The organism is Candidatus Binataceae bacterium, from assembly GCA_036495685.1.
In the GTDB taxonomy this organism is placed as follows: Bacteria; Desulfobacterota; Binatia; order Binatales; family Binataceae; genus JAFAHS01.
In genome coordinates, this window is record DASXMJ010000011.1 from 1 (window position 1) to 57,671 (window position 57,671).

48 protein-coding genes (1 of these 48 running past the window's edge) are annotated in these 57,671 nt (G+C 62.2%); 24 read left to right on the forward strand and 24 right to left on the reverse strand.

Annotated elements, in window-relative coordinates:
• From VGI36_01150 to VGI36_01205, 12 genes are all read left to right on the forward strand, one after another.
• Positions 1 to 822: hypothetical protein (locus tag VGI36_01150; protein ID HEY2483720.1), on the forward strand; the 822-nt coding region annotated here is incomplete at its 5' end.
• Between the two features lie 101 nt (positions 823 to 923).
• A complete protein-coding gene (locus VGI36_01155) occupies positions 924 to 1,766 on the forward strand; it encodes a protein phosphatase 2C domain-containing protein (protein ID HEY2483721.1) in 843 nt (280 codons plus the stop codon).
• A 273-nt stretch (positions 1,767 to 2,039) separates the two neighbouring features.
• On the forward strand, positions 2,040 to 2,963 hold the full coding sequence (locus VGI36_01160) for a protein phosphatase 2C domain-containing protein (protein ID HEY2483722.1): 924 nt from the start codon (positions 2,040 to 2,042) through the stop codon (positions 2,961 to 2,963).
• Between the two features lie 117 nt (positions 2,964 to 3,080).
• On the forward strand, positions 3,081 to 4,097 hold the full coding sequence (locus VGI36_01165; GenBank protein ID HEY2483723.1) for a serine/threonine-protein kinase: 1,017 nt from the start codon (positions 3,081 to 3,083) through the stop codon (positions 4,095 to 4,097).
• On the forward strand, positions 4,094 to 5,446 hold the full coding sequence (amt, locus tag VGI36_01170; protein HEY2483724.1) for an ammonium transporter: 1,353 nt from the start codon (positions 4,094 to 4,096) through the stop codon (positions 5,444 to 5,446). The genes VGI36_01165 and amt overlap by 4 nt, the downstream gene beginning before the upstream one ends.
• Positions 5,447 to 5,498: 52 nt before the next feature.
• A complete protein-coding gene (locus VGI36_01175; protein HEY2483725.1) occupies positions 5,499 to 6,152 on the forward strand; it encodes a hypothetical protein in 654 nt (217 codons plus the stop codon).
• Positions 6,149 to 6,400: a hypothetical protein gene (locus tag VGI36_01180; protein HEY2483726.1), complete on the forward strand. Its 252-nt coding sequence runs from the start codon at positions 6,149 to 6,151 to the stop codon at positions 6,398 to 6,400. Before VGI36_01175 ends, VGI36_01180 begins: the two co-directional genes overlap by 4 nt.
• Positions 6,401 to 6,724: 324 nt before the next feature.
• Positions 6,725 to 7,291 carry an Lrp/AsnC family transcriptional regulator gene (locus VGI36_01185; GenBank protein HEY2483727.1) on the forward strand — a complete coding sequence of 189 codons (567 nt, stop codon included), beginning with the start codon at positions 6,725 to 6,727 and terminating at the stop codon, positions 7,289 to 7,291.
• A 4-nt stretch (positions 7,292 to 7,295) separates the two neighbouring features.
• A complete protein-coding gene (gltB, locus tag VGI36_01190; protein HEY2483728.1) occupies positions 7,296 to 11,852 on the forward strand; it encodes a glutamate synthase large subunit in 4,557 nt (1,518 codons plus the stop codon).
• Positions 11,853 to 11,876: 24 nt separating this feature from the next.
• The gene (locus tag VGI36_01195) at positions 11,877 to 13,322 is read left to right on the forward strand and encodes a glutamate synthase subunit beta (GenBank protein ID HEY2483729.1); all 1,446 of its coding nucleotides are present in this window, start codon (positions 11,877 to 11,879) and stop codon (positions 13,320 to 13,322) included.
• A 112-nt stretch (positions 13,323 to 13,434) separates the two neighbouring features.
• Entirely contained in the window at positions 13,435 to 14,142 is a 708-nt protein-coding gene (locus VGI36_01200) for a class I SAM-dependent methyltransferase (protein HEY2483730.1), read from the forward strand.
• 6 nt (positions 14,143 to 14,148) lie between these two features.
• Entirely contained in the window at positions 14,149 to 14,775 is a 627-nt protein-coding gene (locus VGI36_01205; protein ID HEY2483731.1) for a glutathione S-transferase family protein, read from the forward strand.
• Between the two features lie 110 nt (positions 14,776 to 14,885).
• On the opposite strand, the gene VGI36_01210 is transcribed toward VGI36_01205, so the two are convergent.
• From VGI36_01210 to VGI36_01225, 4 genes are read right to left on the reverse strand one after another with little or no spacing between them, the layout of a single operon-like run.
• Positions 14,886 to 15,494, reverse strand: coding sequence for a DsbA family protein (locus VGI36_01210; protein ID HEY2483732.1), 609 nt, complete (start codon positions 15,492 to 15,494; stop codon positions 14,886 to 14,888).
• On the reverse strand, positions 15,487 to 16,758 hold the full coding sequence (locus VGI36_01215; protein HEY2483733.1) for a heterodisulfide reductase-related iron-sulfur binding cluster: 1,272 nt from the start codon (positions 16,756 to 16,758) through the stop codon (positions 15,487 to 15,489). The genes VGI36_01210 and VGI36_01215 overlap by 8 nt, the downstream gene beginning before the upstream one ends.
• Positions 16,758 to 18,005, reverse strand: a complete 1,248-nt coding sequence (locus tag VGI36_01220; GenBank protein ID HEY2483734.1) for an FAD-binding oxidoreductase — start codon at positions 18,003 to 18,005, stop codon at positions 16,758 to 16,760. The genes VGI36_01215 and VGI36_01220 overlap by 1 nt, the downstream gene beginning before the upstream one ends.
• Before the next feature lie 26 nt (positions 18,006 to 18,031).
• Positions 18,032 to 19,483: an FAD-linked oxidase C-terminal domain-containing protein gene (locus VGI36_01225; GenBank protein HEY2483735.1), complete on the reverse strand. Its 1,452-nt coding sequence runs from the start codon at positions 19,481 to 19,483 to the stop codon at positions 18,032 to 18,034.
• Positions 19,484 to 19,611: 128 nt separating this feature from the next.
• On the opposite strand from VGI36_01225, the gene VGI36_01230 reads away from it, so the two are divergent.
• Positions 19,612 to 20,796, forward strand: coding sequence for an alanine--glyoxylate aminotransferase family protein (locus tag VGI36_01230; protein HEY2483736.1), 1,185 nt, complete (start codon positions 19,612 to 19,614; stop codon positions 20,794 to 20,796).
• A 9-nt stretch (positions 20,797 to 20,805) separates the two neighbouring features.
• Here the strand turns inward: VGI36_01230 and gyrA are convergent, their stop codons facing one another.
• The 7 genes from gyrA to ribB all read right to left on the reverse strand — a co-directional run bounded on the left by gyrA (position 20,806) and on the right by ribB (position 31,305).
• Complete coding sequence (gene gyrA / locus VGI36_01235) at positions 20,806 to 23,331, reverse strand: DNA gyrase subunit A (protein ID HEY2483737.1); 2,526 nt, start codon at positions 23,329 to 23,331, stop codon at positions 20,806 to 20,808.
• 42 nt (positions 23,332 to 23,373) lie between these two features.
• Positions 23,374 to 23,616 (reverse strand): hypothetical protein, encoded by a 243-nt coding sequence (locus tag VGI36_01240; protein HEY2483738.1) that lies wholly within the window; start codon positions 23,614 to 23,616, stop codon positions 23,374 to 23,376.
• Between the two features lie 70 nt (positions 23,617 to 23,686).
• Positions 23,687 to 26,101 carry a DNA topoisomerase (ATP-hydrolyzing) subunit B gene (gene gyrB / locus VGI36_01245; protein HEY2483739.1) on the reverse strand — a complete coding sequence of 805 codons (2,415 nt, stop codon included), beginning with the start codon at positions 26,099 to 26,101 and terminating at the stop codon, positions 23,687 to 23,689.
• Positions 26,102 to 26,418: 317 nt separating this feature from the next.
• Positions 26,419 to 27,111: an iron-containing redox enzyme family protein gene (locus tag VGI36_01250; protein ID HEY2483740.1), complete on the reverse strand. Its 693-nt coding sequence runs from the start codon at positions 27,109 to 27,111 to the stop codon at positions 26,419 to 26,421.
• Positions 27,112 to 27,226: 115 nt separating this feature from the next.
• Positions 27,227 to 28,114 (reverse strand): phosphodiesterase, encoded by an 888-nt coding sequence (locus tag VGI36_01255; GenBank protein ID HEY2483741.1) that lies wholly within the window; start codon positions 28,112 to 28,114, stop codon positions 27,227 to 27,229.
• A gap of 62 nt (positions 28,115 to 28,176) precedes the next feature.
• A complete protein-coding gene (locus VGI36_01260) occupies positions 28,177 to 30,105 on the reverse strand; it encodes a cytochrome c biogenesis protein CcdA (protein HEY2483742.1) in 1,929 nt (642 codons plus the stop codon).
• 18 nt (positions 30,106 to 30,123) lie between these two features.
• Complete coding sequence (gene ribB, locus VGI36_01265; protein HEY2483743.1) at positions 30,124 to 31,305, reverse strand: 3,4-dihydroxy-2-butanone-4-phosphate synthase; 1,182 nt, start codon at positions 31,303 to 31,305, stop codon at positions 30,124 to 30,126.
• A 91-nt stretch (positions 31,306 to 31,396) separates the two neighbouring features.
• Here ribB and VGI36_01270 point away from each other — a divergent pair, with 91 nt between their 5' ends.
• Together VGI36_01270 and galK are read left to right on the forward strand one after the other, a co-directional pair.
• Complete coding sequence (locus VGI36_01270) at positions 31,397 to 32,146, forward strand: nucleotidyltransferase family protein (GenBank protein HEY2483744.1); 750 nt, start codon at positions 31,397 to 31,399, stop codon at positions 32,144 to 32,146.
• Positions 32,143 to 33,531, forward strand: a complete 1,389-nt coding sequence (gene galK, locus VGI36_01275; protein ID HEY2483745.1) for a galactokinase — start codon at positions 32,143 to 32,145, stop codon at positions 33,529 to 33,531. Before VGI36_01270 ends, galK begins: the two co-directional genes overlap by 4 nt.
• A gap of 104 nt (positions 33,532 to 33,635) precedes the next feature.
• Here galK and VGI36_01280 read toward each other — a convergent pair whose 3' ends face one another.
• Positions 33,636 to 35,516 carry a glycoside hydrolase family 36 protein gene (locus VGI36_01280; protein ID HEY2483746.1) on the reverse strand — a complete coding sequence of 627 codons (1,881 nt, stop codon included), beginning with the start codon at positions 35,514 to 35,516 and terminating at the stop codon, positions 33,636 to 33,638.
• Positions 35,517 to 35,542: 26 nt separating this feature from the next.
• Here VGI36_01280 and VGI36_01285 point away from each other — a divergent pair, with 26 nt between their 5' ends.
• The 7 genes from VGI36_01285 (at position 35,543) to VGI36_01315 (ending at position 42,339) form a co-directional block, all read left to right on the forward strand.
• The gene (locus tag VGI36_01285; GenBank protein HEY2483747.1) at positions 35,543 to 36,943 is read left to right on the forward strand and encodes an MFS transporter; all 1,401 of its coding nucleotides are present in this window, start codon (positions 35,543 to 35,545) and stop codon (positions 36,941 to 36,943) included.
• 46 nt (positions 36,944 to 36,989) lie between these two features.
• Positions 36,990 to 38,414 carry an L-seryl-tRNA(Sec) selenium transferase gene (gene selA, locus VGI36_01290; protein ID HEY2483748.1) on the forward strand — a complete coding sequence of 475 codons (1,425 nt, stop codon included), beginning with the start codon at positions 36,990 to 36,992 and terminating at the stop codon, positions 38,412 to 38,414.
• A gap of 68 nt (positions 38,415 to 38,482) precedes the next feature.
• Positions 38,483 to 38,701 (forward strand): dodecin, encoded by a 219-nt coding sequence (locus VGI36_01295; GenBank protein HEY2483749.1) that lies wholly within the window; start codon positions 38,483 to 38,485, stop codon positions 38,699 to 38,701.
• A gap of 123 nt (positions 38,702 to 38,824) precedes the next feature.
• A complete protein-coding gene (locus VGI36_01300) occupies positions 38,825 to 39,679 on the forward strand; it encodes an LLM class F420-dependent oxidoreductase (protein HEY2483750.1) in 855 nt (284 codons plus the stop codon).
• Between the two features lie 94 nt (positions 39,680 to 39,773).
• Positions 39,774 to 41,288, forward strand: coding sequence for a BON domain-containing protein (locus tag VGI36_01305; protein HEY2483751.1), 1,515 nt, complete (start codon positions 39,774 to 39,776; stop codon positions 41,286 to 41,288).
• Between the two features lie 155 nt (positions 41,289 to 41,443).
• Complete coding sequence (locus VGI36_01310; protein ID HEY2483752.1) at positions 41,444 to 41,773, forward strand: SCP2 sterol-binding domain-containing protein; 330 nt, start codon at positions 41,444 to 41,446, stop codon at positions 41,771 to 41,773.
• Between the two features lie 302 nt (positions 41,774 to 42,075).
• The gene (locus VGI36_01315) at positions 42,076 to 42,339 is read left to right on the forward strand and encodes a hypothetical protein (GenBank protein ID HEY2483753.1); all 264 of its coding nucleotides are present in this window, start codon (positions 42,076 to 42,078) and stop codon (positions 42,337 to 42,339) included.
• Between the two features lie 59 nt (positions 42,340 to 42,398).
• On the opposite strand, the gene VGI36_01320 is transcribed toward VGI36_01315, so the two are convergent.
• The 4 genes from VGI36_01320 to VGI36_01335 form a co-directional block, all read right to left on the reverse strand.
• The gene (locus VGI36_01320; protein ID HEY2483754.1) at positions 42,399 to 43,646 is read right to left on the reverse strand and encodes an ABC transporter permease; all 1,248 of its coding nucleotides are present in this window, start codon (positions 43,644 to 43,646) and stop codon (positions 42,399 to 42,401) included.
• Between the two features lie 31 nt (positions 43,647 to 43,677).
• Positions 43,678 to 44,895, reverse strand: coding sequence for a CoA transferase (locus VGI36_01325; GenBank protein ID HEY2483755.1), 1,218 nt, complete (start codon positions 44,893 to 44,895; stop codon positions 43,678 to 43,680).
• A gap of 1 nt (position 44,896) precedes the next feature.
• Positions 44,897 to 46,156 carry a CoA transferase gene (locus VGI36_01330; GenBank protein HEY2483756.1) on the reverse strand — a complete coding sequence of 420 codons (1,260 nt, stop codon included), beginning with the start codon at positions 46,154 to 46,156 and terminating at the stop codon, positions 44,897 to 44,899.
• Between the two features lie 116 nt (positions 46,157 to 46,272).
• On the reverse strand, positions 46,273 to 47,085 hold the full coding sequence (locus VGI36_01335; GenBank protein HEY2483757.1) for a hypothetical protein: 813 nt from the start codon (positions 47,083 to 47,085) through the stop codon (positions 46,273 to 46,275).
• A 188-nt stretch (positions 47,086 to 47,273) separates the two neighbouring features.
• Here VGI36_01335 and VGI36_01340 point away from each other — a divergent pair, with 188 nt between their 5' ends.
• Positions 47,274 to 48,581, forward strand: coding sequence for a replication-associated recombination protein A (locus VGI36_01340; protein ID HEY2483758.1), 1,308 nt, complete (start codon positions 47,274 to 47,276; stop codon positions 48,579 to 48,581).
• 130 nt (positions 48,582 to 48,711) lie between these two features.
• Here VGI36_01340 and VGI36_01345 read toward each other — a convergent pair whose 3' ends face one another.
• The 5 genes from VGI36_01345 to VGI36_01365 all read right to left on the reverse strand — a co-directional run bounded on the left by VGI36_01345 (position 48,712) and on the right by VGI36_01365 (position 53,836).
• Entirely contained in the window at positions 48,712 to 48,999 is a 288-nt protein-coding gene (locus tag VGI36_01345) for an HU family DNA-binding protein (protein HEY2483759.1), read from the reverse strand.
• A 254-nt stretch (positions 49,000 to 49,253) separates the two neighbouring features.
• Entirely contained in the window at positions 49,254 to 49,985 is a 732-nt protein-coding gene (truA, locus tag VGI36_01350) for a tRNA pseudouridine(38-40) synthase TruA (GenBank protein HEY2483760.1), read from the reverse strand.
• A complete protein-coding gene (locus VGI36_01355; protein HEY2483761.1) occupies positions 49,985 to 50,959 on the reverse strand; it encodes a hypothetical protein in 975 nt (324 codons plus the stop codon). The genes truA and VGI36_01355 overlap by 1 nt, the downstream gene beginning before the upstream one ends.
• Complete coding sequence (gene leuB, locus VGI36_01360) at positions 50,959 to 52,062, reverse strand: 3-isopropylmalate dehydrogenase (GenBank protein HEY2483762.1); 1,104 nt, start codon at positions 52,060 to 52,062, stop codon at positions 50,959 to 50,961. Before leuB ends, VGI36_01355 begins: the two co-directional genes overlap by 1 nt.
• Before the next feature lie 205 nt (positions 52,063 to 52,267).
• On the reverse strand, positions 52,268 to 53,836 hold the full coding sequence (locus VGI36_01365; GenBank protein ID HEY2483763.1) for a 2-isopropylmalate synthase: 1,569 nt from the start codon (positions 53,834 to 53,836) through the stop codon (positions 52,268 to 52,270).
• 301 nt (positions 53,837 to 54,137) lie between these two features.
• Between VGI36_01365 and VGI36_01370 the strand changes: the two genes are divergently transcribed.
• Positions 54,138 to 54,737: a phosphoribosyltransferase family protein gene (locus tag VGI36_01370; GenBank protein ID HEY2483764.1), complete on the forward strand. Its 600-nt coding sequence runs from the start codon at positions 54,138 to 54,140 to the stop codon at positions 54,735 to 54,737.
• A gap of 46 nt (positions 54,738 to 54,783) precedes the next feature.
• Here VGI36_01370 and VGI36_01375 read toward each other — a convergent pair whose 3' ends face one another.
• The 3 genes from VGI36_01375 to VGI36_01385 all read right to left on the reverse strand — a co-directional run.
• Positions 54,784 to 55,167 carry a VOC family protein gene (locus VGI36_01375; protein ID HEY2483765.1) on the reverse strand — a complete coding sequence of 128 codons (384 nt, stop codon included), beginning with the start codon at positions 55,165 to 55,167 and terminating at the stop codon, positions 54,784 to 54,786.
• A 127-nt stretch (positions 55,168 to 55,294) separates the two neighbouring features.
• Positions 55,295 to 57,427, reverse strand: a complete 2,133-nt coding sequence (locus VGI36_01380; protein ID HEY2483766.1) for a prolyl oligopeptidase family serine peptidase — start codon at positions 57,425 to 57,427, stop codon at positions 55,295 to 55,297.
• Positions 57,424 to 57,671, reverse strand: partial view of a hypothetical protein gene (locus tag VGI36_01385; protein HEY2483767.1) — the 3' portion only. Its footprint extends 397 nt past the window's final position; only the last 248 of its 645 coding nucleotides appear in the window; its start codon lies beyond the right edge, outside the window; its stop codon occupies positions 57,424 to 57,426. Before VGI36_01385 ends, VGI36_01380 begins: the two co-directional genes overlap by 4 nt.

The following is a 57,671-nucleotide window of genomic DNA, read 5'->3' on the forward strand; positions in this document are numbered from 1 at the left end:
CTGCTCTCGATTACCATCCAATGCCTGTTCATGTACCTGATCGAGTACTTTGCCGCGAACTATTTCCTGAACAGCCTCTACAGTCTGGCCGATGCGAAGGGGTCGGCGGCGCCCATCGGCGACATGATGGTCATCGTCGGCAACGTGATGCTGGGCGGGCACGGTCAGGCGTTCATGCTGGTCGAAGCCCTCACCGTGTTCTTGGCGCTCATCGGTACGACTCTGAGCTGTATCAATACCGGTGCGCGCGTGACCTATGCGATGGGGCGAGATGAAGAGGTGCCGGAGCATTTTGGCTTTCTGCATGGTGAAAATCTGACGCCTCATCGAGCGATCTGGACCCTTGCCACCATCTCGGCGGTCCTCGGCGCGTTTGCCGCACTCTTTTTCTTCGCTGGCAGCGCCGCTCCGGACGACAAGACCATCGCGACTCTGCCGCACAGCATCTGGTACGCCCTCGGCATGAGCTCCAACGCATCGCTTGCCGCGCTGCCCAACGGGTTGTCGCTGGTGACGCTGATCTCGAACTTCGGCACCTTTGCGGTGTATGGGTTGACGAACGTGATTTGCATCATTGCCTTCCGCGAACATCATATGTTCCACGGGCTCAAACACGTGGTGATTCCGGTGTTCGGCGCGCTGGCCAACTTTGCCTGCATGGCCTTCTACATCATCGGCCCGATCGAAGGTCTCGGCAGTGTAAAAGAACCCCTGATCGCGGTCGCCGTCTCGGTGGTTTGGGGCATCTACGGAGCAATTTACTTCTCGCGCAATTCGAAGAAGCGCGGAAAGGATACTATCCTCGCGGCCAAGCCGGCCTAAGCAAACCTGGCCGGCGAAAATAACCCCTTGGGGGCGGGCGGCGTAGCAACACGCCGTTCGCTCCCGTCAGTTTCTGATATCCTGCCAACCCGCGACCAGCCGTGAGCGCTACCAAACCTGGCCGAAGTTCGTTCGCAACCGCCGAGCCAGCCTTCGACCTGGCGGCATTGTCTGACGTCGGTACCAAGCGCTCGCACAACGAGGATTCCTGCGGTCATCTGATCGAAAGCGCCCACAGTGCAGTGTTCGCCGTTGCCGATGGCGTAGGCGGCTACGAAGGGGGGGAAGTCGCCAGCTCGATGGCGGTGGAGATAACCCTCCGGGCCTGGCGGGACAGTCCTCCGGGATGGGGGGCGGGCAAACGTCTGTTCCGCGCCGTCCAGCAGGCAAATATAGAGATCTACAACCGCGCCCTGGCCGTTCCCGAACTCCGCGGCATGTGTACTACCCTGACCGCGGTCGCGGTGGAACGCGGAGTGGTGTCTGCCGCCCATATCGGCGATTGCCGCCTCTATCTTCTGCGCAGTGGGAAGATGGTCCAACTCACCAAGGACCACACCGTGGTGGGCGAGCGGGTGAGGTTGGGTTTGCTAAGCGAGGAGGAAGCGCGAAATCATCCCCAGCGCTCTTCCCTGCAGCGCTCGCTCGGCCGTGAGCTCATTGCCTCCATCGATCGCATTACCATGCCACTGGTTCGCGACGATCGACTGGTGCTCTGCAGCGATGGACTGCACGGCGTGCTGCGGGATCACGAAATCGCAAAGATCGTCAACGAGGACGATGCAACATCCGGCTGCCGCCAGCTCATCGAAGTAGCCAACCAACGCGAGACTCGTGACAACCTGACCGCCGCGGTCCTCAGGATGATCGCTGAATCTGGCCAGACGCTGAGCGTCAACGGCTGGCGAAATCGAATCGGGCGGCTTTTCGGACGCGGCGCCTAAACGGCCAATTCATCCTCCAACTTAAGTTGGACCTTTTGCGGGCTTTTCGAGCTGCCTCGAGGCCCGTAGTGTTGCCCTGTGTCGCGGCAGATGCTTCGCGCCTAGGCACCGTCGGCATCCGGCAGTTACGTCTAAGGTAGGATTTTCGGCGGCACCTTTCTTGCGGCTAAAGCCCGGAAACGCCGCACTGTGGAATCGCGCGGCGATGCGCGGCTCCGGAAAGTGCAGAAAGGAGACGTTTTAGTCGCCGCACCGGCGTAGCGAGGCTTGCCGGTGAAAAATACCCCCTGGGGGGTGAGCGGTTTCGACGCACCGCTCGCCCCCTGCCCGTTTTTTGCTAGGCAATCTGTGCTCGTGCTGCCCGAGAAAGAGTCTGAGACCATTTTGCCTGAGCACATCTCCGATGCGGCCTTCGACATTTTCGCTTTGTCCGACGTGGGCACCAACCGCCCCGACAACGAAGACTCGTGTGGATTTTTTATCGAAGGTCCCGACCAGCTGATCTTCGCGGTTGCCGACGGAATGGGGGGTTACGAGGGCGGCGAAGTCGCCAGCTCGATGGCAGTCGAGATCAGCTTGCGCGCCTGGCAGGAAAGCCCGCGCGAATGGGGAGCGGCGAAGCGGCTTTCCCGCGCCGTGCAGCAGGCAAATATCGAGATTCACAACCGCGCGCTCGCCGTTCCGGAATTACGCATGATGGGCACCACCCTGACCGCGGTGGTGGTCGATCACGGGTCACTAGCGGCCGCGCACGTCGGTGACTGCCGGCTATACCTGATTCGGCACCAGCGGATCACGCAGTTGAGCAAAGATCACACGGTCACCGGCGAGCGGGTAAGGATGGGCCTGCTCAGCGATGACGCGGCGCGCTTTCATCCGGAGCGCTCGATGCTCACGCGCAACGTGGGACACGAGTTGATCGCCTCGGTTGACAGAATTTCCATGCCGCTAATTCGGGGCGATCGCTTGCTGCTGTGTAGCGACGGCCTTTACAACGTGCTTCGTGACCCGGAAATCGAACTCATTGCGCGCGACCAGTGCTGCAGTGATGCCGCCAGGCTCCTTATCGACTCGGCGAATAAACGGGGAACCGCCGATAACCTCACCGTCGCGGTCTTTACCATGATCGCGGAAACCGGGCTGACACCTACGCCGACTGGGTGGCGTGAAAGGTTTCGCCGCTTCCTTGGGCGCTGAAGGATCGGAGTTGGGTTGTGAGAACCGCCGTTTCCCAATCCCCGATTGCCTCGCATCGGGGGCGGATGTTAACGTCCGCGGCCAGACCGTAGCTCCCCGAGCGCGGCCCATCCAACCATGCCCGAGGTCAGCGTCGGCGAAACCCTCGATCAGTTCAAGCTTACCGAGGTGATCGCACGCAGCGGCATGGCTTCGATCTTCAAAGCAACCGATCTGATTTCCGGACAGACGGTCGCGATCAAAATTCCCTACATGCAGTTCGAAAGCGACGTGATCTTCTATGGCCGCTTTCAGCGCGAGGAAGAGGTGCTGCGCCGGCTCGACCATCCCAACATCATCAAGGTCGTAACGCCCCGCAAGAAGAGCCGGATGTACATCGCGATGGAATTCATCGACGGAGTTTCGTTGCGCGAGATTATTCGCACCGAGCAGCCGATGAAGCCCGAGCGCGCCCTCGAACTGATGCGCCAGATCTGCGAAGCCCTGGTGTACATGCACGGTCAGGGCGTCGTGCATCGGGATCTCAAGCCGGAGAATATCCTGGTCACCGCGTCCGGCGTGGTGAAAATCATGGATTTCGGAATCGCTTTGGACGAGGAGGCGCGCCGCCTGACCTGGTCAGGCCTTTCCTCGACCATCGGAACCCCGGACTACATGGCGCCCGAGCAGGTCAGCGGCCGACGCGGCGACGCGCGCACTGATATCTATTCGATGGGCGTGATGCTCTACGAGATGCTCACCGCGAGCCTCCCCTATGCGGCCAGTAACGTTTACAACATGATGCGCGCGAAGACCCATGAGGACCCGCAACCGCTCACCAGGCACCGACCCCATCTCGATCCCAAGCTCGAGGAGATCGTCCTGCACGCGATCGAGCGGCAGGCAAAGAATCGTTACGCCAGCGCGGCACAAATGCTGGAGGACTTGCACGATCCCTCGCGCGTGACAATGACCGGGCGTGCGCGCCACCTTCATCCGCGCAGCCTGCGCGTACAGAAAATCCGGCGCGCTGTAGGGATCGCGGCGTTTTTCGTGTCGCTGATAGGGTTTTTCGTTTTTCTTATCTGGCTGGCGAACCGCTATCCGGCGTCGCCCAGCCAGCCGCATCGGTCGTATCGAGGGGAAGTAAGATGATGCCTGCCAGCCCGGTTACCTTGGACCAGTCGCTCAATCTCGCATGGGTGCTGATCGCGGGTTTCCTGGTGATGTTCATGCAGGCCGGCTTCGCAATGCTGGAAACCGGATTCACCCGCGCGAAAAACGCGACCAATACCATGGCCATGAACCTGATCATCTACCCCATCGGTGTGATCGGGTTCTGGCTGACCGGATATGCCTTCATGATGGGCGGGGTACGGAACTGGCCATCGCTGGGCGTCGCCGAGATCGGCCACTATGAATTGACTGTGACGCTAGGGGGGCATTCCTTCGGCATCATCGGGCTAAGCAAGTTTGCGCTGGCCAATGTTAGTCATGAGCCGGCGAGCCTTGCGATGTTCCTGTTCGCACTGGTGTTCATGGACACTGCGGCCACCATCCCGACCGGAGCGATGGCCGAGCGCTGGAAATTCATCGCATTCTTTATCTACGGATTTTTCATGTCGATGTTCCTCTACCCGCTGTACGGCAACTGGGTGTGGGGCGGTGGCTGGCTTTCCCAGCTCGGCGTGAATCTCGGTGTTGGACACGGGCATGTCGACTTCGCCGGATCGTCGGTGGTGCACATGACTGGCGGAGTGACCGCACTGGCGGGCGTGATCGTGCTGGGTCCGCGGATCGGCAAGTTCCGCCGTGACGGCGCGATCGGTGCACTGCCTGGCCATAACCTGCCCATGGCAGTCGTGGGAACCTTGATCCTCGCGTTCGGCTGGTTCGGGTTCAATGCCGGTTCGTCGTTGGCGGCATCGGATTCGCGCATCGGGGTGATCGCGGCCAACACCATGCTGGCCTCATCCGCCGGGGCGCTGAGCTCGCTTTTGTACCTGTGGCATCGCTTCAAGAAGCCCGATATCGCGATGGCCTGCAACGGTCTGCTCGGCGGACTGGTTGCGATCACCGCGCCGTGTGCCTTCGTCGGACCGCAGGCCGCGGTTCTGATCGGAACTATTGCAGGATTGATAGTGGTGTGGACAGTCCTGATGCTCGAGCGGCGCTTTCGAATCGACGATCCGGTCGGCGCCATTCCCGTCCACGGCGCCTGCGGTGTGTGGGGTGCACTTGCAGTGGGGATCTTCGCGGACGGCAGCTACGGCGAAGGGTGGAATGGGGTGGCGGGCCCGGTGCGCGGGATCCTCTATGGCGACGCCGGGCAATTGCTGGCCCAGCTGATCGGTGTGGTCACCAACCTGCTCGTGGTCTTCGGACTCGGCTTCCTGTTCTTCATCATCGTCGAACGCCTCATTGGCAATCGTGTGCTCGCGGAGGTCGAGTGGTCGGGCCTCGATGCGCTCGAGATGGGCAGCGACGCCTATCCTCACGTGTGATCACACTGGCGGCGGCGAATTATGGTCGGACGCCGCCGGGAGGCAAGCCGCGGTGATCCTTGCCCGCTCACGCGCCCTGGTACGCCTTCAGCTGGCAATGGGTCTGGCGTTGGCGATGTTTCCGGCCATCGCGTGGGCGCAGGTCGGTGAACGCAATTTCTATTCGGCCCTGGTCACGGAGGGTACCGATCCCTCCAACGACCTGACCTTGTCACCGGGATGGGTGACGGTCTCGGGCCGGACTCAAGCCGCGTATAGCTTTACCCTTGAGAAACAAATCACCAACAACATCAGCGTCCTTCTCGGAAACGCACTTGGCGACGCGGCGCGCCGCCGCCTGCAGGCGAGTTCTGGCGCCGACGATATGGAAATCCTGGCGAAATGGGCATTTTATCTGAACGCCGAGCACGAGTTTCGAACCGCGATCGCGCTCGATGTTTTGGGCGCCGACGGAAGATATAAGAGGCGGGCGCCGGTGGCCACTGGCGGGGTGGACCCATGGCTCTCGCCGAGAAGGGCGCTGGCGATCTACCCGACCGCGGGGTTTTTCACTACCTGCGCCCGTTCGGGGTGCAGATGGACGCGGAGTACCTGCCGCGCTGGACCGGTTCGCAACTGGACCTCGTCGCATTTGATTCCGCGCTCAGTTATCAGCTCGACTACTTGTCGGGACCGGGATCCGATTTCGGAGTCGATTGGCCGTTGAGGCCGCTGGTCTTCCTTAATGAATTCAACTACCAGCAGATGGCGTGGGGCTTCCGGGCCACCGGAACCACGCCGGCCGATTGGCGCGTAACCCCCGGTATCGCCTACGCGACTAGGGGCTATCAGCTCGCGGCCGGCACGCAACTGGGTCTGAGCAAACTCGGCAGTAGGGCGTGCCATTCGACCGGGCTTTTTCAGGTCGACATCTACTTCGACCAGATCTTTCCGCAACTTGGTTCAACGTTCTGATGGTCACAAGCTTTTCAAGCCCACCGAGACGCTCCGGGGAGCCCGGTGAGGGCTCACCTACCGTCCCTGGGAATGGACGGTATTAGCCATATTAATCGCGCCTTAAATAGTGTCAGTGCTGCAGCCAGGTCACGGGTGAGTCAGGTCTCCATGACATAGCCGCCCCAAGGAAACGACGGTGTCGCGACTCCGCAGGCTAAGAATTCGAGATTTGCGTACCCCGAACCGAATAAAATCTTGTTATGAGAACTTGAGACCTCAATAATCCTTGACTGACAAAGGCTTTCTCATTATCTTCAGCTCTCCGAAACGAGGATTAACCTTATGAAATTAGGCGGCGATTCTGCGGAACTCGACGCGATCGACCTGCAGATTTTGAGCATCCTGCAGGCCAACGGGCGAATTCCGCATACCAAGCTCGCCGAACAGGTCGGCTTGTCCGCACCGTCGGTGATCGATCGGGTCAAGAAACTCGAGGACGGTGGTCTGATCGCCGGATACTACGCCGCGCTCGATGCTCGCCGTCTCGGCAAAGATGTCACCGCGTTCATCGGCGTTTCGATCAGCCATCCCAAGACGATCGGCCTGTTCGAACAAACCGTTGATCTGCTCGAGGACGTTCTCGAATGTCACCACGTCACCGGGCAGCACACGATTCTGCTGAAGGTGAAAACCGAAAACACCACTTCGCTCGAACGGCTCATCAGCACGGTCCGTTCGATCGAGGGAGTGTCGCGGACCGAGACGATGGTGGTGCTGTCAACCCATACCGAGCGCAACACGATTGCGGTGCACGCCAACGGCGAGACGGCGATGGAACTTCCCAACGGCCACGGCCGACGCCACCGACACGCCGCGCGCGGCACGCTCATCGATTCGAGGCGAACGTAGAGCCATGCACAACCGCAGCAGTATTCCGGGCCCCGAGGGACTGTACGATCCCGCGCACGATCACGACGCCTGTGGTGTAGGTTTTGTCGCGGACGTGGCCGGCAAGCGCTCGCACGACATCGTGCTCAAGGCGTTGCAGGTCCTCGACAACCTCACCCATCGTGGCGCTTGCGGATGCGATCCGCGCACCGGCGACGGCGCGGGAATCCTGGTGCAGATTCCGCACGAATTTTTCAAACGTGAGACGCGCAAGTGTGGTTTCGAACTGCCAGAGCCGGGCGCTTACGGCCTCGGCCAGGCCTTCCTTCCGCTCGACCCCGAACGGCGCATGGCCTGCGAAGCCCGCTTTGAACAGATCGTACAGGAAGAAGGACAGCGCGTGCTCGGCTGGCGCACAGTCCCGGTGGTGGAAAGCGAATGTGGTGAGATCGCGCGGCGCGGCATCCCGACCATTCGCCAGGTCTTTGTCGCGCGCGGCGTCGGCATCAGCGACCTCGAGGCACTCGAGCGCAAGCTCTACGTCATCCGCAAACGGGCATTCAACTCGGTTGACTCGCTGGGACTCTACGCCCCCGAACTGTTCTACTTTTGCTCGCTTTCCGCGCTGACCGTGGTCTACAAGGGCCAGCTCATCTCGCATCAGATTCCCCGGTTTTTCCCGGACCTGCTTGACCCGGTGTTTGCGAGCGCGCTCGCTATGGTCCACCAGCGCTTTTCGACCAACACCTTCCCCAGCTGGGACCGCGCGCATCCGTATCGCTTCCTGTCACACAACGGTGAGATCAATACCTTGCGCGGCAACGAAAACTGGATGCACGCGCGGCAGATGATGTTCGAGTCACCGCTGTTCGGCGACGACATCAAAAAGCTGCTCCCGATCATTGAGCCGACACTGGCCGACTCGGGCAAATTCGACAACTGCCTGGAGCTGCTGGTGCGGACCGGCCGATCCCTGCCGCACGCGGTGATGATGATGATCCCGGAGGCGTGGCAGAACGATACCCACATGTCGCCCGCCAAGCGCGACTTCTACGAATTCCATTCCTGCATGATGGAGCCGTGGGACGGCCCCGCCTCGATCGCGTTCACCGACGGCATCCGCATCGGCGCGGTGCTGGATCGTAATGGTCTCCGCCCGTCGCGCTACACCGTCACCAAAGACGGCCTCGTGGTGATGGCTTCGGAGACTGGGGTTCTCGACATACCGCCCGAGCGAATTGCCTCTAAAGGACGTCTCCAGCCCGGAAAGATGTTCCTGGTGGATACCTCGCTGGGGCGAATCGTGGGAGATGAGGAAATCAAGCAAGGTTTCGCGGCCCGTCAGCCGTACCGGCAATGGATCGATCAGAACCTGGTCAAACTCGAGGCGCTCCCCGCTCCGCCGAGTGCTCCTGCGGTCGCCGGATTTGAAGGGTGGGAGTTGCTCAAGCAGCAGCAGGCATTCGGCTACACGATCGAGGACCTGAAACTGATCCTCGCGCCGATGGCGGTGAACGCGCAGGAACCGGTCGGCTCGATGGGGACCGACACCCCACTGGCGGTGCTCTCGGATCGCTCACCGCTGCTGTTCAATTACTTCAAGCAGTTGTTCGCCCAGGTCACCAACCCGCCGATCGATCCGATTCGCGAAGAGCTGGTCACTTCGGCCGAGACCACCATCGGGTCCGAGCAGAACCTGTTCGAGGAATCGCCGCTGCATTGCCGACAACTCCGCCTGCAACAGCCGCTCCTGAGCAACGAGCAGTTGGAGAAGATCAAACGGCTCTCGATACCGGGGCTGCGTGCGATTACGCTGCGGACAGTCTTCAAGGTGGCCGACGGCGAAGCCGGGTTGCGCGCCGCGCTCGACGAACTGTGTGCGGCCGCGTCGCGCGCGATCGCCGAAGGTTACACGATAATCGTGCTCTCGGATCGGGGGGTTGGCGCCGCGCAGGCGCCCATTCCAAGCCTGCTCGCGACCGGCGCGGTCCATCATCACCTGATCCGCGAGGGCACCCGCACCCGCTGCGGCCTGGTAATCGAATCGGGCGAGCCGCGCGAGGCAATGCATTTCTGCGTGCTGGCCGGTTATGGGGCGTGCGCGGTTAATCCCTATCTGGCGTTCGCGACCTTGGCCGGAATGATCGAAGATGGGCGGCTTAAGGACATCGACGAGGACACCGCCGTCCACAATTTCATCAAGGCGGTCACCAAAAGCATGATCAAGGTGGCGTCGAAGATGGGAGTCTCGACGCTCCAGAGCTATCGCGGCGCGCAAATTTTTGAAGCGATCGGGCTTAGCCAGGAGGTGGTCGACAGGTACTTCACGTGGACCGCATCGCGGGTTGGTGGAGTGGGCCTGGATGCCATCGCGCAGGAAACCGCCAGTCGCCATCGCCGCGCGTTCGCGATTATGCCCAACCTCGACGGCGAACTCGAGGTGGGCGGGCAATACCAGTGGCGGCGGCGCGGCGAGTACCACATGTACAATCCCAACACCATCGCCAAGCTGCAGCATGCGGTGCGTTCGGGCAACTACCGGCTGTTTAAGGACTACAGCAAGTTGGTCGACGAGCAGAGCCAGAATCTCTCGACGCTGCGCAGCCTGCTCAAGTTCCGTTACGAGCGCCCGCCGGTGCCTCTCGAGGAGGTCGAACCCGCTTCCGAAATTGTCAAGCGCTTCAAAACCGGGGCGATGTCATTCGGATCGATCAGCAAGGAAGCGCACGAGAACCTGGCCATCGCGATGAACCGGATCGGCGGCAAGAGCAACACCGGCGAGGGTGGTGAAGACCCGGCGCGATTCGTTCGCGATCCGAACGGCGACTGGCGCCGCAGCGCGATCAAGCAGGTCGCCTCGGCGCGCTTCGGCGTGACCAGTTACTACCTGGTCAACGCCGACGAACTCCAGATCAAGATGGCACAGGGCGCCAAGCCCGGAGAGGGTGGTCAGCTCCCCGGACACAAGGTCGATGATTTCATCGCGAAGATTCGCTACTCGACGCCCGGGGTCGGACTCATTTCGCCGCCGCCGCATCACGATATCTATTCGATCGAGGATCTTGCGCAGCTGATCCACGACCTCAAGAATTCCAACAACCGCGCACGGGTCAGCGTGAAGCTGGTAGCGGAAGTCGGGGTCGGAACCATCGCGGCCGGGGTCGCCAAGGCTAAGGCCGACGTGGTCCTTATAAGCGGCTACGACGGTGGCACCGGAGCGTCGCCGATCCAATCGATCAAGCACGCGGGAATTCCGTGGGAGCTGGGGCTCGCCGAAACCCAGCAGATCCTGGTCATGAACGGTCTGCGCGGGCGCATCCGGGTCGAAACCGACGGGCAGTTGAAAACCGGGCGCGACGTGGCCATAGCGGCTCTGCTGGGCGCCGAGGAATTCGGCTTCGCCAGTGCCGCGCTGGTCGCGTCCGGGTGCATCATGATGCGCGTGTGTCACCTCAACACCTGTCCGGTCGGAATTGCCACCCAGGATCCCGAGTTGCGCAAGAAGTTTGAGGGCAAGCCCGAACACGTAGTTAACTTCATGATGTTCATCGCGGACGAACTGCGCGAATACATGGCGGCGCTTGGCTTCCGCACGCTGGCCGAGATGGTCGGGCACGTCGAGTGCCTCGATGCCAACGAGGCGATTCAGCATTGGAAGGCGCGCAACGTCGACCTCACCCAGATTCTTCACAAACCCGCGGTCGGTCCCGACGAGCCGCTGCACTGCGTCGAAACGCAGGACCACGGACTGGAGGCGGCGCTTGACAATCAGCTCATCGAGCTGGCGAAGGAAGCGATCGCGCATCGCAAGCCGGTCGAGATCCATCTGCCGGTGCGGAACGTGAATCGGACCGTCGCCACCATGCTTTCGGCCGAAGTTTCGCGGCATCACGGGAGCGAAGGCTTGCCGCCGTATACGATCCAGGTCCATCTGACCGGCTCGGCGGGACAGAGTTTCGGGGCATGGCTGGCGCCCGGCGTCGCGCTCTATCTCGAGGGCGATGCCAACGACTACTGCGGCAAGGGACTCTCGGGCGGCTTCATGGCGGTGCGGCCGCCCCGCACCGCAACCTTCAAAGCCGAGGAGAACATCCTGATTGGCAACGTCGCGCTGTATGGCGCGACCGGCGGCGAAGCATTCTTCCGAGGGGTTGCCGGTGAACGATTTGCGGTGCGCAACAGTGGCGCGCACGCGGTAGTCGAGGGGGTCGGCGACCATGGCTGCGAGTACATGACCCGCGGCCTGGTGGTGGTGCTGGGCAAGACCGGACGGAACTTTGCGGCGGGCATGTCGGGCGGGATCGCATACGTGCTCGACGAGGACGGGTCGTTCGCGTCGCGCTGTAATCTGGGCATGGTCGAGTTGGGCGCAGTGAGCGATGCCGACGACCTCAAACAGTTGCACGCGCTCATCACGCGCCATCGGCAATACACCGGCAGCACGGTGGCGGAACGAGCCCTCCAGGACTGGGATGCATTTGCAAAGAAATTCGTCAAGGTGCTGCCGACCGAATATCGGGCAGTGCTGGAGCGCCAACATCTCGGCGCCAACAACGACATGGCTCGCCTGGCGGCAGTCTGAGCGAGGGGTGGAGAACTGAGTTAGATGGGCAAGATTACGGGCTTCATGGAGATCAAGCGCGAGACGCCCGACCGGCGTCCCGTGGCGGAGCGCCTTAAGGATTGGCGTGAATTCGATCTCAAGCTGCCCGAAGAGCGCCTCAAAGCGCAGGGCGCCCGCTGCATGGATTGCGGCATTCCCTTCTGCCACAAGGGTTGCCCGCTCGGGAACATCATCCCCGACTGGAATGACCTGATTTACCGGGGGCGCTGGCGCGATGCGATCGATCGCCTGCACTCGACCAACAACTTTCCCGAGTTCACCGGGCGGGTGTGTCCGGCACCGTGCGAGGAAGCCTGTGTTCTCAACATCAACAACGACCCCGTCACCATCAAGCTGATCGAGAAGAACATCATCGACCACGCGTGGGGCGAGGGCTGGGTCGCACCGCAGCCGCCCGCGCAGAGCACCGGGAAGCGGGTGGCGGTGGTCGGTTCGGGCCCGGCGGGCCTCGCCTGCGCGCAGCAGCTGGCGCGCGCCGGTCACGCGGTTACGCTCTACGAGCGCTCCGACCGCGTCGGCGGACTGCTGATGTACGGGATCCCCGACTTCAAGCTCGAGAAGCATTACGTCGAGCGCCGCGTCGAGCAGATGAAGGCCGAGGGCGTCCAAGTCGTGAGCAACTGCCACGTCGGGTTCGATATCCACGCCGACGAAATGCGCACGAAGTTCGACGCGATCTGCCTGACCATGGGTGCCACCAAGCCGCGCGACCTGCCCATCCCCGGACGCGAGCTCCGCGGCATCCACTACGCGATGGAATTTCTGCCCCAGCAGAACAAGCGTAACTTCGGCGACTCAATCGATCCGGCGATTGCGATCACCGCTGCGGGCAAGAAGGTCGTCATCCTCGGCGGTGGCGACACCGGCTCCGACTGCCTTGGCACCTCCAACCGCCAGGGTGCCGCGAGCGTCCATCAGTTCGAACTGCTGCCCCTTCCGCCCGAAAGCCGGACGGCGGAAATGCCGTGGCCCGACTGGCCGATGATTCTGCGCTCTTCGAGCTCACACGAGGAGGGCGTCATCCGCGACTGGAGCATCAACACCAAACGCTTCCTCGGCAACAACGGTACGGTCCAAAAGCTTCACGGCGTGCGGCTCAACTGGAAGCGTGAAGGAGCCCGCATGGTGATGGAGGAGATTGCGGGTAGCGACTTCGAGCTGGAGTGCGACCTGGTGCTGCTCGCGCTTGGATTTCTTGGGCCGGAACCGGACGGGATAATCAGTGAGCTCGGGCTCAAGCTCGATGCGCGCAGCAATATCGCGACCAACAACTACCACTCGAGCCTGCCGGGAGTGTTTGCCGCGGGCGATGCGCGGCGCGGGCAATCGCTGGTGGTATGGGCAATCTGGGAAGGGCGCGAATGTGCGCGCGCGTGCGACGCATACCTGATGGGTGAGACGTTCCTCCCCGCCAGCCCCGAGTTATAGCTGCTGTTCTTGCGCATTAAGCGCAGGAGGTGGCCGCCGCCCGTCCCCCCCGAATTCGCCGGGGAGCAGGTCGAGCAAGCGAGGCAGGAGACGGCGCCGCGCGAAGAAGCAGATGTATACCAAGTCCGCGGCATTCTACGACGCGATCTACAGTTTCAAGAACTACCCCGCCGAAGCCGCGCAGCTTCACGCCCTGATCCAGCAACACAAGCGGTCACCCGGAAATCGGTTGCTCGACGTCGCCTGCGGTACCGGCCGGCATGTGCATGCGCTCAAGGCGCACGGCTACCAGGTGGCAGGACTGGAACTGGACCAGAACCTGCTGGCGATTGCCCGCGAGCGAAACCCCGAGGCGCGGTTTCACCGCGCCGACATGGTTGATTTCGATCTCGGCGAGGCCTTCGATATCGTCACCTGCCTTTTCAGCTCGATCGGGTACGTAAAAACCACCGAACGCCTCCGCCACGCGATTGCCACCATGGCGCGCCATCTGGTGCCCGGCGGAGTCTTGGTCGTCGAGCCGTGGTTTTGGCCGGGCTTTCCGCTCGACCGGATCGGCCAGATTTCGGTCGACCTTCCGGAACTCAAGCTGGCGCGCATCGTCAACACCCAGATCGTCGGCGACACCTACGTGGCGCATTTTCACTATCTGATCGGCAAACCCGACGGAGTGGACTACCTGGTGGAGCGGCACGAGCTGGGACTGTTCTCCCACGGTGAGCATCGTACCGCGTTCCAGAGTGCGGGCCTGCAAACCATCCACGATCCCAAAGGACTAATTGGCCGCGGCCTATGGATTGGCAGCAAGCCGATCGAGTGAACAGAGATGATTCGTTTGTACGACTATCTGCCGTCCGGCAATGGCTACAAGGTTCGCCTGCTCCTGAGCCAGCTTCAGATTCCCTTTGAGCGAATCGAGCTGGATATCATCAAGGGTAACACCCGCACCCCCGGGTTTCTGCGCAAATTTCCCAACGGTCGGATTCCGGCCGTCGAATTTGACGACGGCCGCCGCCTGTTTGAGTCGAACGCCATCATCTGGCATTTCGCCGAAACCACTTCTCTCGTACCACAGAACCCATTTGAACGCGCCCGTGTTCTGCAGTGGATGTTCTTCGAGCAGTACAGCCACGAACCGTATATCGCCGTGGCGCGCTTCTTCGCCATGCATCTGGATCACCCCGACGAGCGCCGCGGCGGTTTGCCGCGAATCATCCGGGGCGGATATGACGCGCTGGGAGTGATGGAGTCGCATCTCGGTGGCAGCGGCGAAGGCGATCACCGGCGCGAGTTCTTGGTCGCGAGCCAATACACCATCGCGGACATCGCGCTGTACGCCTATACGCACGTGGCGCACGAAGGTGGCTTCGACTTGGGAAACTACCCGGCGATTCGGGAATGGCTCGCGCGCGTGAAATCTCAGCCGCGCCACATTCCAATTACCCAGGGATAGTCGCCGCCTCGGGGCGAACTCCTTGGAATGCGAGCTCGGTAGCGACAGACAAAGGTGACGCGCTGCGCGGCAGATGAGAGCTCCACTGCGGTCCGCGCCGCCAGGAGTCCTCAGCCATCCCGCCGCAGGCCCAGTGCTGCGAGTTTACGCACCACCCACTCGATGCGATCCTCGCCCCAGAAGGGCTCGCCATCGACCACGAAAGTCGGCACGCCAAAGATTTGGTCGCCGTCGGCCTCGGCGAAGCATTGGTCAAGCTCCATGCGCGCGTCGCTATCGACATATCGGGCAAAATCCGCCGGTTTGCACCCGGTTTCGGAAAGCACCGCTTCGATCGCGCCACCCTCTTCCACGTCGAGTTCATGCTTCCAGAAGCGCTCGAACACCCTCTGGGAGTACGGGTGGAAGCGCCCACATTGCGCGGCGAACAAACCGCCGTAAAAGGCGAGTCGGCAGCTAAAAATTTTCTTGGGTGGATAGATAGTCAGGCCGCGCTCCCGTGCTATGCGACGCGCGTCCAGGTACAGATAGCGTACCTTGCGGCGATCCGCGTCGGGATTGTCGAGCGGACCGTAGACTCGGCGGATATTCACCCCGTAGGGAATGAAGCGAACGCGCACCCGGTGCGACTTCTCCAGCTCACGTGCCGGGCCATAAGCCAGGTACGAGAAGGGGCTGGTATATGCGAAGTACAATTTTACTTCGAATTCGTCAGCCATTCGTCAACGCCTGCGCGATGAATTCGGAGAGGTGCACGACCTTGATTTTTGACCCGCGTCGCCGCAGTTCGGCCGCGATTTGGAATTCGCACCCCGGATTCGACAGCACCACGTAGTCGGCGCCGGTCGCCAGGATGTTGTCCGCCTTGCGACTGGCCAAGGCGCGCGCCATTTCGGGCTCGGTCAGGTTGTAACTTCCCGCAGAGCCGCAACACAGGTCCGACTCCCCCAACTCGATCAGGCTCACGCCTGGCATTGCCGCGAGCACCCGGCGCGGGCCTTCGCGCACTCCAAGACCGTGCACCAGGTGGCATGCATCGTGAAAGGTTACCGTGCACTCGATTTTACGCAGGGGCGGCAGCCCTCGTTCCAGCAACAGTGCGCTCAGGTCTCGCACCTTGGCCGCTACTTGTCGGGCCGAATCGGCCAACTCGGGATCGTCGCGCAGCAGTAAGCCGTACTCCGCTACCGCCGCCGAGCAACCGGATGCGGCCGAAAGAATCGCCTCGGCGCCGGAACGCGCCAGGGCGCGCACGTTGTGCCGCACGAAATCGAGCGCGCGGCCGCGATTGCCCGAATGAAGATCGAGTGCGCCACAGCAGCGGGTGTGGGCCAGCCGTACCACCCGATAGCCGGCTGCCGCCAACACTCGCTCCGTCGCGAGGTTCTCCGAATTGGCGAGTACCTGCGCGACGCACCCGTGATGGACGACCACGGCGGGAGCACCCGGGACGCCCGCGGGTAGCGCGCCAGCGCGCGCTTCGCTTGACTGATGCAGCGGCGGCAACAGCTCGAGCCACTCGCGCACCGCGCCTGGCAGCAACGCGCCCAGGAGCGGCCGCAATCCGATGCGTTCGGCAATCTTAAGCGGTGCGAGCAGTGCGCGGAGGCGGGCGGGGTAGGGGAAGATGGCGTTTACCAGAGTTCGGCGCGCGCGTTGGGGAAGCGACCGAGAGTAGTTGTCCTCGACGAACGCCCGCGCCCGCTCGATGAGTTGGCCATACTGGACTCCCGAGGGGCACGCCGTCTCGCACCCGCGGCATCCGAGGCACAAATCCAGGTGGCGGGCGGCATCGTCCTCGAGCGGCAGACGTCCCTCGGCCAGCGCCTTCATCAAGTAGATACGCCCGCGCGGCGAATCCATTTCTGCCCTGGTCAGCACGTAGGTCGGGCACGCTTCCAGGCACAGCCCACAGTGAACGCAGTCGAACAGCAGCTCATAGTCGACGACCGCACGGACCGAAGTCGCGGAAGGCGCGGCCATCAAATTCCTCCCACGAAGCATCCGGGGTTGAACACACCTGCAGGATCGAATGCAGCCTTGAGCCGGCGCATCAGCTTGAGCGCCCCGTCATTCGGCATGTCAAAGAACTCCACCGACCCGCGGAACGATCGGTGGGCGTGCAAGATGCGCAGATAGCCGCCCGCGCGCCGCGCCGCCTGGCGCCAACCGTCGATCGTGATGCGACCGTCAGCGGGAGGTTCGGGCAAAAACAGGGTCGCCACCCCGCATCCCATGTGAGCAAGATATTGAGCATCGGTGGCAGCGAGGATCGAGGAGAGCTGTGCCGGCGCTACGGCTATCTGGGCGGTGAGCGCCCATGCGCTCGCATCGAAGTCACGCAAGCGTGCGTACGCATGCAGAGCGTCGCCCCTTTCTACAAAAACCGCGCCCGGAGCGGCCCGCGCAGTCGCGTCGCGCAGCGAAGCAACTTCGGAGGAACTCCCCGAGATGCCCGCTACCAGCAGAAACCTGGCGGGAGAGCCACAGGCGTAAGCGGCCGCCGAACTCAGGCCCTCGAGATGAGCGAGTGGAAGTGAGTCGTGCAATTCGCGCGCCGCAGCGAAAAGCTTCTCCGCTCGATCGAAGCTCAGCCTCGTCATCGCATATTGTTCCGGAAGGGGCCGGACTTTGAAGGTTGCTTCGGTAATGATACCGAGGGTGCCGAACGACCCACCCAGCACCTTCATCAGATCGTAGCCCGCCACATTCTTTACCACCCGTCCGCCGCCGTGCACGCTGTGTCCCTGATGACCGACATAACGGATCCCGATCAGCAAATCACGCGTCGTTCCCTCCGAGAGCCGCAGCGGCCCCGCGTGGGAGGCGGCGATCAGCGCGCCCACCGTGGTCGCGTCGGGATCACACGGATCAACCGGCAGGCGTTGTCGTGCGGGCGCCAGCGCCCGGTTCAGCTCACCCACGCTCAGGCCGGCTTCCACGGTGATCGTCAAATCTTTCGGTTCGTACGCCACTACCCGCGCAAGCCTGCCCAAGGACACTCCGAGCGCCACCGGCAGCGAGCGGATCTGGGAGAGGGTTCGGGCCGCTCCCAGCGGCGCGAGCGCGATGCGATCGGTCTCGCACGCCCGCACCACCTCAGCCAGTTCTGCTGCGTCGCCGGGCTTTGACAAAATCTTCACGGCGTCGGCCGCCCGGCCCGTGGGTGCACCAACCTGCCCGGCGCCGACTATCAAGCTAACGCGCTGGACGATTTCGTCCGTCGACAAGTTGTTTACCGAAGGTGAAGACGCGGTCAAATCGGTACTTGGCGGTGCGGCGCGGCGACTTCCACGCACGAGCCCGGCCGCGGAATGACTTTGTTGGGATTGGAGCGTTCCAGCGGGTCGAAGACGTGGCGCAGCTCGCTCATCGCGATCAGGTCCTCGGGTGAAAACAGCAACGGCATCTCGCCCTGCTTTTCAACCCCGATGCCGTGCTCACCGGTCAGGCTGCCGCCCATCTCGACACAAGCGATCAGAATCTCGCGGCCCGCTGCAATCGCCTTGCGGACCTCTTCGGGTTTGCGCTCGTCGTACAGGACGATCGGGTGAATGTTGCCGTCACCGGCGTGAAAGACGTTGCCGATGGCGAGCCCGTATTTTCGACTGATCACCTGAATCGTACGCAGAATATCCGGCAGGCGCGTGCGTGGCACCACGCCATCCTGGGTGGCGTAGTTGGGCGCGAGCCTGCCCACCGCGCCAAACGCTCGCTTACGTGCTTTCCACAATCCTGCGCGTTCGGTTTCGTCGCGCGCCAGTCTCACCCCGGACGCGCCATTGTGGCACGCGATCTCGGTCACACGCGCGGCATGCTCATCGAGGCCCGCCACAAGCCCGTCGAGCTCGATGATCAGCACAGCACCCGCCTCGGCGGGCAGGCCGACGTGAAAGGCGTCCTCGACGGCGCGGATGATCAGCTGGTCCATCATCTCGATCGCGCTCGGAACAATTCCCGACGCCATGATCGCGGACACCGCATGCGTGGCCGCCTCGACGTCGGCGAAGGTTGCCAACAGGGTTCGATGCCCCTCCGGCTCGCGGATGATTTTGAGGACGGCGCGGGTGACGATTCCCGCAGTTCCTTCCGCCCCAACCACCGCCCCCAGCAGGTCGTAGCCGCAGCGTTCTTCAGCCGGTCCACCCAGTTCGACGATTTCTCCATCGGCGAGCACCAGGGTAACGCCGAGAACATGGTTGGTGGTGACCCCGTACTTGAGCGTATGTGGACCGCCGGAATTTTCCGCGATATTACCGCCGATGGTGCAGGCCTGCTGCGACGATGGATCCGGCGCGTAGAGGAAGCGGTCGCGTTTCACCGCATTGGTGACGTGCAGATTGACCACCCCGCTCTGGACTTCCACTCGCCGATTCGCCAGATCGATGCTGAGGATCCGGTTCATCTTTGAGGTACAAATCATCACCGGTGCGTTGACCGGAAGTGCTCCACCGGACAGCCCGGTGCCGGCCCCGCGCGGCACGAAGGCAACTTCGCGCCGCCACAGCGCTTTAAGAACCGCGCTTACCTGCTCGGTCGTACGCGGCATCACTAGGAGGTCGGGGCTGCACTTCTCGATCGTCCACCCGTCGCACTCGTAGACTTTCAGCTCCGCGGACCGCGAAACTATCCCGTCGCTGCCGGCGATGGCCGCCAGTTCCGCGACCAGCGTCGGGTCGAGGCCGGTGGCCTGGGCGTTGTGGCTCACGCCGTGAACAATAGCACAGCGCTTGCGCCCGCGGCATTTTCCGCCAACCCGCGACGGGCAATAATAGATGAATTCCGGCGCCTGCCGAATCGAGCGCGATTCGGGAACGCGTCATAAGGGGAAGGATATTGACGGAACAATTTGCAGAGCTCAGACCGACCGCGCGCATCCTGCTGGGCCCGGGGCCCTCGAACGTTCATCCGCGCGTGATGAAGGCGATGATGTCGCCCGTGATCGGACACCTCGATCCCGATTTCGTGAAAGTGATGGAGGACCTCAAGCGTCTGCAGCGCGTCGTTTTCCGAACCCAGAACGAAATGACGTTTCCGGCTTCAGGCACCGGCTCCTCCGGAATGGAGATGATCGCGGCCAACCTGATCGAAGATGGCGACCAGGTCATCGTCGGCGTGAACGGCGCGTTTGGTGCACGCTTCGCCGACTGCGCCGAGCGACAGGGTGCCAGGGTTCACAAGGTGGAAGCGGAATGGGGGCGAATAATCGAACCCGACGCGGTCAAGCAGGCGCTCGCGAAGGTTTCCAATCCGAAGCTTGTCGTCATGGTGCACGCGGAGACCTCGACGGGCGTTCATCAACCAATTGAAGAGATCTCCGCCCTGACGAGCACCCACGGCGCGTTGCTGGTCGTTGACGCGGTAACCTCGCTTGCGTGTGTCCCCCTGGAAATCGACAAGTGGGGAATCGATGCCTGCTTCAGTTGCACGCAGAAGGGGCTGAGCGCGCCCCCGGGCCTGGCGCCGGTAACCTTCAGCGCCCGCGCGATGGAGGTGATACGGCGGCGCAAGTCCAAGTGCCGCTCCTGGTACCTGGATGTCGCCGCGATTGGCAGCTACTGGGGCTCGGAGCGCGTGTACCATCACACCGCCCCGATCACGATGATCTACGCGCTCTACGAAGCCCTGCGGGTGGTGATGGAAGAAGGCCTGGAGCAGCGATGGCTGCGCCATCGCAGCAACGCCGCCGCGTTGCACGCCGGTCTGGGGGCGCTCGGGCTTAAGCTTGCCGCACAGGAGGGCCGCCGCCTCCCGCAGCTCACCACGGTCGCGGTGCCGGCGGGAGTGGATGAGGCAAGGGTGCGTGCGGAATTGCTGCAGCAGTTCAACATCGAGATTGCCGCGGGCCTGGGACCGCTGCGAGGCAAAGTCTGGCGGATCGGCCTCATGGGTGAGAGCTCGCGGCGCGAGAACGTGACGCTGGTACTGGGCGCGCTCGAGCAAATTCTGGCGGGAGCAGGATTCGAGCTTTCCCGGGGCAAGGCGCTGGCAGCGGCACAAGCTGCCTGGGCCAGCCTATGAGGCAGAGGATTATTCCTCTTCGCTGACCGCCCCGTTGCCGTTGGATTCGTCGTCGTCCTTCTCGGCGAGACCCGCTAGTGCACGCACGTGCTCGTTCTGATCAAGCCGCACCAGATGGACCCCTTGCGCGTTGCGCCCGGTGATCCGGACGTCTTTGACGTTGAGCCGAATCACTTTGCCGCCATCGGTTATCAGCATCACCTGTTCGTCAGTGCCGACCTGGCGTACCGCGACCACTTTGCCGGTTTTTTCCGTGACGTTCATGGTGATGACGCCCTTGCCGCCGCGATGTGTCAGCCGATACTCCTCGGCGGGCGTGCGCTTGCCGAGCCCCAGTTCCGAAACGGTAAGCAGGGTTTCGTCGTCGCGGACGGTCGACAGCGAAACCACCTCGTCCTCGACCAGGGTAACGGTCTTGCCTTCTTTGATGGTGTGGGATTCCAGCTCCATGCCGGCGACGCCGCCAGTCGCACGGCCCATCGGGCGCGCCTCCGCTTCTTTGAACCGGATCGCCTGTCCTTCGCGCGTCGAGAGCACGATTTGCTGATTGCCATCGGTGATGCGCACGTCGACCAGTGAGTCGCCATCTTCGAGATTGATCGCGATGATCCCGTTTGACCGGATGTTGGCGTACTCTTCGAGTTCGGTTTTTTTCACGCGGCCGCGCTTGGTCGCAAAGAACACGAACTTGCCCGCGACCTCGCGTGGGACCGGCATGAATGCCTGCAAGGTCTCCTCGTCGCCCAGGTTCAGAAGATTGGCGATCGAACGACCTTTCGCGGCGCGGCCGCCCTCGGGCAGTTCGTAAGCCTTCAACTGATACACCTTGCCCGCGCTGGTGAAGAACATCAGCGGGTCGTGGGTCGAGACCCGCTCGAGCCGCTCGACGAAGTCTTCCTCGCTGGTGGTCGCACCGATCTTACCGCGTCCGCCCCGCCGCTGCGTGCGGTACAGTGACAGCGGAGTGCGTTTGATGTAGCCGCCGTGGGTCACGGTCACGAGCACGTCTTCTTCGACAATCAGGTCCTCAACCGAGAACTCGCCTTCTGCCTCGATTATCTGGGTGCGGCGCGCATCGCCGAATTCCTTTTTGATCTCTGCCACATCGCCGGCGATCAATTTCATTAGCTCGCGTTCGTCGGCCAGGATCCGCTTGAGCTCCTTGATGGTCCCGCTGGTTTCCTTGTGCTCGGTTTCGATCTTTTCGCGCTCCAGCCCAGTGAGGCGGCGCAGCGTCAAGTCCAGAATCGCCTGGGCCTGGAGCTGGCTTAGGCTGAATTGCTTCATCAGGCCGGAGCGCGCCGTTTCCGCATCCTTGGAAGCGCGGATCAGTTTGATCACCGCGTCGAGGTTTTTGAGCGCGATGAGTAAACCTTCCAGGATGTGCAGCCGTGCTTCAGCCTCGCGCAGTTCGAACTGGGTGCGGCGGGTCAGAACGACCTTACGATGATCGATGAATGCGAGCAGGATGTCGCGCAGGCCCATCTCGCGCGGCCGCCCTTCATGGATGCCGAGCATGATGAGCCCGTAGCCCTGCTGCATCTGGGTGAGCTTGTACAGCTGGTTCAACACCACGCGCGGATCGGTGTCGCGCTTGAGCTCGATCACGATCCGCATACCGTCGCGATCGGATTCGTCGCGCAGATCGCTGATACCGTCGAGACGCTTCTCGTTGACCAGCTCCGCCATTCGCTCGATCAGACGCGACTTGTTCACCTGGTAGGGAATCTCGCGCACGATGATGGATGCGCGGCCCGACCGTTTGTCGGTCTCGATGGCGGCCAGCGCGCGCATCATCAGCGTGCCGCGTCCGGTCAGATATGCCTGGCGAATCGTCTGCCGGCCGAGTAGTTGGCCGCCGGTCGGGAAATCGGGGCCTGGAATGATATCCAGAATTTTCTCCAGCGGCAGGTCCGGCTTGTCGATCAGCGCAAGCAGCGCGTCGGAAACCTCGGTGAGATTGTGCGGCGGAATGTTGGTGGCCATCCCGACGGCGATCCCGTCCGACCCGTTGATGAGCAGGTTCGGAATCTGCGCGGGGAGGATTTCCGGCTCTTCCTGGGAGCCGTCAAAGTTGGGAATAAAATCGACCGTGTCCTTGTCGATGTCCGCGAGCAGCCGTTCGGCCAACCGGGTCAATTTGCATTCGGTGTAGCGATAGGCCGCCGGCGGGTCGCCATCGACCGAGCCAAAGTTGCCTTGTCCGTCGATCAGCGGGTAGCGCATGCTGAAGGGCTGCGCCATCCGCGCCAGCGCGTCGTAAACCGCCATGTCGCCGTGCGGGTGATACTTGGCCAGCACCTCGCCGACCACCCCGGCACATTTCGTATAGCGGCGGTTGGCGAGCAGACCCATCCGGAACATCGCATAGAGAATCCGGCGATGGACCGGCTTCAGGCCGTCACGTACCTCCGGCAGCGCGCGCCCGATATTCACCGACATGGCGTAGTCCAGGTAGGACTGCCGCATGTCGTCTTCAATGTTCAGCAGCGCGGGTTCGTTACGGATTGGTTCGTTGCCGTTGGTCTCAGCCATCTAACCTGGCACTCCCGCTTTTCGGGGCCGTTGTTGGTGCAATCAGCCGCCCGCCCCGTGCGTGCTTGCTATCCACTCCTCGATTCGCCCAAGCAGCTTATCGCGATGCCGTTCGCGGCGATGCCAGAGCAGGTCGGTGTCGAAAGCATCTTCGGGATGAGCGATGTCTCCGAGGTCCAAGTCGACGCCGCGCTGCTGCTGTGCGTCACGCGCATCGCGTTCGCATACCGCGCACTCGGTCACCATCGCGCGAATTTCCTGCTTGAGCCGCTCCCGGGGTTCCATTGAAGCAAGGTCGAATCACCGAACTACGCGTTCCTGGTGCGGAAGGGACGCCCACGCAGAAGGCTGCCGATCAGATATCGAGGTTGCGCACGTTGAGCGCGTTTTCCTCGATAAACTGGCGACGCGGTTCGACCTGATCGCCCATCAACTTGGTGAAAGTTTCCTCCGCCTCCTCAACCGACGAGATCTGAATCTTGAGCATCGAACGCGTCTCGGGATTCATGGTGGTGTCCCAGAGCTGCGAGGCGTTCATCTCGCCGAGGCCCTTGTAACGCGAAATGTCCACACCCCGCTTGCCCGCTTCGAGAACCGCGTCGGCGACCGCTTTGAGTGTCGGTACGGTGCTTTCGGCGTCGCCGGTTTGGATCTTGAGTGGCGAGCTGATCGCGTCGATTTCCGCCTCAAGGCGCCGGATTTCGCGCAGCTCGCCCGAATGGAACAGCACCAGATCGACCACCGTGGGTGGCTTGGAGCCATTATGGCTGTGCCCAACCACCACCGACCATCGTTCTCCGGCTTCCTGGCGAACCGTGGCGGTCAGATTGTCGTCCCTGATCGCCCTGCGCAGCGCATCGGCCATCTGCTTGGCACCCTTCTCGGATTCGAAGTTGGCATCGGTGAGGGTTTTGTCAGCGGAAAGCCTGGCCACCGCCGCCACGATGGGCCGCTCCTTGGAGCGGCGTTCGAGGGCTTCGTACATGCGGTCGTAGTAGAGCGCTTTGCGCACCAGCGTCTTCAGGGCGACTCCTTTGAACTCGCGCGCATCCTTGCCCTTGCCGGTCTCGAGTGTCACCGCCTCGGAGCCGAGATCGGTCAGGTAGTCCTCGAGCGCGTTCTCGTCCTTGAGATAGCGTTCACTCTTGCCCTTTTTCGCACGAAACAGAGGAGGCTGCGCCACGTAAAGGTACCCGTTCTCGATGATTTCGATGAACTGGCGAAAGAAGAAGGTGAGCAGCAGGGTGCGGATGTGCGACCCATCGACGTCCGCGTCGGTCATGATGACGATGCGATGGTAGCGGAGCTTGGAGAGGTCCTTGTCCTTACCGATACCCATTCCGAGCGCGGTAATCAGCACGCGCAACTCGGTCGAGGAGAGCATCTTGTCAATTCGCGCCCGCTCCACGTTCAGGATTTTGCCGCGCAGTGGCAGAATCGCCATGGTCTTGCGATCGCGGCCCTCCTTGGCGGTCCCGCCAGCGGATTGACCCTCGACCAGGAATAACTCGCTGCGCGCCGGGTCTCGTTCGGAGCAATCGGCCAGTTTGCCGGGCAGCTGGCCGGAATCGAGCGCGCCCTTGCGCCGCACCAGTTCCTTGGCTTTGCGCGCGGCTTCGCGCGCCGCGGCCGCTTCCAGGGCGCGACTGGTAATCTTCTTGGCGACCGAAGGATTTTCCTCGAGATACTCGCCCAGCTTGTCGTTGACCAGCGAGGCAACGATACCCTCAACCTCCGAATTGCCCAGCTTGGTTTTGGTCTGCCCTTCGAACTGCGGCTCGGGAATCTTGAGGCTAACTATGGCGACCAGACCTTCGCGTGTGTCGTCGCCCTCCAGCCGGGTTTCCTTGGTTTTGAACAGTCCGTTTTTCTGCGCGTAGAAATTAAGGGTGCGGGTCAATGCCGACTTGAGTCCGGACAGGTGGGTTCCGCCCTCGATGGTGTGGATGTTGTTGGCGTAGCTGAAGGTCACCTCGTGGAGCGAATCGGTCCACAAGAGCGCAACCTCGGTCTCGATCCCATCCTTGGAACCCTTGAAAAAAATCGTGTCATGCAGCGACTCGCTACCCTCGGCCAGCGACTCGACGAACTGCGCGATGCCGCCCTCGTAGTGAAATTCTTCCTCTTTGCCGGTCCGCTCGTCGCGCAGCTTAAGCTTGAGTCCGCCGTTCAAATAGGCGATTTCGCGCAGGTAACGCGCGATTAGTTCATACTTGAACTTGACTTCGTTGAAGATCTTCCCGTCGGGCGAAAACGTGGTCTTGGTACCGGTGCTCTTGGTGCTGCCGCGTTCTTCGACTTTGGATTTCGGGATTCCGCGTTCGTAGCGCTGAAAGTAAATCTTGCCATCGCGGCGGACTTCGACCTCAAAATCCTCACTCAACGCATTCACGACCGATGCGCCGACCCCGTGCAGTCCACCGGAAACCTTGTACGCGCTGTGCTCGAATTTGCCGCCCGCGTGCAGCACGGTATGCACAACCTCGAGCGCCGAGCGCTTCTCGGTCGGGTGCATATCGACCGGGATGCCGCGGCCGTTGTCATCGATAGAGATGCGGTCGTCACCGAGAATCACCGCGCTGATTTCGGTACAGAAACCAGCCAACGCCTCATCCACCGAGTTGTCGACTATTTCGTTGACCAGGTGATGCAGCCCGCGCTCGGCGGTATCCCCAATGTACATTCCGGGTCGCTTGCGAACCGCTTCAAGCCCTTCCAGAACCTTGATCGACTCGGCGCCGTAACCGTCGGAACCCTGCTTTTGTGCCATAAATCAAAGCGCGGCTGGATACCGTCCTCTCCTGCCCATCAGCCTGTCTCATGATACGCGTTCCACCCCTTGAAGGCAAGGAACTAGACAGTCAGACCAGAGCATAATCAAACATAGTTTATTTATGTGGCAAGTTTACAAAATAGTGTCCATTTCGTCGGCATTTATTGCAAACGAACAAACGGCGCAAATGAGCTTTCAGAAATGTGTGATCTTCAGCGGAAATAAAACTATATTTTGCATTTCTACCCGATGCCGGCGCGTGGCGGCTTAATGCGCCAGCAAAGCCTTGCTCGAAGCCAGTTCTCGCCCAAAAATTATCCGCACACGCGCTCGATACCGTCGAAGAACTGCCACCATAAATCGAGCGAACGATTTACTGCGTCGCGTATCTTTTCACGCTCCAAATCACCGAGCGTCAGATGGCTTAAGATATTCTCTCCTACGTCGCTGTGATCGCGATCGGCCAGTTCGTGCACGTCGAAGAACGCGACTTGATCGCGGTTGAGGCCGTAATGTTTTTCCAACGCCCGGGCAAAAGGACCGAAATTGGTAACCACCTGCCCCTCCGCGGCGACGTTGATTGCGCCGACACCCTCGGCGAAGGAGCGGTCCTTGGTCGAAAGTTCGAACCAGTCGATCAGCGAAGCAGTCGAGGGCAGCGGAGTCGCTTCGGTTAACTCCTCCCGTTTCATCCCCAGTCCGGTCCCCAAGCGGATGAACAACTCCGGATGCGGCGCGCTGCCGGAAATCTTGCCGGTCTCCTCTTCGTAAAGGCTCTCGGCGAGCTTGAGACGTTCGGCCGCGTCGTAGCAGCGCGAATGCAGCGCGCTTACCGCTCGCGGAAATTCGCGCACCTGCAGGAAGAACTGCGCTGCAAAAGTCTTCATCCCATCGCGCCCGACCTTACCTTCGCCGATCCTGCGCCACAGCGGATGCCGTCCAAACGAGCGGCGTTCCTTGACCATCGCAAACAAGTCTTTGACGAAACTCTCGCTGGCTCCTGCCATGACGACCTCGCTCAGATGAACCCTACCAAGGGTGGCGGAAAAAACGAATCCGCAGCCCGAGCCGATATGCCCGGATTGGGTTCTGCGCTATCGCCGGGAGCGATTCCTTTTCTGATCAGTTCCTGCGGTCGAATTCGCTCTTGCACAGCGCTTCGTAGTCGCGCCTACTCCGCTCGACAATTTCTTCGCGGTCGGCCGCTTTGAGACCCTCCAGCAGCGCCATCGGCTGGTAGGAATTCGGGACGTAACTCAGATGGGAAACCAGCCCATAGCCCGGGTCCCACACGTGAAGCTGTATGGCGCGCGGCTCCATGATGAACTCGAAGCCATCGCCATTCAGCTCCAGCGCCACTTGGTGGCAGGTACTCGGCGCCGTCGACGCGATCGTTCCCGCCCACGCGACGTGAATCGGCCGATGGATATGGCCACAGGCTACCCGGACGACTTGGGGATGCCGGGAGACCAACAGTTCCAGCTGGCGGCCCCCGTGCAGTCCGGACGAGTCCATCCAGCGGATGCCGGTGCGGAAGGGCGGGTGATGCATGAAAATCACGGTTGGGGCATCAGGGCGGGCCCGCAGGTTCGCCTCCAGCCAGCGCAACCGCTCCGCGCACAACTCGCCGTGATGGTGACCGGGCACGCTGGTATCGAGTCCGATGAGCCGAATTGGGTAGTTATCGATCACATAGTTTACGAACGGCGATCCGGAGGGTGGCATGTAATCCTGGTCGGCGAAAACCTGAAGCACTTCGCGGTTGTCGTGATTGCCCGGAATCACAAACACCGGAACCTTAAGTGGCGACAGAAGTTCTCTCAGGACCGAATATTCTTCTTCGCGGCCGTGATCGGTCAGGTCGCCGGATGCGATGACGGCATCCGGCCACGGGTTAAGACTGTTGACGTGAGCGACCGCCTGGCGAAGTTGATCGTTGGTTGGCACCTGGCGGTAGCACAATCGATCCCTGGCAACGACGTGGAGATCGGTAATCTGCGCGATACGCATCAACGTCCACCTCCGCGAGGATTGTCGATCCCAGTGCGAATGGGCGCAATCGGGCAATTGCTTCAGTCGATGCGGCGGAGGTCGGCCAGGAATTCATCCGACCCGATATAACCCACTTTTTGGACCTGCACCCGGCCCGAGGAATCAATCATGACGGTGGTCGGCACGCCCTGAATCTGGAACTTGCTCATCAGGTCCTGGTTGGTCTTGTCCTGATGGGTCAAATCGGCCCGCAACCTGACAAACCGCGACGCTTCTTTGACCACCGATGGGTTCAGGAACGTGGAGTGCTCCATCTCGCGGCACGGAATACACCAGTCGGCCGAGAAATCGATCAACACCGGTTTGCGGGTCTCGCCCGCCGACGCGAGCAGCGAGGAATCAAATGGCTCGAAAGTAAGAGATTTTGGCGTGGCACGCGGAATCGCGACGTAGATCAGCGCCGCCACCGCCGCGGCGCCCACCACCGAGCGAAAGACCAGGAACGGGCGCCACCCGCGCCCGGCGCGGGTACCAAAGCCCAGCCAGATTCCCGCGGCGGCCGCGTAGAAGGGCAGGATACGGGTCATGACATGCCCGGGCATGACCGGATCGAGAAAATAGATAGCAAGGCCTATCAGGATGAACCCGAACAGTTGCTCGACCCATGCGAGCCATTCACCGGAACGCGGCAGCTGCCGGATACTGCCCGCCGCCAGTGCGAGCGCGACGTACGGCAGACCCAGACCGACCGCGAGCGTAAAGAACAGGGCGAACCCGAAAAACGGATTTTCGCTTCGCTCGACCATCAGCAGCAGCCCCAACACGATGGGCCCGATGCATGGCGCCGCGACCACGCCCATGCCCAGCCCCATCAGCAGCGCGCCCGCATAACCGGGGCGCGCGACTCCCGCGCGATTCATCAACCATTGCGGCGGCTGCAGCGCAAACACGCCAAAACTTGAAAGCGCCAGCCCGACGAGCATGGCGGCAATGACCGACAGCACTACGGGATTCTGCATCGCGGCCCCGAACAACCCCCCGGAGAGTGCGACCGCAACCCCGACCGCCGAGAACATCAGTGCGATTCCCAGTACGTACACGACTGCCAGCGCGAAGACTCGTCGCGGCCCACCGCCCTGGTTGCCGAAGTACGCGATGGTGACCCCGATTAGCGGGTAGACGCACGGCGTCAGGTTTAGAGCCAGTCCTCCAACCAAAACCGCAAGAAAACCGAGCACCCAGCCATGATGGGCAAAGACGTCCTCGAGTACGCCCGTCCGCGTGCCCCCTGCAGTCATGGCCCCGATTGGCCCACCACCGGTGATCGTTCCGCCCACGGCTTCCTGCAATGAGGCGAGTGCGATAGTGGAGCTGACCGAGGTGGGCCTCAGGCATTGCAGATTGTCACACGCCTGGTAGTCGATAGTTACCGTCAAGTCACCCGCGGCGGTGAAATTCATCGCTGCAGTGAGCGGGACCGAGAGCATCAAGATGTCCGAAAAGACCGAAAGCTTGTCGCCGCCGGAGAACTCGAGTGCTACCTCCTCGGCCTTCGGGTATTGCACCGGGCCTGCGCTCACCGAAGCCGGCCCCGCGATTCGTACCACCGTCGGGATGTACTCGTCGCTGAGCGGATGATTCGAGTTGATATGCCACCCTGCCATGACGCTGGCATCGATGAGCAAGTTGCTAGTCCTGCCAGGCGCCAGTGGATGGTCCACTTTCAGCGCTGAGATCTGCACAACTTCGTTGGCCTTGGGCAGCGCAAACGCGGGTGCAGCGCTCGCAAAAACTGCCCACAGCGCGCAAATCAACCCGACCAAGCTCCTCGCCTTGTTCCCATTAAAGACCGGCGCGGGTAGCCGCGGCGGCAGCTTCAAGGTCCAGTCGGTCGCGAGCCCCGGGGCCGGGGTCGCGCCGGTTGCCGATCCCCGCTTTGGACGGACCGAGGAGGCCCTCCCACCGATCCGATTTGCGCGATACATGATCTGGTACAACGCTTCCCGCAACTTTGGGGTTCCGCGACCCTAGTTGCTGGAAGTGACGATCGGCTTGCCGTTGGGCACGGTAAGCGGCACCGAACCCACGATCTCAAGTCCATATCCGGGCAGGTTGGCAAGGCGGGGAGTAGCATCGGACATGACGATCATCTTGCGCACGCCGACGTCGCGTACGATCTGCGCGCCAATGCCGTAGTCGCGGAAGTCCGCCTCGGTGGTCCCATAGCGGGTGCTGGGCCGATGTCCGCCGCGCTCGTTCGATCCCAGCTCCGCGGCGATCGCGTTGGATTCGCGTTTCAGGTAGAGCAGCACGCCTTCGCCTTTTTCCGCGATGCGTTCCATCGCCGCGCGCAGCAGATTGCGGGTGGGGCGCGCTGCGTATCCGAAGACGTCACCGGGAAGATATTCGCGATGCACTCTCACGAGAATCGGTTTCTGCGGATCGACGCTGCCCATCACGAGCACCAGGTGCTCGGTGTAATCGACCTGGTTGCGATAAACGATCGCTTTGAAATCGCCATACTGCGTTGGCAGTTGTGCCTCCGCGATGCGATGTACCATCGTTTCGTGCCGCAACCGGTACTCGATCAGATCGGCGACCGTTACGATTCTGAGGTTATGGGTGCGCGCGAACTCGACCAAGTCGTCGCGGCGCGCCATCGTGCCGTCGTCTTTCAGAATCTCGCAAATGACCCCCGCGGGTTTGAGACCCGCCAGGCGCGCCAGGTCAACCGCGCCTTCGGTCTGTCCGGTGCGCACCAGCACGCCGCCATCGCGCGCGCGGAGCGGATAGACATAGCCGGGTGAGATAAATTCCGAACCGCTCGCGTCTTCTCGAGTCGCCTGTAGGATGGTAATGGAACGGTCCTGCGCCGATTGCCCTGAGCCAGCGCACCGCTTCGCGGTGATCGATGCGGTGAACGCAGTGCCGAGCGGCGCCTGGTTGTCACCGACCATCATTGCGAGACCGAGCTGATCGATGCGCTCGGCGGACATCGGCAGGCAGATCAGGCCGCGGCCAAACTTGGCCATGAAGTTGATCGCCTCCGCGGTGACCTTTTCCGCGGCCATGCACAGGTCACCTTCGTTCTCACGCTGCTCATCGTCCATCATGATGATCATGTGGCCGCGGCGCGTTTCCTCGATAGCTTCTTCTACCGAGATAAAGGGGGCCTTGGCTTTGGCACGCGGGTTTATCTCACCGAACATGCGGGCAGCTCTCTCTTACCAGCGTCTACGCTTATCCTAAGAAATTCCCGCACGCCAGCAAAGCGTTCGTGGCGCTGCTATGCTTCGGGACATGGTGCCTGGCAAAGCGGTGCTGCTGGCGGCGGGGCGAGGTACCAGGCTGGCGTCGCTGACGGCAGACCGGCCCAAACCCCTGCTCGAGGTTGCCGGGAAGCCCCTAATTGCCCGCATCGTCGGGGGCATGATCAAATCCGGTCTGCGCGAATTTGTCGTAGTGGCGGGCCATCTCGCCGAACAGATCGAGCACTGGTGCACCACCTTCGCGATACAAAACCCGGGGATAACGATCCAAACGATTCGCCAGCAGCATCTCAATGGAACCGCCGGCGCGATGCTGGCCGCACGCAGTCTGCTCGCCAGCGAGGATCGCTTCATGTTCGGCTGGGGCGACATCCTGATGGATGGCGCCAACTATCCGCGGTTTGCGGCCGCGTCGCAGCGCGCCGATTGCGACCTGTTGCTGGCAGTCAATGATGTCGACGATCCGTGGCGGGGCGCGGCGGCGTACGTCGACTCCGCAATGCGTGTTACGCGCCTGGTCGAAAAGCCGCCACGCGGGACGTCGTCCACCCGATGGAACTGTGCCGGTCTGTTCAGCGCGTCGCGAACGGTTTTCGACTACCTCGATCGCCTTGCGCCGTCGTCTCGGGGCGAACTGGAGCTTCCACAGGCCATTGCCGCAATGATCGCGGCCGGACGCATGGTGCGAGCTTTTGAAGTGCAGGGGTTCTGGAGCGACGTCGGCACCCCCGATGATCTCGCCACGGCGCGCGCACACTTCGATTCGGGAGCGGGCTCTTGACCGATCCGGGGTGGGACAGTTCGGAGCTGGATCGCGCGGCGTCCATGGCGCGAGGACTCAGGACCGTCGCGGGTCCTGATGCGCGACTATTTGCGGTGCGCGCACCGGGCAGAGTCAATTTGATCGGCGAGCATACGGATTACAGCGGTCTTCCGGTGCTGCCCGTCGCGATCGATCGATCGACCATCATCGTCGCCGTGGCTACTCCGTCAGACGAAGTCTCTCTGCGTAACGAGAATCGTTCGTATCCCAATCGAGACTTCAGGCTCGCGCGCAATATTCCACCTTACCCGACCGGCGATTGGGCCAACTACGTAAAAGCGGCCGTGCAGGGGGTCATCGATCACTTCGCAAACCGCGGAACCGAAGTCACCCGGCTTCGGGGCGCGAGGCTGGTAATCGACGGGCGCGTGCCGACCCGCGCCGGTTTGTCATCGTCGGCCGCACTTACCGTGTCGTCGGCGCTTGCCTTCATGGCGACCAACGGGCTCACACTGCCGTCCATCGAAACGGCTGCGCTGGTCGCGCGAAGCGAGTGGTATGTCGGGACGATGGCGGGCGGGATGGATCAGGCTGCTTCATTGCTTGGACAACGCAACCACGCGCTGTTCATTGAGTTCAATCCGCTCCGGGCGCGAGCGGTCAAAATGCCGCCGGAGGCCGCCCTGGTCGTCGCCGACAGCCGCGAGGAGGCCGACAAGTCAGGAGACGTTCGCGCTGAATACAATCGCCGAGTTGTGGAGTGCGGGCTCGCGGCGCGCTTTCTGGCGCGCGCACTCAGGCTGAATGGAGTTCGCGGACTCGGCGACGTCGTCAACGGTGTGAAAGATTGGAACGCAGCCGACTTGATCGCGGCACTTGCGAACACAGCGCCCGAGCGGGTGAATTCTGACCTCGGGGGAGCAGCCTCGCGGTTGGGTCTTTCTTCAGAAACGCTCGCGCGCGAGATGCTGGGCGACGGCGACTCGCGCCTTACCCTGGACGGACATCGTCCGCTCGAGATTCTCAAACGAGCACGTCACGTATTCAGCGAGACCGAACGGGTGCTGCGGGCGGTGCGCGCGTTGGAAGCGGGGCGGCTTGCCGAGATGGGCGCGCTCATGAACGCGTCGCACCGGAGCCTTGCCGAAGATTTCGACTGCAGCACTTCGCGTCTGGACCGGATGGTAAGCTGTGCACGCCGCGCCGGCGCGTTAGGCGCGCGTCTCACCGGCGCAGGGTTCGGCGGCTCAATCGTTGCGCTCTGTCATGCGGATGACGCACAACGCGTGATCGCGGCGCTGGATCGCGAGTATTATTCCCCGCTGCAGATCTCACCACAGTCGGCGCGCGCCGTGCTACACGCCGGCGCGGGCGCGAGCCTCCTCGAACTGGCCACTGCCTGAAACACGGAGCTTGGCGACCTCGCGCCGGACACGAGGAATGCGTCCTCTTGCCAGCGAGCGGCAACAATCACGGAGAATTTGGGAATTGCCGCGCGGTGACGGCCCTAGCGCCGATTCACCCGCACCAGGCGCGCTGAATGCGGCGCAAGGTCGATGATGCCGGTGTGGGATTCCTCCTTTCCACCCAAGGTGCGGACTTGGTACGAGCCGCGCCCGAGCGTCGCGAGCGGAAATCGCGCGTGGTTGTCACCACGATTCACCACCACCGCCGCCACCCCTTCATCGCTCTGCTTCATCAAGCCCCGCACTCCGCCGGCGTCGAGCAGATCGAGTGCCACGATGGGCTTGCGCTCCGCGCCGTCATCCATCTGGACCGCCAAGGCCGCGGCGTCGCGAAACAGCTGGCCTTCGTCCTCGCCCAGCAGCGACATGTCGTCAGAAATCAGCAGCATTCCGCCCGAACCCGCGATCACGCTGGCCAGTGCGAGCCGCTCGTCGGCACTCAGCTGCGTCTCCTTGGCACGCAGCATCAGGCAATCCGGATCGTTAAGCCACAGCCGTCGATGCATGAAGCTGCGCGCGATGATCGCATCGAGGGCGTGCACGGTAGACGGATCGCCTGCGCCGCCGCTGCCCCAATAGGGCGAAACATCGGGGCCGATTCGCATTCCGTCGACCATTCCCACCGCCGCGCCGAGCGGGCACCCGCAGCCGAGAATAAAGGCATCGTCGCCCGCGCCCCCACGAATTGCTGCGAGTCCATGGCGCAGGGTTTCGGCACGTGTCCAATTGCGGTTGTGGCGGAGGCCTTGTGCAGCTGCTGCGTACAGAAAGTCGAGCTTTAGGTAGGAATAGCCGAACTGGTGCACGAGTTTGCGAAACAACCTCTCCAGATGATCGCGCAGCGCCGGATGGCTCGGGTCGAGTGCGTACGCAGTCTTGTCGTCGTGGCGGGTCCAGTTGGGATTGTAGCCGGCAGGCAATGGGGCGCCGCCTTCATCCTGAATAAACCAGTCCGGATGATCGCGCATGAGGTGCGAGTCCCGCGCCGCCAGAAATGGCGCGGTCCAAATTCCGGCCTCGAAACCGGCCGCGCGGATTTCGGCGCCAATTTTTGCAAGTCCGCTGGGGAACTTCCGGTTGGTTTCATCCCAGTCGCCTAACGCCGACTGAAAACCGTCATCGAGCTGCACCACCTCGATCGGGAAGCTGGATCGGAGCGCGGCAAGCGCTTGCAAGTTGTCTCGCAAGGCATCTTCCGTGATGGCGTGAAAATAGTGGTACCAAGAGCACCAGCCGCGCCGAAAAGGAGCGCGGGTGCGCGCGCCCATCGCTTCACCCAATTTCGCGGCCCAGCGCCCGGCCAGCACCGCGGCCGGCTCGCGCGAGCACTCGAAGTACAGCGGCGCGATGGCGCGCGTCGCCCCGTGCGCCAGCTCGATGCCGTCAAGCAACGCTCGTGCGGCGATGGCGTCGGGCGTCCGAACCGTGAGCGTGGTGAGACTCGTAGCGCCGTCGAGAAATCCCGCCAGCAGCCTCTCGCCGTCGCTCCGTTCCAGGATCGTGAATAGTTCGGAGGTGGCGGCTTCGGGCACCTCCGGCGGGCGTACTACCTCGCTTTGATGATTGACTCGGGTGAGCCGCGCTCTCTTCTCATAGCGTTCGTCGGAAAGGTCTCCCACCCGTAGCGCAAACGAGCCGCTCCACGACTGGTAGCCGTGCTTGAAAAATCGCGCTTGCGCGGTGCGATCGAACCCGCTCGCGATGAACATGCACGCTGCGTCGAGCTCGACCGGAGACTCTGCGTGGTTTTGCACGCTCGCGCGGGCAATCACGCCTCGCTCGGAATATTCGCACCTGATCGTGACGCTGATATGGGCGTCGCGGCCGGTACTTAGCAGCGCACCGGGCGGATGCGCAATCGCCAGCGACTGGTCGGCGCCAGTTGCAAGGCGGTAGCGAATCTCGATTCCCGACAGATTCACGTCCTAGAAACTTGCAAACCATATGCGTGCCGACAAGCAGGTCGCTTGGCTGCGCGGGCTCTGGCAAAATCACTGGGGTCCCTGACATCGATTCCGAGGTTGGTATCATCGACACTGCGCCAGAGATAGAAGCCCTGGAGGCCGAAGAGCCCGGGGAGCTTCCTGAAAGCACCACCTGGGAAACGCGTCTCTCGGCGTTCCGCGCGCTGCGCCATCGAAACTTCCGCCTGTTCTTTGCCGGTCAGCTGGTTTCACTTATCGGCACCTGGATGCAATTGGTCGCACAGGCGTGGCTGGTGCTGAAGCTCAGCAATTCCTCGATGATGCTCGGAGTGGTCGCCTTCGCGAGCTTTATGCCCGTGGTCCTGGTTGGCCTTTTCGCGGGCGTGATTGTCGATCGCGTCGATCGGCGCCGCTTGATACTCGCTGCGCAGACCCTCCTGATGTTGAGCGCGTTCGTGCTTACCGCGCTCACCTGGACCGGCACGGTGCGGGTCGAGCACGTCATCATTCTTGCCGCGCTCAATGGACTGGTGAGCTCATTCGATATGCCGGGCCGGCAGGCATTCGTAGTCGAGATGGTGGGCAAGGAAGATCTGTCAAACGCGATCGCGATGAATTCGATGATCTTCAACGGCGCACGCATGGTAGGCCCCGCGGTTGCCGGCCTTTTGATAGCTCTTATCGGCGTGACCGGCTGTTTCTTCCTCAATGGGCTTAGTTTTCTGGCGGTCATCTGGGGACTGCTGGAAATGGATGTGCCACGGCGGCAGCGCCGCGACTTCGGCGCCGCGATGATGCGTCAGGTGCGCCAGGGCCTCGCCTATGTCTGGCGTCACCGGCCCAGCTTCTATCTCCTGGTGACGGTCGCGATCAGCAGCGGCTTTGCGGTGCAATACTCGGTTCTGGTGCCCGTGTTCGCACGCGACCTTTTGCACAGCGGGGCGCGTGGCTATGGCTTCCTGATGGCGGCTCAGGGCTTCGGCGCCGTGATTAGCGCGATCGTGATGAATTCTCGCTCCAGCGAGGCGCGGGTGCTGCGGCAAAATCTGGTCATCGGCTTGTTCCTGCTGGCTGGCGCCATCTTTATTTTCGGGGTGTCGAGGTGGATAGGGCTTTCCCTCCTCGCGCAGGCGCTGATTGGTGCAGGCCTCATGAACCACATGGTAACCACCAACACCATGCTGCAGATGTTCGTCGCCGATGAGTTGCGCGGCCGCGTCATGAGCATCTACACGCTTTCGTTTATCGGCACCGCGCCGTTAGGGAGCCTGGGGGTCGGTTTCGTCGGAGAGCACCTAAGTCCCCGCATCGCGGTCATATGCTGTTCGGTCTTTGCCCTGGGCTGTGCGTTCTTCCTGATAAGCAAACTCAAACTGATCGCCGAGGCCCAGGCCGGTCTCGAAACGCCGTCGCCTGCATCGTAGTCCGGGGCCTTGCCTGCGCGCCGGGCGCTCTTCGATAATCCAGCCCGTGACCCGCCAGCGCCCGTCTTCGACGCAATCCACCGCCCAGGAGATTCGCGCGTCGCTGTTGCGCGCGGTGCCGCCGGTCGACGAGTGCCTGCGCGCGCTCGCGGGCAGCCCGCACGCCCGGGGGGTCAGCGGCGCCTACCTCAAGAAAGTCGTGCAACAAGCCGCCGACGACTTGCGCGCAGAGATCGACGCGGGGCGAGCCCGCAACGATGGCGATCGGCGCGCAATGCTCGCGCAGATTGTGCGCCGCGTCGAGAACGCGCTTATCGCCGACGAGCCCGCCATGAAACCGCTGGTCAATGCAACTGGGGTGGTGCTGCATACCAATCTCGGTCGCGCGATCCTCGCCGAACCCGCCATCGAGGCGGTGGAACAGGCCGCGCGGGCGGCGGTGAATCTCGAGTTCGATCTACAGACCGGCGAACGTGGCGATCGCGATGCGATCGTCGAAACCGAGCTATGTGCCCTTACCGGCGCCGAAGCGGCGACCGTGGTCAACAACAACGCCGCAGCGGTCCTGCTGGTTCTCAATACCTTGGCGCTCGGGCGCGAGGTGGTGGTTTCGCGCGGCGAACTGATAGAGATCGGCGGTTCGTTCCGGATTCCCGACGTTATGCTGCGCAGCGGCGCGCGCCTACACGAGGTCGGTACTACCAATCGGACCCATCGCGCAGACTACCGCAACGCAATCGGACCCGACACCGCGCTGCTCATGAAGGTACATCCGTCCAACTACCAGGTAATCGGATTCACCAGTGAGGTGGCGCTCCAGGACCTGGCCGCGCTCGGCCGCGAATACGGCGTGGACGTGGTCGAAGACCTGGGTTCCGGTGCCCTCATCGACCTGACGCAGTTCGGGCTGCCGCGTGAGCCGGTTGTCGCCGAGCGAATCGCGGCCGGCGCGGCGATCGTGACTTTTTCCGGCGACAAGCTGTTGGGTGGCCCGCAGGCCGGACTGATCGTCGGACGCCGCGAGCTGATCGCAAAGCTGAAAGCCAATCCGCTCAAGCGGGCGCTGCGCTGCGACAAGCTCACGCTCGCCGCGCTGGCAGCGACGCTCAGAATCTACCTGCGCTCCGACGAAATCAGGGATACGGTTCCCACCTTGCGCCTGATGAGCCGCAAGCCCGCGGAATTGCGCACGGTCGCGGCCCAGGCTGCTCGAATTATTGCCGAGCGCCTGGAGACGGGCTTCAAGGTGGAAGTCACTGAAGCGACATCCCAGGTCGGATCAGGGTCGCTTCCCGCTGAAAGCTTGCCGTCGGTCGCGGTCACGATTACCCATCCCGATATGTCCGCGAACGCGATCGCCGCGCGGTTTCGTCGCGCGCGAATCATCGGACGAGTCAGCGGCGATGCTTTTCACCTCGACATGCGAACCATCGAAGACCCTGCGGTCTTTGCAGTCGATTTCAAAAGCTGAAACGAACGTGCCGGCTAGGCACGCCGCAACCCGATAGCGCAGCCCCAATACTGCGCGAGGAGCCAGCTATGCCAGACAAGACTTACAAGATCATCGAAGTGGTGGGTGTCTCGGAGGACAGCATTGACCAGGCCGTCCGCAACGCGCTCACCAAGGCGACTCGGACACTTCGCAACATCGACTGGTTCGAGGTTAAAGACATTCGCGGCGCGGTGGCCAAGAAAGGCGAACCAGTGTTTCAGGTCGAGGTCCGCATCGGATTTCGGCTGGAAGGCGACCCGGTTTAGGAGAGTTTCACAGCTTGAAGAGCACGGGCCGTTGTACACGCAAACCGTCGATGGCCGGCTCCCCTCCTCAGCTTCTTGGGGGGAGTTCCGATCTACGGACCGAACTGGCCCAGGGAGAATCTCATGAAATTCGCGACCTTCTTAAGACAGACCCAGCCGTCGGGCTTGGCCGCGATCGCGCGCAAGGCCGAAGAGTTGGGCTTCGAGTCACTGTGGGTTCCCGAGCACATCATCCTGCCGGTTGAGTACCGCTCGCTCTATCCGTACTCATCCAGCGGCCGACTGCCCGCGCCGTCTGACGCTCCCATGCACGACCCGATGCTCGTACTCGCGTACGTCGCGGCGGTTACCAGCACGATCAAGCTGGCCACTGGGGTTTTCGTGCTGCCGCTCAGAAATCCGTTCGCAACCGCGAAGGCGGTGGCAAGCCTCGACGTGCTGTCCGGCGGCCGGTTCATTTTTGGCGTAGGCATTGGATGGCTGGAAGAGGAATTCACCGCGGTCGGGATGAACTTCAAAGATCGCGCGGTGCGCACGCGGGAGTACCTCGGGCTGATGAAAGAGCTGTGGACCAGCGCCGATCCGGTCTATGGCGGGCGCACCGTCAGCATCGCCGGGTTCAAGTTCATGCCCAAGCCGGCGCAGCGGCCACACCCACCAATCGTGTTCGGCGGCCACACCGGCCCGTCGTTGAAGCGGGCGGCGCGGCTGGGCGACGGATGGTATGGAATTGCCGAAAGCCTTGACGGGATCCGCACCAGCATCGCACAGTTGCGAGCCCAGGAACGTGAACTCGCGCGTGCCACACCCCTGGAGATAACCATAAGTCCGCGCCTCGCGGAGCCGTTGACGCCTGCGCTCGTGAACCAATTCGTCGAGATGGGTGTGGCGCGGATCATCTTTGCCGCAGGCCCTTCCGCCAAAGAGCAGATCGGTGGGATGGAACGCTTCCGCGACGAGGTAATGAGCCGATGTTAGTGGCCGGCCGCATTGCCCGCTTGGCGTCTTCACCCGGGCGCAGATATCATCAAACCCTACACGCTTGGAGCGGGGGCCGAAGGCGGCACTCCAAATGAAAAAGTGTCCGAGCTGCAACAGGACCTATCCAGACAACGAAACCTTTTGCGAAGCTGATGGTGTCGCGCTGGTAAAAGCGGGCCCGGCTTTCGTGGAAAGCGGCACCCCCACCGTCGGCGAGGTAATCGAATGTCCGGTGTGCGGGGGTCGGGCTGAGCCCGGCGAAGTTATCTGTAACTTCTGCGGCGCTCGGCTTACCGACGACCCGGGGACTGCGGCCAGCCCCACGCCGCAACCGTCTGCCACCCAGCGCCCCGGTCAGTCACGCACGGTCGTGGCCAGCGCTCCAGGCGATCGATTTTCCGGACGCCTGACTGGTCAGATGCCGGAATCCGGACCGGACGGCGAAGGGCGCGGATCGTTTACCGTACTCGGCTACGTTGCGGCTGCGCTGGTGGCGCTGGTTGGGGGAGCGTGGCTCGCGCTGCATTTGAGTTCTCGCGGTCCGGTCCAGGAAGCGGCGACCGCTTCCCCGGCGGCCGCCGTGACTCCCGCACCGGCGAGCACCGCTGGGCCATTGGTCGCACTTGCCAACACCGTGGCGGTGCAGGTTACCGGCGAATCGTCGTCGGCCGTCGAGAGAAGCCCGGATGCGATGCGGAAGGTTTTTGACGATGGCAAGAGCGCGCTGCTCGATGCCTACAAGGGCGCGCTCGGCGGGGATGCGACTACCAACGACGGAATGATCGTGCGGGTTAGAATCATGCCCGACGGCTCGGTTGCAGGAGCTGCGGTACGTACTTCTACCGCCCCCAACCCAAGTCTCGACGCCGACGTGATCAAGAACGTTTCCGGATGGTCATATGTGCCATTTACCGGCGGCCAGGTTGAAGCGGACTATCCTATCATCTTTGCGCACGACGCGAGCGAACAGGCGAGCATCGAATCCGCACTGGCCACGCGCGTGGCGAGCCTCGGCACCAACGAGGCGCCGGAGTATGGAAGTTCGGTCGCGGCAAGCCCGGCGGCATTGTCGAGCCCCGCCGCAGCCGCGGTTCCTACCCAATCGGTCGCGCCAGCGGAAGCTGCGGCGCCCCCCGCACGCGCCCACCCACGGCGTCTCGCCCGCGTGCCGCGGCCCGCGCCGACACCGTCCTTGCGCGATCGTGTAAGCGAAGCGCTGCGCTCCAACCGCAACCTGGGGCGGGTGCAGCTTTACACCAATCCGGGCGGAAGCGTGGTCCTGTTTGGCAAGGTATTCGACGACAAGGCCAAAGGCCTTGCCGAGCAGGTGGTGCGCGGCGTGCCAGGCGTAACCTCGGTGGTGGTCAATCTCACAACCGATACTGACAGCTGGCGCCAGCAGCAAGCCCAGGTTCAATCGCAGCTTGCCAACGCAGGATTGGAGAACGTTACCGTGAAAATCATCGGCCGCGATGCGTTCCTGAGTGGCGAGGTGGCGACCGATGCGGAGAAGGACCGCGCGGTCACGATAACCGAGGGCGTTGCCCCGGTGATCGTGCGTACCAATTTGATCACGGTCAAGCCTGGCTCGGTGTTCGGGTTCTAGCACCGCGTAGTAACGGGTCGAATTGCGCATCTCCCTAAGGGCTGTTAGGGACGGAAATCGTCCTCATAAACTATTGACAAGGTTTGGCGCGAACGGTTAGATGGCTGCAAGAGCGCGGCGACTGCCGCTCCCACCTCAGGAGGTTTCCCAGTCTCATGGCTGATGCACCCACTTCGTGTAAGCAAGCGTTTGACGTGATGCCGACCCGCTTCAACAAGGAAGCGGCCAAAGGGCTCAACGCGATCTATCAGTTTGACCTTTCTGGCGATGGCGGCGGCAAATGGCACGTGATCATCAACAACGACAGCTGCGAGGTAAAAGAGGGTCCTGCCGCGTCACCGAGCATCACTATCTCGATGACTGCGCAAGACTACCTCGACATGCTGAGCGGCAAGCTGAACGGCCAGATGGCGTTCATGACCGGCAAGCTGCGCATCGCGGGTGACATGGGTCTGGCTTTGCGCATGCAGAGCCTGTTCCAATAGACTAGAGTCAGGGTAAAGCCTGACTGAAGGTTCGAAAGGCGCCGGGCTCGAGAGCCGGGTCTGGCGTCGATACTGCTACGCAGCAATTTTCCAATAAAACTATTCCAGGCATATAAATCCGGTTGCGGGTATTAAATTCTCGCGCGCGACGCACAGGAACGACTGAACCGAACAACAAGTAAAGCACTCGACGGCCGATGCCCGGCGTCATCCAGACCCAGCAGAATTTTGCCAGCTTGGCTTTTTGACATCACCGAAAAGGAGATCGGGACTTTCATAGGAAGAAAGACAGGATGAGCGAGATGAGCGACGAAGAAGAGAAGGCTAACGGAAACGGTGCCGAGGGAGCGCGCGATCATCAGTCGCTGGCCAAGCTCTCCAAGGAGCTGAACAACTGGCGACAGCGCAGAACCTCGTCGCGGCCGACCCGCGCTGATGGTCCGGCCCAGAACCATTCCGAGCCTGCTCGCACGATCAAGGTCCGTGGCCACGAGACCCTTGTGGTGCGCAAAGCCAAGATCGCAGCGCCCAAGACCCCTTCGAATCCAACCCCATCCGCGCACTAGCCGGCTTGCAAGGTTCGCCGTCACCGGCGAATCGGGCTTGAGTGGTGGTGCGGATGGGGCTAGGAGCGGAAGACCTCGATTGGCATTGCGCGCGCGGCCTGGCGCGCCGGGTATAGAGTTGCGACCAGGCACAGCGCCAGGGAACCAAGCGCGACCAGCGCGAAATCGAGTGGACGGGCCGACACCGGCGGGGTCGACATTTCGTACACTTCCTTGGGGATGTGGATGATCTGATAGTTCGCGAGCAGATAGCATCCGATCGCGCCAACTATTTCTCCGGCCAGCGTCCCTGCAGCCCCCACGGTCAGTCCCTTGAATACGAAGATGCGGCCGACCTCGCGCCGGGTCGCACCCATGGCTATCAGCACCGCGATGTCCTTGCGCTTCTCCATCACGACCATGATTAGGGTGGCGACCAGATTGAAGGCCGCCACCCCGATGAGCAGGAAGAGCACCAGGGAATAGACCCGTTTCAGCATCTCAAAGCCCGCGGATGCTGACTGGTTAAGTTCCATCCAGTTGCGCACGAAATAAGCGCGCCCCAGCAGCTGCCGCAGCTCCGCACTCACCGCCAGCGTCCGGTTCAGATCGATCAGGTGCACCTCGATGCCATCGACCCGATCGCCGCGCCCGAAGAAGCTCTGCGCCTGCTGCAGCGCCATCAACACCATCTTGGAGTCGGTGGTATCCATGCCGGACTGAAAGATTGCGCCGATCACGAAATCGCCGGTGCGGGTCGAAAGACTGCCGTCCGCGGAAATCAGCGGTGCTACCATCCGGACCGGATTGCCCAGTTTGACCTTCAATTTTTCGGCGAGGGTCGTGCCGATCGCGATTGCACTGACGCCCGCCTCGGCATCGCCGCTGGGGGGACGAGGTTGCGCGGTCAGCAACCGGCTCAAGTTGCCCGCGGTCAGGTACGCGCCCCATTTTTTCTCGATCAGCGGATTGTCGGGTTCGATGCCGAATGCGATCACGCCGCTGATCCCACGCCCCGAACTCAGCATTCCTTCGCCGTAAATGAAGGGGTCGGTCCCATTCACGCCGGCGACAGTCCTCACCCGCGCTTCCACTTCCGAATACTTCGCGATGGATCCCTCGTCACTGTGGATCTGCACCTGCGGACTCATGTTCAGGAGGCGCTCCTTGATGCTCTGCTGAAAGCCGCTCATGACCGCAAGCGTGATGGTCAACGCCGCGACCCCGATCATCACGCCAAACGCCGTGAACAGGGTGGTAACCGAAATGAAGGCTTCCTTGCGGCGAGCCCGCAGGTAGCGAAGAGCGATCTTGAGTTCGTAACGCACGAGTCAGAAAACGCGGTCGCCGTCGGCAGGCTCAGAATATCACGTTTTCCTTCTTGAGCTGTTCGACCTCGGTAGCCGAGAGGCCGAGCATGCCTGAGAAGACCTCGTCGTTGTTTTGGCCCAGGACCGGAGCCGCACAGCGAAGCGCTCCTGGCGTTCGGCTCAGCCGATGCTGCAGTCCCTCATACGGAGAAGGCCCCATCGCCTGGTGATCGAGCCAGTGCCAGAAATCGAAGGCTTCGAGATTCTCGTCCTGATGCAGGTCCATGCAATTCTGCACCGGATAAGCAGCCACGCCCGCGGCCTGAAGCTGGTCCGTCAGCTCCTTCGCGTCCCGGGTCCGCGTGAGCGTGGTTACGAATTCATCCACCGCATTCGCGTTCGCGATCCGGCTCTGTCTGGTCTGAAAGCGCGAATCACTGCCATCCCCGTGCAGCACGGTCAACAGCGACGACCACCCGGCATCGTCGACCACCGCGATCGCGACCCAGCGCTCGTTGCCATCTTCATCGGCACAGCGGTATGCACCATGCGGCGCGTAACGTTCCGAAGCATTCCCGCGCGCACCGATCACGCGCCCGGTCGCGAAGTAGTCGATTAACGCGGGGGCAAGATTGTGCAGCGCCGCCTCGTACTGCGACATGTCGATGTATTGACCTTTGCCGGTGCGCCGGCGGTAGTCGAGCGCTGCCAGCAGAGCCGTCGCCGAAAAGCGTGGCGCGATGAAGTCGCTGTACGCGCCGTACGGTGGGCACGGCGAATCTTGGTCGTAGCCGGAGATATAGTAGAAGCCGGAGAGCGCGGCCATCAGCTGCCCAAACCCCGGATACATCGCGTTCGGACCCGTCTGTCCCTGCATGCAGGTCGAAAGCATGATTAGTTGCGGATTGATCTGCCGCAGGTGATCGTAGTCGAGTTCCCACTTGCGCATCGCTTTGGGCGTGAAGCTTTCGGCGACGATATCGGCCCACGGGACCAGCTTCTTCACCAGCTCGCGCGCGCGCGGTTTGCTCAAATCGAGAGTGATGCCTTTCTTGGAGGTGTTGTAGCTGGCGAAGAATTGGCTTCCGTTCGGATCGGGGCGGGCATCCTTCCACGGGGGAGCGAGTCGCAGCACGTCGAGCCGCGCGGCCGATTCGATGCGAATCACCTCGGCGCCGTTGTCGGCCAAGTACTTGGTCGTGATGGGCGCGACCCCGACCCATGAAAAGTCGAGAACCTTTACCCCTTCAAGTGCGAAGCGGCCCATCTCAGATGCCTCCCGCGCTGCGCAGGCTTTGCAGGCGAGTTTCGCTCAAGCCCAGCAGACCACCGTAGATCTCTGGGTTGTGCTCGCCGATCCGGGGCGCGCGCTGATGCGGTCCCACCGGAGTGACACTGAACTTAGCGAAGGCTCCGGGCATGGTGAGCTTGCGGCCCAGCGTGTCATCGTCGATCTCGACGAAATATTCGCGCGCCTTGAGTTGCTCGTCATGCGCAATGTCCGAAACGTCCGAGCACGGCGCGAGAAGCATGCGCCGCTTCAAGGTGCCCTCGTAAATCTCCCGTTTGGTCATGGTCAGGAAAAAGCGCTGGACTCGCTCTTCGAGGTCGTTGATCTCGAAATGATCCTGCTCGGTCATTTTCATGAACATGCCGGGTACCCAGGTCGTCCAGTCTTTCTTGAGCATCCACTCGGCAGCAAAGCCCTCTTCACCCATCCACTGCACCAGCGCCTTGGTCGATGCGCCGCCCACGGTGCCACCCGCGATCAGCGTCGACATGTGTCCGTCCTTGCACTTATAGATCATCTTGCGAAGCGTCCCGGCGGAACCGGTATAGACCCCGGTGCGACGGATATGGTCGCCGTGCAGAATCGGCATCGCCTGTTCATTCATCAGCGTCCACACGATGCAGGCCTGCATGTCGACGACGATCTTCTGCCCAACGCCGTCCACCTGGCGCGGGTAGTGGGCGATCATCGATGCTACTGCTGCCTCTCCGCCGGCGTGCAGTCCCGCCTGCGGCAGGCTCATCTGCACCGGGGGCTTTCCTTCCTCGCCCATCATGTACATCATGCCGCCGGCCGCCCAGGTGATGATGTCCGCCCACTGGTAGTCACGCGCGGGAGCGCCATCGCCGAAGGGTGTTATCGAGGTGTAGATGAGACGCCGAGAGCGGCGCGACAACTGCTCGTAGCCGAGACCAATGGAATCGAGGTATCCGACCGGATAGGACTCGACGATAAAGTCGGCCTGTGCCGCGAGGTCGGCCACCAGGCCGCGGCCAGCGGCTGACTCCAGATTGGCGGTGACCGATTTCTTTCCCGCGTGGTACGCGATCGCATACAAGCTGCGATCCGGACCGGGACGGTCCTCCAGGAACGGCGGAATGCTCCGACTCGTGCACCCTCCGGGCGGCTCGACCTTGATGACCTCGGCGCCCATGTCGGCAAAGATCTTGCCGCACAGCGCGCCCTTCTCGTCGGTCAGATCAAGCATCCGGAACCCTTTAAGCAACTCTGACACCATTACAGCTATATCCAATAAACGGCGGTGTGACGGCAACAATTCGGAGGATCGCGGAGTCACCCGAAGCGGCAGAGATTAGTATGGACTAGAGCGGCGGCGGGATCCGCGGATTGCGGCTAACACTTTTGAGCAGCTCGCGCCGCGCCGATGGCGGTGGCGTAATCGGCGTGCTCGGGGATCAGAAAACGGCGGCCAAAAGGATAGGCCAGCCGCTTGGCTTCCTGCACAAACGTGAACAACCGCGATAGCTTGCCGGTCAGAACGATATTTTCCTGGCTGCACGCGCGCGCGCTGGCCATGGCCAAAACTCCGATCGATTCCACGATCATATTCATGATTGCCAGCGCCTTGTCCTCGGGCGTCGCATCGGCGCCGACCTTGCCGAAATTCGCGGCGGTAGTGCTCGGGTCCAGATCGCCGATCGGTCCACCGGCGATATCGCGCACCGTCAGATCGACCCGGCGCAAATCGCCCTTCCTCGCCATCTCCTCCAGGCGTTCGATGGTCACGACTCCGAGCATATGCTTGGCCAAGCCGAGGAGGGTGCCACCGCCTACTCCCGTGCCGCTGACATGCACTATCTTGTCTGGAGTGACGGACACCATCGCGGTGCCGGTCCCCAGCGAGATCACCAGCGCATGGTCCTTATCGGCCAGCCAGGTTCCGCCGATACCGATGGCGGTGAACTCGCTGACCTTCAGAACCGGCCGGCCAAAGAGGGTATCTCCCAGGGCCCGTGCCCCCGCGCCGGTGGCCGCGACGCGCTCGATTTGATCGAGCTGTAACCCGAAGTCAGATGCGAGTTTGCCGAGCGCTCCTGCCGCTGCCGCGATCGGGTCGTTCGCTTCGATTGTTACAACGTGGATGCTACCGTTTTCCAGAATGACGGCGTCCGTGGTGGAACCGCCAATATCGATCCCGACGATCATAAGTGGTGCCGGCTCCTGTCCAGCCCGCCCTGAGGCTAGATCAGGACCTTACGCTGCGCAACGGAGCACCCTCGAGCCGTCCCGGGGAAGGGCGCTATGCTAGGGCTTCAATGGCACGCCGGAGACCATCTGCCAGCGGAGAGTTGTTCCAACCCCGAACCGCGCTGAACCAGCCGCTGGCCGACCGGATGAGGCCCGCGCGGTTGGAAGAAATAGTCGGCCAGGAGCACCTGCTTGGTCCGGGAAAGCTCCTGAGCCAGATGGTCGCGGCGCACCGCTTGCATTCGATGATCTTGTGGGGTCCGCCCGGAGCGGGCAAGACCACCCTGGCAATTGTGCTGGCAGCGCAATCCGGAGCGGTCTTCCGCCGAATGTCGGCGGTGACCGCCGGCATCGCCGACCTGCGCGCGGCAGTCGAGCAAGCGCGCCTCGATCTGGAGGCGGGCAAGCCGACCGTCCTCTTCATCGATGAGATCCATCGCTGGAACCGCGCTCAGCAGGACGCCTTCCTGCCCCACGTCGAGAGCGGTCTCATCACCTTGATCGGCGCAACCACCGAAAATCCGTCGTTTGAAGTCATTGCGCCACTGCTCTCGCGCGCCCGCGTTCTGGTACTCGATCCGCTCTCCGAAGATGCGATCCGCAGGATTATCCTGCGCGCGCTCAAGGACCCGGATCGCGGCCTGGGCATGACCGGATTCGAACTGGACCCCAGGGCGATGGATGAATTGTTGCGCTTTGCCGCGGGCGATGCGCGGCGCGCACTGAACACCCTGGAAATCGCGGCGGAACTGACGCACGAGGCCGGAGCGAAAATCATCGGCGCGGAGAATGTGCGCGAGGCTGCGCAGCGCAAGGCATTACTCTATGACCGCGCCGGCGACGAGCATTACAACGTAATCTCCGCGTTCATCAAGAGCATGCGCGGCAGCGACCCGGACGCTGCCCTCTACTGGATGATGCGGATGGTGGAGGCGGGCGAGGACCCACTTTTCATCGCCCGACGCATGGTGATCTTCGCGTCCGAGGACGTCGGCAATGCTGACCCGCGCGCGCTCCAAGTTGCGATTTCGGTAAAGGATGCGGTGGACTTTGTTGGCTTGCCCGAGGGAGTGATTCCACTCGCACAGGGCGTGACCTATCTGGCAAGTGCCCCCAAATCGAACGCCGCATACGTCGCGATGAACAGGGCGCGCGAAGATGCGGTCGCCGAGCCGCTGCCGGTGCCGCTGCATTTGCGCAATGCGCCCACCGGACTGATGAAGAAACTCGGCTACGGCCACCAATATCGCTACCCGCATGACGACGAGGGTGCCATCAACGAGCAGATCTACCTGCCCGAAAAGCTCGCAGACCGCATCTACTATCAGCCATCCGAGCGCGGCTATGAGATCCGAATCCGCGAATGGGTCGCCCGTGCCCGCCAGGCGCGCGCCAAACTCCGACCAACTCAGCCGCCGAAAACCACCAAGCTCCCGAGATCCCCGCAGGACTGATCCGCCAGCCGCCCGCGTGAGGGCGACGATGAGCGCACAAAACTACAAGCCGCACGAGGGAAGCGGAACTTCACCGGTGCGGCTTGGCGGCCGATCCGCGCAGATTCTTAGAGCGGACCGAACTCAAAAATTATTTCTTCCTGGCACCCAGGACCGAGTCTTTGAGCGCCTTTGCGGCCGTAAACCGCAATCTCGTACGCGCGGGAATCTTGATGGCCTCACCCGTGGCCGGGTTACGGCCCATGCGTGCCTTGGATTGGCGTTTGCGAAAGATTCCGAGTCCCGCCAGACGCAGGGACCCTTCTTTCTTGAGCTCTCGCACCACGAGGCTGGTCAGCTCCTCAAGCGCGCTCTTCGCCTGCTTCTTGGTCATACCGACCTTGTCGGCGAGATGGGCTGCTACCTGCGACTGCGTCATCATCCTCCTCCTTATAAGGCCCGGCTGCGCGGGCACGGTGTCAGCGTGACGAACTGATTGGGGTTTTTCAAGTGCGTCAAGCCCAAAGTAGTGCATATTTCTTAGGAATGGTGCGAGTTTTTGAACAGGCGTTCCTGTTTTCCACACGCGGGCGCGCAATTTTGCAACGCAGTCGCGCGAGAACCTTGCCAAATGCGCTTTTTTGAGACCGGAGTTGATGCGGGCGGGCTCTCTTCCGGTTGGGGAGCGCGGGTTCAGTAACGAACTTCCATCAGATAGAGCCCGCATGCGGGAGCAGGTGCGGGCGCCGCGGCGCGATCGCGCGAAGTGAGCAGCGCCGCGATGTCACCGCGCGCGATTTTCCCATGCCCCGCATCGACCATCGCCGCGACCATGGTACGCACCATGTGGCGCAGGAAACTGCTCGCCTCGACGCGATAGCAAAGAACTGCACCCGCGCAGCGCCAATCACTGGTGAGCACGCGCCGGCGGGTCGTCTTCTCCTCCGACCCCAGCGTGCGGAACGCCGCGAAGTCGTGCTCGCCCACAAACTCGCGCGCCACCGACCGCATCGCCTCAAGATCGAGCGGCCCGCGCACCAGCCAGGCGTAGTGAAATTCAAACGCGGAACGCGATTCGCGGTTGAGCACCCGATATTCGTAGATGCGCGAGCGGGCGTCACGCCGGGGATCAAAACCGTGCGGCGCGGCGTCGGCGGCAAGCACCGCGATGTCCGGGGGCAAGAGCGCGTTGAGCGCGCGCTTCAAGTCTGCGGGGTCGAATTCACGTGGCAGCAACGCCGAGGCGACCTGCCCACGGGCATGGACTCCGCTATCGGTCCGGCCCGCGCCGCTGACTCGAACCGCCACCCCAAAGATTTGCAGCAGGGCCGATTCGACGCGACCTTGAATCGAGTCCTGGTCTGCCTGCAGTTGCCAACCGGCGTACGCGCTGCCGTCGTACTCGAGCGTGAGCTTTACGCGCATCAGTTCGCGACCGGAGTCCTGATCGCGAAGGTTTCCGCGATCCAAACTGCGGTCAGCGCCGCCAGCCGCGGATTGTCAAACGTGCACCAGAGGTCGACCCCTGCGCGGCTTTGCTCGGCACTGATCTGGATCGCCTCCTGCCCGAGTGCATCGATGATCGAAAGCGGCTGTCCCTCCGCGATTAGCAGTACGCCTGGCATCGCACGCAGCGTTTCGAGCCACTGCCCCCCGCTCGCTTCGAGCTTGGCCGAGACCGTCAATCCGGTTCCGTGCAGGACGGGGATGGAAACTAGTTGCACCGCCAGCGAAGACAGTGCCGCCGCCGTCAGCGCGGCCGCCTGCGTCGCGATGCGCTCGGCCAGCGCACGCTCGGTTTCACGGGAAAATGCATTGAAGGCGCGCTGCACCTCCTCTTCCTCAAGATCGAGGCGGGCCGAGAGCAGGTCGGTGGTCTGATCGACCAGCCGCGCGATCGCTCCCCGCCCGCCCGCCGATGCGCCGGTCAGCACGGACGCGCTTGCCATCGAGGGTTGCAGCGCATCCAGACACAAGGTCAGCACCTGGGCGGCGGGATGCGGGATGGTAAAATTTCTGGCGCTGCTCAGCTGTGCGATCTGCGCTCGCGTGGTTACTCCGGGCGCAACCATCGGCGCGCTGCTGGAGGGGTTGCGAGCCGCACCGCTCAGATCAATGAGGAGCGGTCCAGGCGCGGCGCGCGTAATATCGGCAGCCACACTTTCCGGGACTGCCAGGAAGGCGACGTCAAATGCGGCCAGGTCATCGGCATCGCGCAGCGCCTCGACCAGGTACTCGTCTTGCTCGGTCTCCAGGGTGCCGGCGGCACCGCTCTGGCTGGCAAACAGGGTCAGCCGTGAGTGCGGAAATCCGCGCGCCGCGATCAGCTCGACAATCTCATTGCCCACCGCGCCGGTGGCACCCACCACAGCCACGCTCGGCTCGCTGGTCGTGGACATCAGCTCTCCGCGGGCTCGAGTTTTTCCCGCACCAGCCGGCCCATCGCCTTGCACCCGATGAACTTGGTGCCGGCCCCGCCGAGATCGCGAGTGCGATGTCCCTCCTTGAGGACGGCGTCGACAGCCTGCGTGATCAGTTCCGCTTCGGCGCGCAGACCCAGCGAATGCTCAAGCAACATCGCAGCGGAAAGAATCGCGGCCAGGGGGTTGGCTTCGTCGCGGCCCGCGATGTCCGGCGCGCTGCCGTGGATTGGCTCGAATAGTCCGACCCGGAAGCCGGCGCTGTTGAGTTCCTCGCCCAGCGATGCCGACGGCAGCAGGCCCATCGATCCTGCGAGGACCGACGCTTCGTCGGTCAGGATGTCACCGAACATATTTTCGGTGACGATCACGTCGAAATCTCTTGGACGGCGAATCAGGTGCATCGCCATGGAATCGACCAGTTGGCTCTCAAACGCGACGTCCTTGTACTGGTTGCTCAATTCCAGTGCGACCTCGCGCCATAGGCGCGACGAAGACATCACGTTCGCCTTGTCAACCGAGGTCAGTTTCTTGCGACGCTCGCGCGCCAGCTCGAACCCGAAGCGTAGCACGCGTGCGATTTCATGCTCGTTGTAGAAGCAGGTGTCGACCGCTTCGCGCCCATCCTTGCCTCGGCGCTTTTCGCTCGGCTGTCCGTAGTAGATCCCGCCGGTCAGCTCGCGAATTACCACCAGGTCGACGCCGTTGATCAGCTCGGGCTTGAGCGGCGACGATCCCAGCAATTCCTTGACCGCGCGCACCGGACGCAGGTTCGCGAAGAGCCCCAGTGCCTTGCGCAATCCGAGCAGCGCTTGCTCGGGACGCTGGTTGGCGTTGGGGTTGTCCCATTTTGGACCCCCCACCGCGCCCAGCAAGATGGCATCGGCATCCTGCGCGTGCTTGAGCACCTCGTCGGGCAAAGGAGTCCCGTGAGCATCGATAGCGTGGCCGCCGATCACGCCATCTTTGAATTCCAGATCGATCGCCGCTTCGCGCGCCACGGTCTTTAGGACCTGCAGCGCCTCGCCGACGACCTCGGGGCCAATGCCGTCACCCTTCAGAACTAGAATTTTGTAGGCCATTTACGAGCCGCAGAGCGATTTTGAGACAGTTGCAGACCGGTGCTGGGGATAGGGTTGCCTGTGCAGTTTCTATTCGAATTCGCGGCGCACTCACGGCGTACGACGGGCACCAGCCGCCGTTGGAGCATGCGCCAGATCATCCAACGTGCCTAGCACTTAGCCGAAGTCAGGTTGCGCGGCAAGTCCCCCGATTACCCACCGATGTTTAGCGCACGTCCATCGTTGGTTTGAGAGGCATGGCGGTACGCCCCTTGAGCCGGTTGAGCGCGTTAACCAGGGCCAGCGCACTGGCCATCACGATGTCGCTGTGCGCTCCCGCGCCCGCGACGGTCATCCCGTTTTGGCGCAGCAGGCAGCTTACTTCCCCGAGCGCATCGGTCCCCCCGGTGATCGCTTTTACCGCGTAGCGTTCGAGCGCCGGCTGGAGGCCGACAATCTTGTAGATCGCCTTGTAGCAGGCATCCACCATCCCGTCTCCTACCGCCTCCCCGCGTTTCTCGTCCCCGTCGACCCGCAGCGCGACCTGTGCGTGAGGTAGCGACCCGGAGGCCGAGCTGACCTGGAGATCTACCAACTCGTAGTGATCGGTGGTTCGGCGCGCTTCCTCGGTAACCAGCGCCAGAATGTCGTCATCATAGATGACCTTTTTTTTGTCGCAGAGCGCCTTGAACTCGACGAATGCTTTGTTGAGATCAATCGAATCGGTAGCGACCCCCAGATGCTTGAGCCGATCGGCAAAGGCGTGACGGCCTGAGTGCTTGCCGAGCACCAGTTTGTTGGACGGAATGCCGATGTCCTCCGGCTTCATGATCTCGTAGGTCAGCTTGTATTTGAGTACCCCGTCCTGATGGATTCCCGCTTCGTGAGCGAATGCGTTGTCGCCCACGATCGGCTTGTTGGCGGGCACCGGCTGGCCAATCACCTGCGAGAGCAGGCGCGAGGCGGGAAAAATCTGGCGCGTGTCGATGCGCGATTGAACACCCATCAGGTCGTGCCGCGTCTTCATCGCCATCACGACTTCTTCCATCGAGCAGTTGCCCGCGCGCTCGCCGATGCCATTGATGGTGCATTCGATCTGACGGGCGCCGTTTTTGACCGCCGCCAACGAATTTGCCACCGCCAATCCAAGATCGTTGTGACAATGCGCGCTCCAGATAACCTTGTCACTTCCCGGTACATGCTCGCGCAGATAGGAGAACATCCGACCGAATTCTTCGGGAAGTGCGTGGCCGGTCGTGTCGGGCAGATTAATCACCATGGCGCCCGCGCGTATCACCTCGGCGCAGACCTTGGCCATGAAGTCCCAGTCGGATCGCGATGCGTCCTCGCAGGAGAACTCGATGTAATCAAGGTTCTTCCTGGCGCGGGTGACCGCCCAGGTAGCCGCATCCAGCACGTCCTCGCGTGTCATGTTGAGCTTGTACTTCATGTGGATTTCGGAGGTGGCGAGGAAAATGTGGATGCCAGGATTATGGGCCTTGTCCACCGAGCGCAGCGCCTGGTCGACATCCTCTTCACGCGTGCGTGACAGGCTGAGAACCCGCGGACCCTTGACCGAGTCGGCTACCCGCCGCACCGATTCGAAATCGCCCGGAGAGGAGGCGGCAAAACCCGCCTCGATAATGTCGACGTTGAGCCGGTCGAGCTGGCGAGCAATAGTAATCTTTTCCTCGACGTTCATGGTGCATCCCGGCGATTGCTCGCCATCGCGCAGCGTGGTGTCGAAGATCCGCACATAATCGGTTTCGGCGGGTGTAGTATTGAAGTCGGCCATCGGTCATCTCCTCGTTTGCCCCTGGATAGTTCCGAAAAAGCCGCATCCTCAAAAAGGAAACGCCCCGGGCGGCTTCTTCGGCCCACCGCCCGGGGCGTTCGTCTCGGTTTTCAGGGGCCGGTCAGACCCGTTCCGCGACGCACCCGGCGTGGGCCCTCGTAAGGGCCAGGCTAAGAAGTAGTCCGGGTAGCAGGGTGCGAAACATAACGGGCCGATTTTAGGCGGACCCCGAAACCCTAGTCAAGGTCGGACCACAACGGCCGAGTTTTGTCGTAGCTGTTAAAGCCTTATTTCAGCTGCCATGGACGATGAACTGCTTAAGTTGTTCGAAACGCGAAGGGGACATTTTCGTCTCGAATCGGGCCATCACGGCGACTTGTGGCTTGAGATTCCGCTCGCCTTTCTTCGGCCCGGTCGGCTGCGCCCGCATGCGCGGCGACTTGCGCGTATGCTCGTGGCGTATCGCATCGAAGCGATCTGCGGACCGCTGGTGGAGGGCGCATTTCTCGGGCAAATGGTGGCCGAAGAACTCGCCCTGGAATTCTTATTCGCCGAGCAGTTTCCGCAACCCAGCAAAGATGGTCTGTTCCCGGTCGGTTATCGCGTCCCCGCATCGCTGCGCTGTCGAATCAAGGGCAAACGGGTAGCGGTGGTCGATGACGCTATCAATGCAGGTTCGGCGGTCCGCGGCGCCATCGAAGACTTGAAGACCTGTGGCGCGCAACTCGTGGCGATTGGCGCACTGCTGCGGCTTGGTGACCGCGCTGCGGTCCTGGCCCGCGCCGAGGCGGTGCCGCTGGTGACTTTGACTCGCCTCGAGGGCGGCACTTTGTGGAGTCCCTCCGAGTGCCCGCTGTGTAGAGCGGGCACCCCGCTCGATGATCAGAGGGGCATCCAGTAGCGCCGCGGGCGGTTTCTTTCTAGCTGCGCGCCACGGGAATGACCACTTACCCCGTGTAGGTCGCGATGTACCAGATGTTACCGAAGGTATCTTTCACGCCTGCACCGCGCTCCTGGTAGGGCTTGTCTTCCGGAGCCGCTAACGAAGTTGCCCCCGCATCCAGGGCACGTCGGTAGGCCCGGTCGACGTCGGCGACATACACATAGATGGAGGCCGGGGTCGGCTTGACATGGGCGGGAAAGTTTCCAACCTCGAGCACCACCATCGAGTCCCCGATTCTGGCTTCGATATGAAACCCGCCAGGGGTCGGAAGGCGTTCCAACTCTTCGGCGTCAAACGCGCGCTTGATCAAGTCCGGCAGGTCAAGGTTGCCGTAGAGATATGGCCTCACCGAGCCCGCGCGGTGACGGATGTGTGTGTGCTGGGCCATTGAGAACCTCCCGAACGAAGTCCGGGGCTCACTTTGCAATATAGCTCCCGGTCAGGTCGTGTATCACCCAGTTCGGCTCGTAGCCACCCGGTTCAAGCCGGCTCTTCGACGGGAGCCACTACCGGAGTCATTGGGCCATCCCGAACGCCCGCAGGATGAAGGCGAACGCGTCCGCGGTCTCCTCGATGCTCTTGAGCAGCGGTTTGCCCATGCCGTGCCCAGCGCGTGTCTCGATGCGAATCAGGATCGGATTTCCCTTGGGATCGGCGTGTTGCATCGCGGCTGCGAACTTGAAGCTATGCGCGGGAAAAACCCGATCGTCATGATCGCCGGTCATGACCAGAGTCGCGGGGTAATTCACCCCCGCCCGCACATTCTGCAGCGGCGAATACGCGAGCATCGCCCTGAATTCCTCGGGATTGTCGACCGTCCCGTACTCCGCTTCCCATGCCTGTCCCACCGTGAACTCACGAAAGCGCAGCACGTCCAGCACGCCCACGTGCGGCAGCGCCGCCGCGAACAGATCGGCCCGTTGTTCCTCGACTGCGCCCACCAGAAGGCCACCGTTCGAACCGCCCCAGATGGCGAGCCGTTTCGGGTTGGTCCAGTGCTGTGCGATTAGATATTCGGCCGCCGCGATGAAGTCATCGAACACCGTCTGCTTGTGCAATTTCATGCCGGCCTCATGCCATTCGCGCCCATACTCGCCGCCGCCGCGCAGGTTCGCAACCGCGACCACGCCGCCCAGTTCCATCCAGGTCGCCCAACTCGCCCCGAAAAACGGCACCAGCGGAATATTGAAGCCGCCGTAGGCAGTCAGGATCGTGGGATTGTCGCCATCGAGCACGAGCCCCTTGCGCGCGCTGATGAACATCGGGACACGAGTGCCGTCCTTGCTGGTGTAAAAAACCTGCCTGGTCTCGTATTGCGCCGGGTCATAGCCAGACAGGGTCGGAGAGTGCCAGATGGTACTGGTTCCATCAGCGACCTCGTAACGATAGACGGATGGCGGGGTGGTGAAGCTGCTGAAGTCGAAATAGGTGACGGCGTCATCGAGGTGTCCAGCAAAACCGGAAACTGCGCCAAGACCAGGCAGCTCCACGCTTCCCAGCAGCTTCCCATCCAATGAGTAGCGCCGCACCACGCTGTGCGCGTCGTGCATGTACGCGGCGATGAACTGGCCACCGATGAGGCTGGCGTCTTGCAGGAGGTCCGGCCCTTCCGGAACCACGGTGCGCCAGTCGTCGCGAGATGGCTTGGTGATATCGATCGCGATCAGACGGTAGCGGGGGGCCTGGTCGTCGCTGACGATGTATAAGGTTGTCCCAAGGTTATCGCAAAATTCGAAGCTTGCGGTCGGCCTTTGCACAATGGGGATCAGAGGAGCATTCTCTACCGACAAGTCCTGCACCAGCAGGGCGTTCTTGACCTCGGTGCCTCGCGACACATTGAGAATCAGATAGCGGCCGTCGTACGAGACTTGCGGGCCGATGTACCAGTCAGGGGCGTCGGTCCGCGTGTAGACCAGCACGTCGGCCGATTGCGGCGTCCCAAGCTTGTGGAACATCAACTTCTCGTACTGATTCGCGGCCTTCAGGACTTCGCCAGGCTGCGGCGGAGCGAATGCCGTGTAGTAAAAGCCACTGCCATCTTTACGCCAGGTCGCGCCGCCGAATTTCGACCAGCGCAGCTGGTCTGGCAAATCCTTGCCGGTTGCCACTTCGCGAACGTGCCAAACCTGCCAGTCCGAGCCCCCGTCGGAGAGTGCGTAAGCGGCCAGCTTACCATCGTGTGAGACCGCCCAGCTCGTCACCGCGACCGTGCCATCTTTGGAGAGCAGATTTGGATCGATCAGCGCGCGCGCCGGTTGCTCCGGGTACTCAGTGACGAACAGTACCGATTGATTCTGCAACCCGCTGTTATGCCAGTAAAACCAGTTTTTTCCGCGTCGCCACGGCGGACTCCATCGCTCGAAGTCAAGCAGTTTCTTGAGCCGCCGCGCGATATCGTCGCGCCCTGGTATTTCTCCGAGGTAACCCTGAGTCAGCCGGTCTTCAGCTTCGATCCAAGCACGCGTCTCCGGTGAATCGATGTGCTCCATCCACCGGTAGGGGTCGGCAACCGAGATGCCGTGATAGACGTCGACCTGATCGCCGCGCCGCGCCGGCGGATATACCAACGGCGCCGAGGCGGGATGGATGCTGGAGGATGCCATCAGTAACAGCGCGCCCGCACCGAGCAGGCTAAGGGGTTTTCTCAAGAGTCAGCTAACTTTCGGTCGAGCCAGGCGACACTGGTCCACAGTGTTCCGTCCTCATCCTGCACATCCGCGAAGCCGTCGGCCACGAAACCGAGCTCGCACAACAACAGTGGCGCCGACGGCGCACCGCGGCGGTGTTGACCCGGCGCCGCAGCGGGCCTGTAACAACTGACGATCAGCCTTCCGGCCGGCTTCAGAAACTGATCGCGCGCTCGAACCAGCATTGCGCCACGCAATTCAGTCG

What these genes read in the sequence shown, in the direction of transcription:
- amt (HEY2483724.1), top strand. Translation starts at nt 4,094, where the DNA reads ATGATGCCTGCCAGCCCGGTTACCTTGGACCAGTCGCTCAATCTCGCA.
- VGI36_01240 (HEY2483738.1), bottom strand. Translation starts at nt 23,616, where the DNA reads ATGGAACCCCGGGAGCGGCTCAAGCAGGAAATTCGCGCGATGGTGACC.
- VGI36_01165 (HEY2483723.1), top strand. Translation starts at nt 3,081, where the DNA reads ATGCCCGAGGTCAGCGTCGGCGAAACCCTCGATCAGTTCAAGCTTACC.
- VGI36_01215 (HEY2483733.1), bottom strand. Translation starts at nt 16,758, where the DNA reads ATGGCCGCGCCTTCCGCGACTTCGGTCCGTGCGGTCGTCGACTATGAG.
- VGI36_01185 (HEY2483727.1), top strand. Translation starts at nt 6,725, where the DNA reads ATGAAATTAGGCGGCGATTCTGCGGAACTCGACGCGATCGACCTGCAG.
- VGI36_01315 (HEY2483753.1), top strand. Translation starts at nt 42,076, where the DNA reads ATGAGCGACGAAGAAGAGAAGGCTAACGGAAACGGTGCCGAGGGAGCG.
- truA (HEY2483760.1), bottom strand. Translation starts at nt 49,985, where the DNA reads ATGCGCGTAAAGCTCACGCTCGAGTACGACGGCAGCGCGTACGCCGGT.
- VGI36_01270 (HEY2483744.1), top strand. Translation starts at nt 31,397, where the DNA reads ATGGTGCCTGGCAAAGCGGTGCTGCTGGCGGCGGGGCGAGGTACCAGG.
- VGI36_01325 (HEY2483755.1), bottom strand. Translation starts at nt 44,895, where the DNA reads ATGGGCCGCTTCGCACTTGAAGGGGTAAAGGTTCTCGACTTTTCATGG.
- VGI36_01205 (HEY2483731.1), top strand. Translation starts at nt 14,149, where the DNA reads ATGATTCGTTTGTACGACTATCTGCCGTCCGGCAATGGCTACAAGGTT.
- VGI36_01210 (HEY2483732.1), bottom strand. Translation starts at nt 15,494, where the DNA reads ATGGCTGACGAATTCGAAGTAAAATTGTACTTCGCATATACCAGCCCC.
- gyrB (HEY2483739.1), bottom strand. Translation starts at nt 26,101, where the DNA reads ATGGCACAAAAGCAGGGTTCCGACGGTTACGGCGCCGAGTCGATCAAG.
- VGI36_01305 (HEY2483751.1), top strand. Translation starts at nt 39,774, where the DNA reads ATGAAAAAGTGTCCGAGCTGCAACAGGACCTATCCAGACAACGAAACC.
- gltB (HEY2483728.1), top strand. Translation starts at nt 7,296, where the DNA reads ATGCACAACCGCAGCAGTATTCCGGGCCCCGAGGGACTGTACGATCCC.
- VGI36_01300 (HEY2483750.1), top strand. Translation starts at nt 38,825, where the DNA reads ATGAAATTCGCGACCTTCTTAAGACAGACCCAGCCGTCGGGCTTGGCC.
- VGI36_01250 (HEY2483740.1), bottom strand. Translation starts at nt 27,111, where the DNA reads ATGGCAGGAGCCAGCGAGAGTTTCGTCAAAGACTTGTTTGCGATGGTC.
- VGI36_01310 (HEY2483752.1), top strand. Translation starts at nt 41,444, where the DNA reads ATGGCTGATGCACCCACTTCGTGTAAGCAAGCGTTTGACGTGATGCCG.
- VGI36_01200 (HEY2483730.1), top strand. Translation starts at nt 13,435, where the DNA reads ATGTATACCAAGTCCGCGGCATTCTACGACGCGATCTACAGTTTCAAG.
- VGI36_01340 (HEY2483758.1), top strand. Translation starts at nt 47,274, where the DNA reads ATGAGGCCCGCGCGGTTGGAAGAAATAGTCGGCCAGGAGCACCTGCTT.
- VGI36_01195 (HEY2483729.1), top strand. Translation starts at nt 11,877, where the DNA reads ATGGGCAAGATTACGGGCTTCATGGAGATCAAGCGCGAGACGCCCGAC.
- VGI36_01335 (HEY2483757.1), bottom strand. Translation starts at nt 47,085, where the DNA reads ATGATCGTCGGGATCGATATTGGCGGTTCCACCACGGACGCCGTCATT.
- VGI36_01255 (HEY2483741.1), bottom strand. Translation starts at nt 28,114, where the DNA reads ATGCGTATCGCGCAGATTACCGATCTCCACGTCGTTGCCAGGGATCGA.
- gyrA (HEY2483737.1), bottom strand. Translation starts at nt 23,331, where the DNA reads ATGGCTGAGACCAACGGCAACGAACCAATCCGTAACGAACCCGCGCTG.
- VGI36_01355 (HEY2483761.1), bottom strand. Translation starts at nt 50,959, where the DNA reads ATGTCCACGACCAGCGAGCCGAGCGTGGCTGTGGTGGGTGCCACCGGC.
- VGI36_01295 (HEY2483749.1), top strand. Translation starts at nt 38,483, where the DNA reads ATGCCAGACAAGACTTACAAGATCATCGAAGTGGTGGGTGTCTCGGAG.
- leuB (HEY2483762.1), bottom strand. Translation starts at nt 52,062, where the DNA reads ATGGCCTACAAAATTCTAGTTCTGAAGGGTGACGGCATTGGCCCCGAG.
- ribB (HEY2483743.1), bottom strand. Translation starts at nt 31,305, where the DNA reads ATGTTCGGTGAGATAAACCCGCGTGCCAAAGCCAAGGCCCCCTTTATC.
- VGI36_01330 (HEY2483756.1), bottom strand. Translation starts at nt 46,156, where the DNA reads ATGGTGTCAGAGTTGCTTAAAGGGTTCCGGATGCTTGATCTGACCGAC.
- VGI36_01365 (HEY2483763.1), bottom strand. Translation starts at nt 53,836, where the DNA reads ATGGCCGACTTCAATACTACACCCGCCGAAACCGATTATGTGCGGATC.
- VGI36_01345 (HEY2483759.1), bottom strand. Translation starts at nt 48,999, where the DNA reads ATGACGCAGTCGCAGGTAGCAGCCCATCTCGCCGACAAGGTCGGTATG.
- VGI36_01370 (HEY2483764.1), top strand. Translation starts at nt 54,138, where the DNA reads ATGGACGATGAACTGCTTAAGTTGTTCGAAACGCGAAGGGGACATTTT.
- VGI36_01375 (HEY2483765.1), bottom strand. Translation starts at nt 55,167, where the DNA reads ATGGCCCAGCACACACACATCCGTCACCGCGCGGGCTCGGTGAGGCCA.